Genomic DNA, 57,671 nt, shown 5'->3' with positions numbered 1-57,671 from the left:
TGGAGTCGCTCCATTGGTACATTTTAACGTGCAATCATTGCATGAGATTAATCCTGCAACGAAAAAGGGAATTGTTGTATGTAATCCGCCTTATGGAGAGCGATTGAGTGATGTGTCCCACCTTGTGCCGTTATATCAGCAATTTGGCAGAATATTACATGAGCGTTATCAAGGTTGGCAGGCTGCAGTTTTGACGTCTAACCCTATTTTGGCCAAGGCTTTAGGGTTACGTGCCCATAAGCAATATACGCTATATAACGGTGCATTGGAGTGTAAGGTTTATTCTTTGAATATAAACGTTGCTAATGAGCTAAAAGGAGCCATGGGTAATTCAGTCTCAGAACACGCTCAAATGCTTTTAAATCGCCTCGAAAAAAATCATCGCCATTTAGAAAAATGGGCAAGAAAAAATAATATTTCTTGTTATCGCGTTTACGATGCTGATTTACCAGAGTATGCATATGCTATCGATCTTTATAATGACTATGCGGTGTTACAAGAATATGCAGCCCCTGCAAGTGTCTCTGTATCTAAAGCAGAAAAGCGCAGCCTGGAAGTCATGCAGGTTGTTCCCAAAGCACTAGGCTTAGCCCCTGAAAAATTGGTGGTCAAACAACGTAAACAACAAAAAGGAAGTGCCCAATACCAAAAGCTAAACCATAGCCGAAAAACACTGGTTGTTACTGAGGGACAGGCAAAGCTGTTGGTTAATTTGTATGATTATTTAGACACAGGGTTATTTCTGGATCATCGACTGCTTCGCTTAAGTTTTGCCAAATTGCAAGCTGGAACCCGTTTTCTTAATTGCTTTTGTTATACAGCAAGCGCGAGCATTCATGCGGCCTTGGCCGGAGCTTTCACAACTAATGTCGATCTTTCTCATACTTATTTACGTTGGGCAGAGGAGAATTTTAAGTTAAATCATCTTGATTTATCGAAACACCAGTTTGTGCAATCTGATTGCCGAGAGTGGATGAAAATTACTCGAGATCGATTCGATGTAATTTTTTTAGATCCACCTAGCTTTTCTAATTCAAAGCGAATGAGTGATGTTTTGGATATCCAAAGAGATCATGCTTTGCTAGTCAATGCAGCAATGCGGTTATTGAATCCCGACGGCATTTTGTATTTTTCAACCAATTTACGTCAGTTTAAATTAGATCACACGCTTAAGGAAAAATATTCCATACAGGATATTAGCGCTCAAACTATTGATCAGGATTTTAAGCGTAATCAAAAAATTCATTATTGTTTTAAAATCAGGATGGCCCAGTTTGCATAAATAGGTACATCTTTCTATAGTGTCAAGGTATAAATTCTAGACAAGGCGCAGGTAGATTGGGGTTAAAGAGGATACTGGCTGAACCGAACGAACTTGCACCGATATCTGGAACAGTGGATGCGCTGGAGATAATAGTGTTTTGAAAACCGCACAAAAGGACTAAATTCGATATGGAAGTTAAACTGATTAAGCTTGTTGTCCCTTTATGTGTTTTTTTTATATTCCCCTGTTCAGGAGACGCCAAGCAAATCAGTTTTTTTGTTTCTGGAGGCCCCCATTTTTCGACACTTAAAAATAAACCTCAGGTGGAAGTCAATGAGGTCATTACCAATGCTTACCAAACGAATACCAAAACAAACTGGCAGGGTTTTTGGGGCCTGGGGGCAAATCATACTTTTGAAAAATCATGGTTTTCATTTTATCAGTTTTCCTTGGGAATAGCGGGTTATTTTTTCAAGCTGGGCCAAGTAAATGGAACGAAATTCCCATTTATCAACGAAGGGCTTTTTGATACCTTGAACTATAATTTTCATGCAAAAAGCGCCTCGTTGATGGTTGAAGGCAAAGCAATTTACTCAAAATATGCTTTGAAACCTTATGCCTTAGTCGGTATTGGCCCAAGCTGGAATCGTTTATATGCTTATCGTGAAAAGCCGTCCGATCTTTCTTTAAGCGCGGCGCCTTCAGTTCCTTTTAAAAATCATACAAAACAGACTTTTTCTTATGCATTGGGTGCAGGGCTTGGCTATTTGCTGTGGGATGATAAGCAACACCATGTGCAATATCACATGACTGCAGGCTATCAATATTTTAATTTGGGCGAAGGGGCTTTAGGCTATTGCTTAGCACAAACGTCGAAGGATAGGCTAACGGTTAAAAATCTTTATACACAAGGAGTCGTCTTTACACTGGCGGTTTCTTTTGGTTAACAAGGATGAATCAGATGAAAAGCATGTTCAAGAGGTACTTTTTATGGTGGATGTTGACTTTGACTGCAGCACAAGCAGCTTCTATCGTTGAAATTACACCAAGCAGCTCTAGCCCAATAATTATTTCACAAACTGGTTCAACTTATGTGACTTTTACCGCTAAAAACAATACGTCAAAGATGTTGAATAAGCTCAGCATAGACCCCAACTATGGTACAAAAATAAGTACTCTGAAGGTTACATTACTCAATAATACTTGTACAGCTTTAGCAGCGGGAGCAACCTGTTCCTTTATCATCTCATTACAAGGAATCAACCAAAACGCTGAATTCACCTTAATGCCGCGTATTTGCGCTTACAATGGGGCAGTATGTTCTGTACCAGTATTACATAATCGTATTAAGGTGAGCGCAACAAAAACACTTCCAAGTAGTGAATTTCCCCTTCCATACGCGGGTACGTATTACCCAATTTACAATTCTGGTGCAGGACAGTGGTTACCGCCTAATCAAGACCCCATTCCTCCTTTCAAGCGCGTGAGCGCAATTTTTGTGGCTTTTGCTCATGCCTATGCACAACAAAACGGTGCAATTTTTACCTATGAACAAGGCCAGCCTGACGAGCCTGCACGTTTGGCTTTATTAGTACAATCAGCGCGCGCTGGTAATCCTAATATAAAAATTTTAATTTCACTGGGATGGGGAAAAAAAGATTGGACCTACATTAATAATGACTATGTGAATCGAGCCAATATCTTCGTACCCAGCGTGATTCAATTTATTCGCAGCAATCATCTGGATGGGCTTGATATTGATGATGAAAGCATAGGTGACTCCAGTGGTTCTATTCCCCAGGCCAATTTCGATGGGGTAGTTGCCAATTTAAGGAATGCGTTAAATTATGCAGCACTGCAAGACGGAAAACCTTATTACCTTACCATTACCCCTGCTGGAAATAATGATGAACCAGGTGGCATTGTCGCAACACAGGTAAACATGTTAAATGCCAACAGTTTTGATTTAATTAATATTCAAAGTTATTTTGGTGATGGCGGTTGGGGGGATGATTTCTTTGATGCACTTGTTGCAATAGGCTATCCTAAACAGCAAATTGCAAATGGAATTGATACTCAGGAAACAAATTGTGATCCTGAATATCCGCCCTACATCGGTTTAGCAGGAATATTTAACTGGAATATGACTAAAGACAGTACGTGCAGCAATTATGCCAATACCATCACTATCGCGAATATGGTGGGGTATTATGGCGCGTTATATTAAGGGTCTTTTATGGGTAGGAAATGAGTTATTTAGGGAACAATATATAGCATTTATTCTTCGAATTTACTATGGTCTTTTATGAGAGCCCACTTTATTTAAGAAACATTTTTTCAATGAAGCGGGCTCAAAATAGATAAACCCGCCAAATTTTTCGTATATCTTTTAATGTTTATTCTCAACATATCAGCAGGATATAACCTTAATGGACCTCCTTTTCTCCAGAACCATACATTTGTTCTTTTAACGATTGCATATATCCTGCCATAAAAAAGAGTTCCGCAACCAGGCATAGAGGTGCAATTAGTGCGTGGCAAAAATTATCCATAAAAGCAGGTCTTTTACCTTCCAAATAATGGCCATATAGTTGTAGTCCTAACCCTATGATAAAAAATATGATAAAAAACCAAACGCCAAAAGGAGTGGGACCATCTTGGCTATACCAATTTGCAATCAATAACAGAATGAGTAGAATGGGGGTAAGTGCTAAAGCCAATTGCCAATTTAAACGAAAATAATAAATCAGTGCACCTAATGTAGCGAAAAATGCAAGGTTCGTCGCAAAAACACCAGGCATAATTATTTTGACAAAACCCAGGAAAATCATTATCGATAAAATGAGAATGGGGACTCCTGCCAAATGAGTATAACGGGTTTTGATGTTTTGGTGATAGGCTGCATAAAATTGCGCTTGTTCTATAAATGGTTTCATTTTATAAATATGCTGAGTAAGTATACTTAAAACATAGCACAAACTGTTAAAAAAATCAGGGAGATAATTAAAACGCCATTTTTGTATATAAAAACCAATTTAATTATTTATCAAATGAATAGGTTCCCACCACGTACAAAACATTCCCGTTGGTTGAAGAGCCAGGAATATAAGCGGCTTTTACTGAAAGTTTTTTATAAAATATTCCGGCCCAAGGTACAGCTCCCGGAAAAGGAATGTTATGAAAGATATCGGGTCGCGCTGTAACAAGGACAGAAAATCCTAATCCTGCTTTAAATTCTTTAGTGATATTGGCTACTCTTAAATAAGCATATCCAGCAGTGGGCTCGACATTACGATGAGAGTCCAGGAATGCGAAAGCATAGAGGCCATGCCAATTCCCTTTTTCATCAAAAAAACCTTTACCTAGTCCGCCGCCCCAGGCGAGTTCATTGTATTTTTTTTCTCGTATCCGTTCGGCTGAGTAGGTGAACCTGTTGTGCCACGCATAGCCTGAAAGGTAAAGGTCGGTATGCCCTTCAGTCCATACCTGATGTAGTCGATGACAAACAGGTTTGAATAAGGAGAGCCAATACTTACATCCTTTGGGTTCTTCAGTGGCCAAATCGGATTTTTTTGAAGTTTGATTATCCGGAGATATTTTGAATGTATTAATAGGTGAATTCTCGTCTATACTATTAGACGAAGAATTAGAAATTGATGGCGGGCTACTAAAAGAATTTAAAGAAAATACAATTAATAGCCCTACAATGAAATTACGTACAGTCAATTTATTCATTCACTCATAACCTGGAGGGGATAATACCACAGTTTAAATTTGATCGGATTTACCTCATTTTGAATTGCGGAGCCTTGCTTATTAAGTGTAACAATAAAAAAATAAGAGCATACTAACATGGACTTGTTTCGTAAAAAAGAGATCGGTGAATCATTTGAAGAAGGTTCTTCCCTGGTTAAATGTCTAACTGCTTTCGATCTTACTCTTTTAGGTATTGGCGCTATCATTGGTGCTGGAATTTTTGTGTTAACCGGAATAGTTGCCGCAACAGATGCTGGCCCCGCAGTGATTTTTTCATATATTTTGGCCGGACTCGCATGTATTTTTTCTGCATTATCCTATGCGGAATTGGCCTCTTCTCTTGGTGGCTGTGGTAGTGCATATGGGTATGCTTACGCCGGTTTTGGAGAGATTGTCGCCTGGATTGTCGGCTGGGACTTATTATTTGAATATACCATTTCAGTTTCAGCTGTATCTGTTGGATGGAGTAGTTATGCTAATGATTTCTTTTTGGCACTAAAAATACATATTCCAGCCGTATTCTTACATGGACCAGAAAATGGAGGTTTTTTTAATCTACTTGCATGTTCCATAATTGTTATCCTGATGGTTTTATTAACCTGGGGGGTCAAATCAAGCATTCGGGTTAATAACATTATGGTAATTATCAAACTATTAGTCATTTTGATGTTTATTGTGATAGCTCTTGGAGAGGTTGATCCCTCAAACTGGTCGCCTTTTTTTCCTTATGGTTGGGAAGGGGTTGTTAAGGGGGCATCGCTGATATTTTTTGCTTACATTGGCTTTGATGCGGTATCCACTGCTGCTGAAGAGGCGATTAACCCTCAACGTGATTTACCAATTGGAATAATAGGGTCTTTATTTATTTGCACCGTTTTATATATGATTGTTGCAGGCTTGTTGACGGGTATCGCACATTACAGCACGCTAAATGTTGCATCTCCAATCAGTCATGCTTTATTAGTTTTGGGATATAAATCAGTCGCCAGTCTTATTAGTGTGGGGGCGATAGCTGGCTTAACTACCGTGATGTTGGTTTTGTTTTATGGTTTAACGCGAATTATGTTGGCCATGTCTCGGGATGGGTTATTGCCCAAGGTTTTCTCTCAAACAAATCCATACACGCATACGCCTATTCGCGTAATTTTAATAAGCGGTATTTTAATGAGTTTATTTGCTGCATTGGTTTCGATGCACGATCTTACAGAGCTGGTGAATATAGGTACCTTATTTGCATTTTTAATGGTATGCGCGGGTGTTTTATATTTGCACTATAAGCGACCAGACCTGCATCGACCGTTCAAAACACCAGGTATGCCCTATGTACCTATCCTGGGAATGATTAGCTGTTCTTATCTTATAATTAATTTGCCTTTTATTACATTAATGCGTTTTGTTATTTGGATGGCGATTGGTTTGGTGGTTTATTTTTCTTTCGCCTATAAAAACAGCCAATTATCAAAAGTTAAAATTAAGAAGTAGCCTCTAGAGTTTTTCCGAATTGACCGTTGAAAAATTTCGATACTCCGATGGGTTTGTTTCTATAATTTAGTCATAGGTATTGATTTTTATCCCAGATGATTCTTTTCATAAATTATCTGTTGTGGATACTCCCATGAAAAATTAAATTTTCTCCCATGGATCCGCTGAGAAATTAAATCTTACCCGTTCGTTGATCAAAACCCTGGCTCATCAAATTAACGAAAGAGGGATGGTGCATCAGGATATTAAACCGGATAATATCCGTTTTTCTTAATATAATAATCAATTTAAAACTTATTTTATTGATACAGATAATGCTTGTAAAATTGGACAAATTCCACAAGCTATTCCTTCTAGCGGAAAATTTAGTCCATCGGAGGTAAAAGTTAAAGGTTATGCCGCTCATCCGGCTCGTGATATTTATGCGATGGGAGAAGTACTTAAGGAATTGTGGAATGATGATCTCAAGGACTTATCGAATAAAGAGCATCCTGAAGATTTTAAAAAACTCCAGGAACTCATTAATAACATGATATATAACTCTCCAGAGCAAAGACCCCGCATTGATGAAGTAGAAAATCAACTACAACAAATTGAATTTCATGAGCCTCATAATGAACAAAAGGAGCGCGAAACTAAATTTTTAAACGCTATTAAACTGAATAATAATTCTCTCGTTATGGAAATGTTGAAGAACAAACAAATAAACCTTAATACGGTGAAAGACTCAAGGGGCGGAGGCCCATTATCGATTGCCCTTGAACGACATAACCGTCCATTAATTAAACTTTTTTTAAAAGAAAGCCTAAAAACAGATCATAGTAAAGAATCTCAATGTGGAAGCCTGCTTTTTGAGCTCATTTCTGATTTTCAATATGACTCAAATGAGAAACGAGCTATCGAAGACCGTATGGATATAGCCAAACTGCTAATCAAGTATGATATCACGGATTTTTTCCGCCAGATTACATTCAAGAAAATTCAAGCACACTTTTTGAGATATTTAAATATAAAGAGCTGCAAAATTTTCTTGATAATCCTGAGATTAAATGTGTAATCGGTAACAGTAAATCCATGCAAAATATCTTTATAGATATGGAACAAAACGTCCTTAAGCGCATGAAAAGCCGTGTAGAACAAAAAGAAAGTGAATTCAAAAAGGAAGGTTTTTTGCAAAGATTTAGTCAAACAAAAGAAAAAATCTTCATTAAACAAATCAGTGCTGCTTTTTCTAAAGTATGATGTCGAAAAGGGAGCGGATCCGGCTAAAATTCATCAAAAATTTATTGAACTGTGTAATCTTATTTCAAAGGACACATCTGATGATAAAGATGTGAATGATCACAAAGAACACATGTTTCCAACCAATGCGCAGTATTTGTTCAATAATCTCTCTTTTGTACAATATGAATTACCCAAGCCCCCAAGAGAAGAGCCACAACAGGTCGTGGACCTTAGTAATATGATGCCATCCTCTGATTTACAATGGTAATATATCGTTGAAAAAAAAAGAATTATGTAGTGTTCATCCCTCTTCTGTTTGGCAATTTAATAAACAACTTAAATGTTGCTTAATACCAATGCTGCAGAAATGCTTGCTGCTGCGGGCATCGTAATGAGCCATGAAAAGAAAATTCTTCTGATGACGCGCCAATGTGGGCCAGAAACTCCATTAGTTAATCCGACCCCAGCAATTGCGCCAGTGACAGTATAAGTAGTAGAAACAGGAATGCCTGACTGTGTTGCGATAAAAAGAGAAAGTGCTGCTCCTGTTTCGGCGGCACAACCCTTTATCGTGTCAAGTTGCGTGATTTGCGTTCCCATGGTATGTACAATGCGCCAGCCTCCCGCAAGGGTTCCAAGGCTTATGGCTGCTTGACATGAAATGACCACCCAACATGGGACATAAAAAGGCCCCTCGATCCAGGCTGCTGAGAAGAGTAATATGGAAATGATGCCCATGGTTTTTTGGCCATCATTACTTCCATGGGTTAGACTTAATAACGCAGAGGAACATAATTGAAATCTTTTAAAGAGCTTAAAATGAGTTTGTTTTGAACTTTTTGAAAACTTGTAAAAAAAATAGGTCATAAGTAATGCAACAAATAATCCAAGAGCGGGAGAAACAAAAATCCCACCCATTACTTTGGCAAAACCACTCATTTTAAGTGAGGAAAAACCTCCCTTAGCTATTGCGGCCCCAGCTAACCCTCCAATAAGAGCATGCGAAGAACTTGATGGAAGTCCGTAATACCAGGTCACCAGATTCCAGAAAATAGCGCCGATTAATGCGGCTAAAATAAAATGCGTATCAACAATGTGAGCGTCGATTAGGCCGCTGCCGATTGTTTTTGCCACAGTGAGGTTAAAAACTAAAAAAGCAATAAAATTAAAAAATGCAGCCCATATCACGGCTTGTTTGGGAGTCAAGACTTTTGTGGTAACGATCGTAGCTATAGAATTTGCTGCATCATGGAAACCATTAATAAAGTCGAAAGCATAGGCAACCATGATTACAAAAAATGTAAATAAAAAGGTTGAGTCCATACCAAGGCCATTCCTTAGAATACTATATATAATAACTACTTTTAGTCATTAATTTAGATACAATATGCATTAAGAGTTTGACAACATGGGGTAATTCTATAGCCCCAGACTCCATAGCCAGCGTTGCGTGCTGCTCTTCATCTTCTTTCATTTTAGTTAACAATGAGTGTGATTTTTTATCCTTTACTGGCAATTTCTGTAGATGTCGGAGTAAATGAGCGGAGACTTGTCGCTCTGTCTCCATCACAAATCCCAAGCTAACTTTATCTCCTGCTAATCCAGCAAGTGCTCCTAATATAAGAGAACCACCATACCATAAGGGATTGAGTAGGCTTGTTTTGGAGCCTAATTCGGCCAATCGTTCTTCACACCAGGCTAAATGATCAATTTCCTCAGCCGCTGCATCACTCATCTGTTTTCTAATATGGGTTAATTGCGCTGTTAAGGCTTGCCCTTGATAAAGTGCCTGTGCACAAACTTCCCCAGAGTGATTGACTCGCATCAAGCCTGAGATGTGCTTTTTTTCCTGGATAGAGAGTGATGCCTCAGGAAGATCTTTGGCCGGTGAATGGCGGGTCCCTATGCGCTTTTTAGGGGGAAACAGGGTACGCAAAGCGTTGTCTACGTTGCCTATTAATATATCCAGAGTATTTATTTTGCGCATAGTGATTTTGTGTGTGCTCTTTTATAATTGAGTAAATTGATTAATCGTTAAGGTTAATCGATTTACTAATTCATTGATCTCATCTTCATTAATGATCAACGGTGGTAATAGTCGTACAACAGTATCCGCGGTGATATTAAAGAGTACTCCATTAGCAAGTCCTTGCAAACGCATATCATTAGCGGGTCGATCCAGTTCAATGCCTATCATATATCCTTTACCACGAATTGCTTTAACACTCGGATGTTCTCCAAGATTTTTGATTAACTTTTCCATTAGTAATGCACTGTTTTTTGCGACTTTTTCGCAAATTTTATCCCGTTCAATGACTTCTAATACAGTTAACGCAGTTGCACAAGCCAAAGGATTACCGCCGAAGGTTGAACCATGGTTGCCTGGTTTAAATAAATCCTTCGCTTTTTTGCTGATTAGACAAGCTCCGATTGGAACACCATTCGCCAAGCCTTTAGCTGTAGTAAGAACATCAGGCTGAATATCATAATGCATGCAGGCAAATAATTTTCCAGTACGCCCGTTCCCAGTTTGGATTTCATCTAAAATAAGCATCCAGTCATGTTGTTCACAAAGCTTGGCAACAGATCGAAGATAACTTTCCTCTGCAGCATGGATGCCTCCTTCGCCCTGGATAGGTTCAAGCATCACTGCGACGACATCCTCTCTGTTCGCTGCAATAGTATGGATAGCATCCAAGTCATTAAAAGGGGCGCGGATGAAACCAGGTACCAAAGGTTCAAATCCTGCTTGCACCTTACGACTTCCTGATGCAGTTAATGTCGCCATAGTGCGGCCATGAAAAGCCTTTTCCATAACAATGATTGACGGTGTTTCAATTCCTTTTTTGTGACCAAAAAGACGAGTTAATTTTATTGCCGCCTCATTCACTTCAGCACCCGAATTGGCGAAAAAAACCTGTTCCATGCCTGTCATGGCTGTGAGTTTTTCTGCAAGTAATTCTTGTTGCTTAATATGAAAGGTATTTGATGTGTGAATCAGTTTGGCTGCTTGTTGCTGTATTGTTTTTGTGACATCAGGATGAGCATGTCCTAATCCACAAACGGCTATTCCGCTCAAGCCATCGAGGTAGGCTTTTCCTTGTTCATCATACAACCAAACTCCTTCTCCATGTGTGAACGTTATTGGCATAGGATTGTAACTTGTAATTAAAGCCATAATGTTTTCCCTTTAAAACTTAAGGATTTCCATTTTAAATAGATTATTTCCTATTTTTATGGAAGAGCTAATAATAGCCCACATTATAGCCACAACTTTCTTTCCTGCGCCATATGAGAATAAAAATTCTATAGGCGATTATGCCGCTATGAAAAGAGATTATATCAACGTGGTTTTCTTGATTTTTAAAATCCCTCACCACCACAGGATCTCGCAGACTCTTAAACCAATGGTAGTGAAGAGAGGGGCTATGGGCAACAAATTTTGTTTTACTTTCTGGATAATTTATTTGTTGGCGCCATTAACAATTCTTTTTTATGACGGTGTAAAAAGCATGTTACTTCATGTTGTCAGCTACAAAATCCCAATTTACCAAGTTCCAGAATGCAGTCACATAATCCGGGCGAGCATTACGGTAATCAATATAATAAGCATGTTCCCACACATCGCAGGTTAATAGCGCTGTTAATCCTTCGGTCATTGGTGTGCCTGCATTACTAGTACTGATTATTTTCAATTCACCAGCACTGTCTTGGACAAGCCATGCCCAACCCGAGCCAAAAGTCGTAATTGCAGTTTGTGTAAATTTTTCTTTAAATGAATCAAAAGAGCCAAAATATTTGTTAATTGCTTCAGCAACTTTTCCTTGAGGTTCTCCACCACCATTTGGACTTAGACAATGCCAATAAAAAGTATGATTCCATACTTGTGCAGCATTATTAAATATCCCTCCTTTTGAATTTTTAATGATTTCTTCTAATTTCATGGATTCAAATTCAGTGCCAGGAATTAGTTTATTTAAGTTAGTCACGTAGGCTTGATGATGTTTACCATAATGGTATTCAAGAGTTTCACTTGAAATATGGGGCTCTAACGCATTTTTTGCGTAGGGTAATTCAGGTAGTGTAAAGGTCATCCTAATCTCCTAATTATTATTCTGCGCTAAGTTTAGCAGGTAGATGGTGATATTCAATGAAGATTAATCTTAATTAAGAAAAAAGCTATGGTGATTACTTAATAATGGTTTATTCATATTGAACTATACTTCGATAATTTATTTTGGATCTTATTTGTTCAAATGGGATATTGATTGGCTTTTGATCAAAGATTTGTTAGACTAATGTGCCAAAATATTATTGATTGTAAGATTGATAGGTTTTCGCAATAATGACCGTCATTAAATTTATTACTTAAAGGGTGTGTGAGTGGATACTTTAGATAAAATTAAAAAGCAAATAACTGAAAACGCTATTTTGCTTTATATGAAAGGTACACCGAAGATACCACAATGTGGGTTTTCTGCACGCGCAGTCCAATGTATCGAGGCGTGTGGTGTTGATTTTGCGTATGTAGATGTTCTTGCTAATCCTGATATTCGTCAAACTTTACCTCAGTTCTCTGATTGGCCTACTTTTCCCCAGCTTTACATAAAAGGAGAGTTGATAGGCGGTTCTGACATTATTGCTGAGTTATTTCAACAAGGTGAACTAGAAACCATGCTGCGAGACGCAATTGCTGCATAACATAGGTTTTATTGACAATTCGTTAGATTAAGCCAAAATGATGTGGTTTAGAGTAGCAGCGCATAGCCTAAATGCAAAGCATGCGAATGCCAGCGTTACATCTTGGTAAGATTTTGGAATTGTCAACAAGCTCTAAAGAGATATACATAATTATAATAATTAATGGAGATCATAGAATGAGTGTATTAGTGGGAAGAAAAGCTCCTGATTTTACTGTAGCTGCTGTTTTGGCAAATGGTGAAATTGTGGATAAATTTAATTTACACGAGCATTTGAAAGGTAAATATGGTCTTGTGTTTTTTTATCCTTTGGATTTTACCTTTGTATGCCCTTCCGAGTTGATTGCTTTAGATCATCGCATTGATGAATTTAAAAGCCGTAACGTCGAGGTGGTTACTGTTTCTATTGATTCACACTTTACTCATAACGCATATAGAAATACTCCGGTAAACAAGGGCGGTATTGGTTCTGTCCGTTATACAATGGCCGCAGACATAACTCATAGTATTTGTCAGTCCTATGGCGTGGAGCATCCTGCTGCAGGTGTTGCTTTCCGTGGAGCATTTATTATTGATACCAATGGCATTGTTCGCTCACAAATTGTCAATGACTTGCCCATCGGCCGTAACGTAGATGAACTTCTTAGAATCATAGATGCTGTACAGCACTTTGAAGAAAACGGTGAGGTTTGCCCTGCTGGTTGGCAAAAAGGAAAAGCAGGTATGACCGCTTCAACAGAAGGGGTGGCTGCATATTTGTCAGAGCATTCTGATTCATTATAAAATGTACAGCCTGAGCTGTACCTACTCAGGCTGTGTGCCTTACTGTCTTTGCTGCCACAAGTTTGCCATATGGCAAAATAGATCCGCTGTCTTCTCCGCATCATAAATTGCTGAATGAGCTTCTTGTGCATCAAAAGCAATTCCGGCTGCCTGGGCTGCTTTTGCTAATACAGTTTGCCCGTAAATAAAGCCACCCAAGGTTGCTGTATCAAAACAAGTAAATGCATGAAATGGAGATTTAACTCCAGTTCTCTTTATAGCCTCCTTTATAAACAATAAATCAAACCATGCATTGTGACCTACTAAAACAGCACGCTGACACTGGAATATTTTAAGTGCTGCAAAAATTGGATGGAATAAATTTTCGAGGGCAGTTTTTTCATCGATGGCAAAGCGTAATGGTTGAAAGGGATCAATTTGATTAAATTCAAGTGATTTTGGATCGAGTTCCGACCCCGAAAAAGGTAAAATATGTTCAAAATAGCTTTTTCCTCGATAGAATTTCCCCTGATCATCCATTAGAATGAGTACGATGCACATTTCTAGTAATGCATTTTTTTGTGGATTAACACCAGCAGTTTCAACATCAACAACCACAGGTAAAAAGCCACGAAACCGATTTTTTATATTCATGCCGGATAAGGAATTATGATTCATGGGCGCTCCATTGAATCGTTTCTCCAGCTGCTATAGGAACAACTTGAGACAAACCTAAGGGTAAATAGTTGGGTACTATTTGTGATAATTTAATTAATTCGATTTGTTGCTGATTAATAGGTAATTGATAAAATTCAGCGCCAAAGTGACTTAAAAAATGATTCAGGTGTTTTAATTGGTTTAATTCATCAAACACTTGTGCATATAAACCCAAAGCATATGGGGCAGAATAAATCCCAGCGCATCCGCATGCATTTTCTTTTGTAGTTACGCTATGTGGTGCGCTGTCCGTTCCGGCAAAAAATTTAGGATTTCCACTACAAGCAGCAAGCTGTAATGCTTTTTGATCCCGTTCATGCTTTAAAACAGGCAAGCAATAATAATGTGGCTTAATTCCACCTGCGAGTAATTTATTACGATTATACAACAAATGATGAGGGGTAATTGTAGCGGAAACAGTTTTAGGCGCTTGCAGTACATACTCTACAGCAGCTTGAGTCGAAATATGTTCAAATACTATCCTTAGTTTAGGAAAATTGCTGACTATTGGTTTTAAATATTCATCTATAAATAGAGATTCTCGCTCAAATATATCGCTATGAGTTACTTCTCCATGGATTTGCAGTACCAAGTTATTGTTTTCTAATATTTCGAAATGGGTATAAAGATCAGTAAGTGATTTAGCTCCGGCTTCAGAATTGGTTGTAGCCCCAGCGGGATAGAGTTTTGCTCCTAAAATATAAGGTATATTTGCTGCCTTGTTTAGATCTTCAGGATCTACGGAATCGTTCAAATAAAAAGTCATGTATGGTTCAAATGCGCTGCCTTCAGGTAAGGCGGCAAGAATCCTGGATCTGTAATCATTAATTGAAGACAACGTGGTAAGTGCCGGTTTAAGATTTGGCATGATTAATGCACGGGCGAAATGCTTGGCGCTACCCATTACAGTATGTTGTAATAATTCATTGTCTCTAAGATGAACATGCCAATCGTCAGGACGGTTAATACGCAATGTTTGTACCATAAAAATCTCATAATTTTGCAGATAGCTAAGGATAACACGAATTACCTTTCAAGATGCAGAATGATAATGTTTATTCCTATTTGTTCCGATGGATAACCGACTTACATGTAAAATATTAATTTTTTTCATTTTGATTAAAAAAAATATTCGATGAGCAAAAAAAACATATCCACTTGAAAATAATTATTTTTTTTTATAATTTTTCTTGACATATTCCACTCCACTGCTAATACTCAACACTGTTGCATGCATCGACCTGAAGCGACGAAGGCATGCTAATGACAACTCCTAGTAGAGAGTTATCAATGAATATAGAAATACAATAATAATTTATGCGGAGACATAAGCATGTTAAGTTTAAAAAAAACAACTATGGCAATTTTAGCTTTAGGCAGCAGTACCCTTTTTGCAGGTACCATGGGTCCAGTTTGTACCCCAGGTAATGTGACTGTTCCTTGCCCAAGCACTGGATGGAATGTTGGTGGACAAGCTCTGGTCTTACAAACAATGACCGATACTGATATTTCGCTAGGAATTGAAACAAACCCTGTTATACCTGGTGCTTCTATTAATACTGATTTAGATGCTCAATGGAACTGGGGTTTTCAAATCGAAGGTTCTTATCACTTCAACACTGGAAATGATATTACCTTAACTTGGTACCACTTGGATACAAGCTGGAATAACAGCACATTTACTCCAGATTTCGCACCAGACTTAGCGATCGGTTTCGGTCACAAAAACAGATGGGATGCAGTTAACGGTGAAATGGGTCAATTCGTTGACGTCAGCGCTAACAAGAAAATCCGTTTCCATGGTGGTTTCCAATTCGCAAGCATTAAGAGAAGCGTTCATGCATTTGCTGCTGATGTAGATGCTGATCCAGATGATTTCCTTGCTCGTTTCAATGGAAGTACTCAATACAATGGTTTCGGTCCACGTACTGGTATCGACATGAACTATGTATTTGGTAACGGTTTCGGAATTTATGCTAAAGCAGCTGCTGCTGTATTAGTTGGTACTGCTAAGCATGGTTACGACCTTGATGTGTTCACAAGCGCTGCTGGTGAAGTATTTGACTTAAACATCGGTGGAAGCAGAACAGCAATTGTTCCTGAATTAGAAGCTAAATTAGGCGCTAGCTATGACTATCCATTAGCTCAAGGTGATTTAATACTGGATGCTGGATACATGTGGTTTGACTACATTCATGCATTAAACACAACAGTATTACAAACTACAGCGACTGATTTTGCTGCTGCAGGTCCTTACTTTGGCTTGAAGTATATAGGTAACATTTAATTCGCTATCATTTTAAGAAATTTAATTAATACTGTTGACTTTATAAAGGTCCGGTAAGATAATTGAGCAAGGTACGCTCTCGGTGATAGAGCGAATATGCGTACCGTTGCTAACAATTTAAATTGGTAACGAACGGAAATAATAATAAAAAGTGGAGATAAGCATGTTAAATTTGAAAAAAACAGCGTTAGCTGTTCTTGCTTTAGGTAGCAGTGCAGTATTCGCTGGCACCATGGGCCCAGTTTGCACACCAGGTAACGTTACTGTTCCTTGCCCAAGCACTGCATGGAATGTTGGTGGACAAGCTCTGGTCTTACAAACAATGACCGATACTGATATTTCGCTAGGAATTGAAACAAACCCTGTTGTACCTGGTGCTTCTATTAATACTGATTTAGATGCTCAATGGAACTGGGGTTTTCAAATCGAAGGTTCTTATCACTTCAACACTGGAAATGATATTACCTTAACTTGGTACCACTTGGATACAAGCTGGAATAACAGCACATTTACTCCAGATTTCGCACCAGACTTAGCGATCGGTTTCGGTCACAAAAACAGATGGGATGCAGTTAACGGTGAAATGGGTCAATTCGTTGACGTCAGCGCTAACAAGAAAATCCGTTTCCATGGTGGTTTCCAATTCGCAAGCATTAAGAGAAGCGTTCATGCATTTGCTGCTGATGTAGATGCTGATCCAGATGATTTCCTTGCTCGTTTCAATGGAAGTACTCAATACAATGGTTTCGGTCCACGTACTGGTATCGACATGAACTATGTATTTGGTAACGGTTTCGGAATTTATGCTAAAGCGGCTGCTGCTGTATTAGTTGGTACTGCTAAGCATGGTTACGACCTTGATGTGTTCACAAGCGCTGATGGTGAAGTATTTGACTTAAACATCGCTGGAAGCAGAACAGCAATCGTTCCTGAATTAGAAGCTAAGTTAGGTGCTAGCTATACTTATGCAATGGCACAAGGTGACTTAACTCTAGATGCTGGTTACATGTGGTTTGATTACATCCATGCATTAAACACAACTGTGTTACAAACTACATCTACTGACTTTGCTGCTGCAGGTCCTTACTTCGGTCTGAAGTATGTTGGAAACGTTTAATTTCTTAATTGATTAAGATTTTGTAAAGCCCGTCTAAAAGATGGGCTTTTTTTTTAATGGAGTATTCATGTTTAAAAAAGTAACTATCGCTGTGTTAGGATTGGCAGCAAATGTAACTATTGCCGGATCTATGGGTCCAGCTTGTACCCCGGGTAATGTTACCGTTCCTTGCGAAACAAAACTTTGGGATTTTAGTGCTCAAGCTCTCTATTTGAGATCAGTTTATGGTAGTGAAAAAGCATTTGAACCAGGTACTGCACCCCTAAATAAAGAAGTAAAGAATGATTGGAATTGGGGATACCGCTTGGAAGGCTCTTATCACTTCAACACAGGAAATGACATCAGTATTAATTGGATGCATTTTAGCAGTTCTATAGATCCAACAAATTTCTTTGGGACTCTTACTATCCCTGCAATAGGATTACCACCACTCCCTGCTCCTTTTGAATTAACAAGTTTTAATAGAATTGATCAAGTAAATGTAGTCATGGGACAATATACTAACCTGAGCGTTAGAGATAAAGTCAGGTTCTATGGAGGCTTGCAATATGCCAACATACAATCAACAGCAACGAACTATTATATAACGCAACAACTCCCAATTCCAATGTTAGCAAACAATCCTTTGAGTAAGTTTAATAATACCAATTATAAAGGATTTGGACCTGCTGTTGGATTGGATTACGCATACTACATTACAGACTCACTAAGTATTACGGCTAATGGCGCAGGATCATTACTTTATGGAACTAACCGATATCAGGCAGGTTTTGTCCTGGCACCTTTCGATGTGATTGTTGAACAAGTTTTCTTTCGCAAAAAAGGAATAGTTCCTAGCTTAGAGGCGAAGCTTGGGGTAAATTATGCTCATGCGACACCTATAGGTATCGCTAATGTTCAGGTAGGCTATCAAGCAATTAATTACTTCCATGTACTTGAGGCGCAATCATTCGCGAATTTGGTCGGTCCTGTTCGCGCAGTAGATTATGGAGTTTTTGGCCCATATTTTGGACTAAAACTCATCGGTAATGCATAATTTATTGATTCCATTTTGTACAAAATTATAAATCGAAATTAAAACCCATCTGGCATGGGTTTTTTTTGATTTATAGTTACAAAAATTACGCAAATTTATAATAAAATGTCTAGTCAGTTTTTACTTGCCAAGATATAATTTCACCCCTCCCGCTGTGGAAGTAAAAATAATAAACAGGAGTCCTACATGAAGTTCAAAATGGTTTTCTTGGCTTTGGTCTGTTTATCAAAACCACTCTATGCAGAAAATGATCAACAACTACAACGCCAGATAGCACAGTTACAAAAACAGACCCAACTGTTACAAACCCAATTAGAGGCATTACAAAAACAAGTAGTGGCTCATAAAGTGAAGAAAAGCGCTAAAACAGCAAAGCCAGTTGCAACTAAAACTGTATCGAAGTCTGCTAAAAAGCAGGTTCAAGTCCGTGAGAAGAAAGATGAAATGATCAAGTATCATTCATCAAGTATTTCAGTTCATACGCCGGAAGAACATCCAGAATCTATAGGATTTTATCCCACTGCCCTGGTTGCTGATAATCGTGTGGTGACTTATATTGCTGGAACCCCCGTAGTTGCTTCCCCATACCTGGGAGATCGCCCTGCATTCGATGGCTCTGATTACATCGTTAATATTTCAAGTATTAACCGAGATATTCGTTTAATGCAGCAACGCCGTAAATTATATAGAGCCTATAAAACTATTGGTTATCCTATTCCCGAGCGCCCCATAATTGCGATTAGTGGTAAAGCAGAACCAGTCGGCATGATGAATAGTGACTATGTGGGTGGAACAAATGTTGATTTGACATTAGGGTCGAGTGAAGTGGATGTTGCGGCGGCACTTAACCAAAATGTTGAGGCTTATATTGCTATTGCATACGATTCAAACCCTCCAGATGTAGGTCCAAGAATTAACAATTCTGCATTTAACCTGAATATGGGTTTTGTAAATGTGGGTAACCTGGATAAAACTCCCTTTTATTTCACTGCGGGGCAGTTGTATGTGCCTTTTGGACGTTACTCCAGTGCTATGATTAGCGCACCATTAACGTTAAATCTAGCACGGACCAAGACAAGACCTTTCATCTTAGGCTATAAGTCTCAGGAAGATTCGGGGCCATTTGTGGCAACCTATATTTATAGGAGCGATACGACACTGGGGCGAGCTGGAGTAGGCGGTGCGAATGCAGGTTATAGTTTTTCATTGAGCGAAATAAGGGGTGAAGTAGGCGCAAGTTATATTAGCTCCATAGACGATGCTGCGGGAATGCAAAATACGGCAGCAAATCCGGGTACTTTTGGCGGTTTTGGTTCCTTACTTAATGGAAACGAAGCGGTGCGGAAAACTCAAGCTGTGGATGTTTATGGAAATATGGGTTATGACCGCTTCAATTTTGCTGCTGAATGGGTTGGAACAACGCAGGCATTTAGAGCACAGGATCTAAGCTTTAACGGGCGTGGTGCAAAACCGCAGGCATTGCAAACAGAGATTGACATGACTTTTAGGGCATTTAACAGACCTTCATCTATAGGTGTGGGTTATCAATGGACTAAAGATGCACTGGCGCTGAATTTACCTCAACATCGATTTATTGGCGTATTTAACATTTCAATCTGGAAGGATACTGTAGAAAGCATTGAATATCGACATGAAATTGATTACAGCGCAAATGACTTTGCTAATGGTGCAGCACCTCCAGGGCTGGTAAATGCACCGACACTAGGTACCGGAGGTACTGCAGATACCGTATCTGCACAAATTGGAGTTTACTTCTAGTAGAATATAAAACAGCCTGGGTGCCAGCAAGTATCCAGGTTCTACAAATCACCAGGTATTAACGTTCTTAACATTCTAATGATGATCGTCTAACAATAGAATCACAGGTTTATATCTATAGACAAACAATATGACTAATAATTTACACAATCTGTGCTATCTTATAACTTATGGGGACGTTCAAAGGGATTAGCGTGTGGGCAAAATTCACCTGGTGGCGAGATTTATATCCCTGCTAACGGCTATAAGGATATCTGCATTTAGAGCCCTAATCCTTATATTATTGATACATAGTTCGCATGCCTATGCGGCAAAAATAGTTGAATTAAATATAAAGGGGGCAATTGGTCCCGCTACAGCGGATTACATCATCCGTAACATTGATCATGCGCAACATGCAGATTTGATTTTAATTACTCTTGATACCCCTGGTGGGCTTGATGAGGCAGCGCGGACTATAATTCAAAAATTTTTATCATCCAAAGTACCTATTATAACCTACGTAAGTCCAAAAGGTGCGCGGGCTGCAAGCGCCGGCACTTATTTACTTTATGCGAGTACATTAGCTGCAATGGCTCCTGGAACACAATTGGGTGCAGCAAGTCCCGTGAGTTTAAATGAAATGGGGTTTACAGATGAAAGTGACCCCAAAAAGCAATCAACAAGAAAGGAAAAGATGACTAATGATGCGCTGGCAACCATGCGTACATTAGCGCAATTAAGGGGGCGCGATCCTGTGTTTGCTCAAAAAACAGTAATGAATGCGTCTACACTAACCTCCTCAGAAGCTTTAAAGGAAGGAGTAATAAATTACATTGCTACGGATGAAAAGGATTTATTATCGCAATTAAATGGCATAGCAGTAATGCAAAATAATCAGAAGATAATATTAAATACAAATAACCCCATCATCGAGATTATTAATCCCGATTGGCGTACACAGTTTTTATCATTGATTACTGTTCCTACATTAGCATATCTTCTGCTGTTGCTTGGGATATATGGAATTTTCTTTGAATTAGTAAATCCAGGGCATGTATTACCGGGGGTAATTGGCGCTATATCCTTATGTCTTGCTTTCTACGCTTTTCAATTATTGCCAATTAATTATGCAGGTTTTTTCCTCATTATTTTAGGTATAGGCTTTATTATTGCAGAAGCATTTACACCCGCCTATGGATCATTAGGTGGTGGTGGCACTATAGCTTTTGTCATCGGTTCTATTATGCTATTTGATACTCATACACAAATGTATCGCATAGCCTGGACAGTTATATGGTTCATGGCTTTCTTAAATATACTTCTTTTTATAGTCCTATTAGGCGCTGCTCTAAAAGCGAGAAACCAATCAGTTAAACATGGATTAGCAGTTCTGGAAGGAGCTAAAGGACGAGCGCTTGGTGATATTGATAGAGAAGGGCAGGCAGTTATTCGCGGGGAAATTTGGAGTGTGCGATCTCAAGGATTTATAGCAGCGACTAGGCCAATAAAAGTAATTAAGGCATCAGGCCTTATCCTGGAGGTTAAAGAGGATTTAGAGAATCAAGGAGAGTAAAAATGGGACCCTTTTTCATAATTATTGTAGTCCTGGCCATTATGTTTTTCACATCAGCAATTAAAGTTTTTAGAGAATATGAGCGGGGTGTTATATTTATGTTAGGGCGCTTTTGGCGCGTCAAAGGTCCTGGATTAATTCTTGTTATTCCCATAATTCAACAAGTAGTACGTGTTGATCTGCGGACTATTGTCATGGATGTGCCAAGCCAGGATGTAATATCTAAAGATAATGTCTCAGTAAGGGTAAATGCCGTTGTATATTTCCGTGTGGTAGCACCAGAAAATGCAATTATTCAGGTAGCTAACTATTATGAAGCAACAAGCCAATTAGCACAAACTACCTTACGTTCTGTCTTGGGGCAGCACGAGTTAGATGAAATGCTCTCAGAACGGGAACGATTAAATAGTGACGTCCAAAAAATATTAGATTCTCAGACGGATAACTGGGGAATCAAAGTATCAAACGTTGAGATTAAACGTGTGGATTTGGATGAAAGTATGATAAGGGCGATTGCGCGACAAGCAGAAGCGGAGCGCGAAAGAAGGGCTAAAATAATTCATGCAGAGGGTGAGTTACAAGCTTCCGCCAAATTATTGCAAGCATCGCAGGTTTTGGCTCAACAACCCCAGGCCATGCAATTACGTTATTTACAAACTTTATCTCAAATAGCAACTAATAACAACTCAACTATTATTTTCCCAATGCCGATAGAGTTAGGGGAGATTTTAGCGGGTATGGCAACAAAGAAGTAAAGGATAGTTCCAATTAGAAATTATAAGGTTTTGTTAACAGTTTATTCGGTTAATAAAAAAATCGGCGTGGTTTTATTGCCAGTGAAATTTTGGTAAATAGACTTATTGCAGGAAGTAGAAATACATAAGAAATGGCCTCGATTATTTTAAAAAGGCGCTTTTTTTTTCCTTCTGCCATAGCATAATGTTCGCTAAATTTTTTAAAAAATTGCCAATCAGCAATTTTAAGACCACTTGGTTCTTTATAACCCATAAAAAAATGGCCTGTAAAATATCCATAAAATTGAAAAAGCTTATTCGGATAGAAAACATAAGTAGCGGCAGCGGAAGCTTCAAGATAGGTTGTGTAGTGCCAACAGTTTTTCGGCATAAACAGCATATCTCCTGGGCCCAGCGTGACGTTATATCCTTCCGCTTTCCTTAATCGCGGAAATTGCTGACATAATGAATCCCACGGATGACCAAATTCAATTAAGCTATCACCAACATAAGGTAATTTGTAAATATATTCACTTTGATCTTCAGTAAATAATAAGAATTTCTTTTTTCCACTGATACAAAAATGCAAATTACTACAATGTTCTCTGTCAAAATGCATCTCTGTATGGGCGCCTTTTCCACCGAAAAAATAAGAAACTTTTAACTTTTTATTAAAATATCTTGGTCGAAATGGAATTTTTTGCCAAAGCGGCACATGCTTTTCAATCTCCATCGAAAGATAATTAGGAAGAATCAATCCAAAAATTCGATGCGGCATATTATTGTCCATTTGTTGCATGATGGCCTTAAAATCACCAGGTTGGCATGATTGCCAGAGATCATTTTCATAGGTATCATAAATTATTTCTCCGTACACAAGGTTTGCAAAATAATCTAGGTTGTATTTTTCAGTAAAAGATTTGATTTTTATTAAAATAGGTTCTTTGGAGTTGTAAAGAATTCGAATGAGATTTTCTTCTTCCCCATCTCGATATTCAATTTCCTGGATTTTTTTTGTTTTCACTTCTTAACCTTTTGAATAAGAGAATAAAAATACTACTTCTGGTACCATTTTCCACTTATTTCTATAGGAATTCTGGAGTTCTTACTAATAAGTATAAGCTAACATTCTTTCGTTTGTTCAATATTTATGATAGAACTCATTCTTTTGATGAGTCATGAGGTTTATATTGTGTCAATTAAATCAGATAAATGGATAGAAAAAATGGCGCTGGAACATGGAATGATATCCCCATTTCAGCCAAGGCAAGTGCGTGAAAGTGATAATGGACGAATTATTTCGTATGGTGTATCTAGCTATGGCTATGATGTTCGTTGTGCAAATGAGTTCAAGATTTTCACTAACATTAATTCAGCGATTGTCGATCCTAAAGCTTTTGATGAAAACAGTTTCGTTGATGTACATTCCGATGTATGTATTATCCCTCCCAATTCTTTTGCTTTAGCAAGAACTGTGGAGTATTTCCGTATCCCACGAAATGTTCTTACAATTTGCCTTGGTAAATCAACTTATGCCCGTTGTGGGATTATTGTCAATGTGACTCCTTTAGAGCCTGAATGGGAAGGACATGTAACATTGGAATTTTCAAATACTACAACGTTACCTGCCAAAATTTATGCAAATGAAGGTGTGGCACAAATGCTGTTTTTAGAGGCTACTGAAGTATGTGCTGTTTCGTATCGTGATCGCAATGGTAAATATCAAGGACAAACAGGAGTCACTTTACCCAAAGCTTAATGTAGACATTAGCCTAAGATGAAATTTAGGCCATAAAAAAAATGTGTTGATGATTGTAATGGGTATGTAAATATGAGCACTTTTCATGCACACATACTTTTTAATTAAGCTTCGCCCAATAGGGCCGCCCCCAGATTGGAGCCGGCCTGTTATTCCTCGGGAAGCTCGTACTTATCACGTGATGCATCAACGCGCTCACGTAATTCTTTCCCTGGTTTGAAATGGGGGCTGTATTTGGCTGTAGTCACCACTTTTTCCCCGGTTTTGGGGTTATGGGCATTGCGTGGTGGGCGATAATGAAGAGAAAAACTACCAAATCCTCGAATTTCTATTCTTTGATTTTTAATGAGTGCGTCACTCATTAACTCAAGAATTCTATTTACACCATCAGCTACTTGTTTCTCAGTAAGATGCGTCATTCGAGAAGCGATGTGTTCAATGAGTTCCGATTTAATCATATCAACCCCTTTTTGTCGCATGTGTCAAAGTCTTCCACCAGTAAAGATTCGGCGCCAGCAATTATTACTTATTTATAAGTATAGACGGGTAAAAAAATTATTCAATATTTTCAAGACAGTTAGTCCAATATGTTTTTTCGTGCATGAATATAGGCGAAAACAACACCCCAACTCATTTTTACTTTAGTGTGTTTCAACAGTTTGAAATGGATACAAGATAGGGGTTTACTGGTGGTAATTATTGAATTGAGGTGTGGCAATCGATCAATTTTAAAGCAGAGTTTCTCCCAGGTTGGACCAAAAAAAGCAGTAGAGTTAATGAAAATAAGCGTTGCATCATTTAAGTCTGCCTCGATAAAGTCACCTAAACGAAACTCAATCCTTTTTGCTTGGCTCTCGTATTGTTTTATGGCTGCTAATTGCTCTACTTGCTGGCAGGAGTGTAAATATAATTCGGGAAACAATTCGATACCAATACTTTTCTGTACAGGAAATACCATCCCGCAAGCGATTACTGCTTTTCCTGTTCCAGATCCTAAATCATAAAATACCGTGTTTTCATTTGGATTTATCAACGATAAAAGTGCAATAAAAGAGAAAAACTCAATTTCTCCATATGAATACTCCATTGCATCGCGTTTTCTTCGCGCAGTCTGTGATAATATAAATCCATTGCTTGTTTTGTACAGCTGATGAAAAATTTGCGCATGCTCTTGCAATTGTAACGAGTTTTGCCAACGCTTAATTTGAAAATATTTCTTTTTGTGATGCAAATGAAGGAGCGCTGCTAGAAGTACAAAAAACGAGCAAATAAAATACGGTATTATCTGGTTCAAGGTAAGTCCTTATAAATTTGAACTTCTTTTCATTGCTTTTCAATCACTCACGTTACTATAGCCGATTATCGTGTTTTTATCCTCTGGGAACAGTCCGTATACACGGAAAAACTTTTTATTTTCAAAATACAAAGGAATAAATAAGCTTAACTATTGCAAAGACGGACAAGTAAAATTATTGTACGTAGTATAAAATTATAATGTTAAGTGTTATTTTATTATGATCTTTTACGTTCGAAATAAAAATAAGTGTTAATTTATATTTCATGATGTGTAATTATTTAATATTTCCTTAATTTTGATTCATTAGAATGGAAATATATTGGGGATTGGAGAGAGAGCATTATGGTTGCACTTTCGACTGGATTTTTTAGTAATAAAACACAGGGATATAAGCCGCGTGAAGAGTATAGCTTCATCAATGTAGGCAATGAGCAGTTTCATGCTGCGGCAGTGGCCTTGATTGATTCTTTATATAGTGCGCAGCGTGGTAATGACGCAGTTTTGAAAAAAATACTAGAGCGTTTTTATCATTATTTCCCTAGATATGTTACTAGCCAACCATTTTTAACGTTACCAGAGCGTATGGGAATATTGATAAATAATACTCGGAAGACAGAGCTTGTTGAATGCATGGCGTATGTATTACGTCAGCTGACTGTTGATGAGATATATATTCATCCTCTGAAATACCGTGAAGTATTTAATGGTTTAAGTGCTGAAACCCCAAAGAATTATTTACGTGATCCTAAAGTGAAGTTGCCTCCAAGTGCTTTAAATGCACTAGCAAATGCTTTGGGAATAACTGTTACTTTATCCTTTAAAGAACCAGGAAAGGAACTGAGAAAAAGAGATGTATATGACGGAGAAGCATAATGTCTAAGCTTAATTTAATGATTCAAATTCAAGGGGAACAGTATTTCCCTGCTGTAAAACATAAAACAGAATTTGCTTACGTGGGTCAATTAGCCATTAATGCACCTAAACCTGTCGAGGATGTACATGAGCAAGACGAAACTCTGGCGGCGATTATGCACCTGATTGCCCAGGATAATAAAGAGTTATTGCAAACCTACGACCAATGGCGAAAAACAATTTTATCTATGGTAGTTGCTGGCGAATTAACGTATAACCAACTTTTGAATCTATATATTACCTTTTTGCCGGCGCAGTCTACAAATACCTTATCGTTATCTTCCTTGGATCAATCAGTGAGAACGCCTGTTATTGCTAATATCCCTGCTGAAAAAGAGCAACATACGAAAGAGCTGTTGGCAAGTGCTTTAGCCAGTTGGATTAGTACAAAGCAAGTTGAGCCTGATAGCTTGTTTGATCAAATAGAAAATCAATCCACAGCTGCATTAAGATAATATTCATTAGTTCAAGTGACGCGGAGTTTTGTCAACTCCGCGCGGCAAACCAAAAATTAAAGAAATCCTTGTGCTTTCATCCATTCATCATTGGCAAATTTGGACATATAATTACGAATTGAATCAGGTAAAATGACCAGGCATTTTTGTCCTTTACTTAAGGATTGTGCAGCCTGTAGAGCAGCCCACATTGCAGCACCAGAAGAACCGCCTACCAATAGGCCTTCTTCACGAATTAAATCTCTCGCTGTTTGAAATGAATTGATGTCATTGATTTTAATATACTGATCGATTAGATGATTATCCAATACTTCCGGGAAGAAATCATAACCTATGCCTTCTACCTGATAGGATTTAATTTCAGTGCCACCACCAAGAATGGATCCTTCAGGATCAACGCCAATAATTTTAATGGAAGGGTTATATTCTTTAAGACGTTTTGCTATCCCAGTGATAGTACCACCGGTTCCTACGCCAGCTACGATCATGTGTAAGTCTTTGCCGAAATCATCAATAATTTCTTGGGCTGTACCCCGATAATGAGCATTAGGATTATTGGGATTTGCGTATTGGTCAAGAATATGTGAATTAGGGATTTCTGCCTGCAGTTTTTTTGCTAAAGAAATGTGGCTTTCAGGATCATCATATGCTGCTTCGGTTGGTGTACGGTAAATTTTTGCTCCCAAGCGTTCGAGTACCGATTGCTTTTCTTGACTCATTTTTTCGGGCATGGTGATAATAACTTTATAACCAAGTACAGCTCCTGCTAAAGCAATACCTATTCCTGTATTTCCAGAAGTGGGCTCTATAAGTGTATCGCCTGGTTTAATGAGCCCATCTCGTTCAGCATGAACCACCATTTCATACCCAATACGATCTTTGACGGAGCCTCCCGGATTAAAAAATTCACATTTGGCATAGAGCTCACACTCGAGTTCACGACCGAGACGATTAATTTTTACGACGGGAGTATGTCCAATGGTCGCAAGTATGTTCGAATAAATCATATTGGGTCCTTTATTGAAAAATAGGGGTTTTCATTATAGGACTTTTAAGCATAAAAAAAAAATTCTTATTGCTTAAGTTTAAAGCTTTAGAAATGGATTGATTAATATTTTTACACTGCTATAATGTCCTTTAGCTTTTTTTGACAAGGATTTAGTATGTTTGCTCGATTGTTCCAAGTTGCAAATCGCACAGCGCCACTGGTATCTAGAGGCGTAAGTAACTCTTCCATCGCTCAGGACATGAATCAGTTATTTTCTTCATCTGTGAGCCACATACCCAAACCACATAGTGCTGAGTACCTAAAAATACAGCAAAAATTATTTAAACTGGATAACATACCTGCAGATCTGACTAGATTACGCAAAGGAACAGAACTTGTTGGGTTAAATATTACTGCTGCAGAGCCTCGTTTTTTAAATACTGGGCCGGTATATAATCCGCAAATATTAAAGGCTATTACACAGAGTGAGAAAAATGAATGGCTGGAAATGGCTAATTCATATTACGCCCAACTTGGTCAATATGAACTCTTGTGTGATGTTAATTGTATTACTACCAAGTCAGAGGCCGGGGTTCCTATTCATTATATTGACCATAGCTTGCTTCATGCAAAATCTTATACCCCTCTGGAAAAAGTATTTGATTTTGAGGGAAAGACGCCCACGCCATAATATCATTGGAATTCAGCCCTGCTTGGTTGATTTTAATTTATCGATGCCCATTTAAGCACAAAAAAGAGCTTATTAAAGTACGCGTAACAAGCCGGGGTATTTTGTGGTTAGCTGCCAGAGGTAAAAAATGTTACGGGAGGACCTTTTACCGTGTCAGGATTCATGGTAGGCAGGGTGCAGAGGTGCGCAGCGAAACATCAGTTTCGCTGCTATAGCCTTTCATAGCGCATAACGCTTGTAATTAATCACCCAACTTCACGCCAACTAGAGAGGATGATGGATCTTCGTCTTGATTTTGAGTTTGGCATGCCATGAGATTTTCCTTGTAGAGTTCATAGTGCAATGCAAAATGCTCGGTAACCAGATCCAATGTATCGCCAACTGTTGAAGCCATAGAACTTTGTGGATCGATGCACTCTTTTAATAATTTTGGAACAGCATACAGAAGTTCCGTTGGTGTCAATTCTACAAAGGGTTGTTTCCAAACATTATGATTAACCCAATGCAGGGCTGGGAGAACTTCATAATAATTATGGTATCCTTGCTTGTAAAAATTACAGCCTGCCAGGACCATACCTAAACCAATAGTTGCATTTGGACCATTTACAAGCCCTGACTTACCTGCTTTATGTAAAAGTCCCAATGACGCCTGCATCACCGCACCAGTCGTTCCCGAAACATCAAAAAAATGTGGCAAATTCATGTGATCATGCAGATGGATGGTTCTACCTTTAGGATCTTTAACGATGACGCTGCGTAATTGTGGAATCTCTGGGATAGGGCCGCCTTTACGTGAGCAACACTCAAGATAATGATTAATTGTAACACGCTCTTCCTCTGTAATTTGAGCTCCTTGGGCATATTGCTGCATTTGCAAATGTGCATAAGGTGAACCAGGGGCTTTGATATATGGTACATGAAAGAGGCTTAGGGATGGCATCATGACATTGTCCATGAAACGCTCCAAATCGCCTATATCCTTTTGTTCTTTTTTAGCTTTGGCAACTTTGCAGTAAGGAGTTCCATAGGTATTCGCAAGCGTACCTAAAGGAGATAAAACCACTTCAAGAACTCTTGAAAGTTGTTGCGGCGAAACCTTTTTGTCACCGGTGAGGATAGGTATTAACTCAGATGGGTCTCCGATTATATCTCTAGAGCGACTTTCATTAACATTAGAGCCCAGCTCAAAAAGACTTCTCAAAGTTTTTTTATCTAATTTAGCTAATTCTTTCCCAAGCTCGGCAGCTATAATACGCGTGATTTGCTCAATTTGTGTGGTTGGGTTTCTTAATATTCCTATTGCTGTTCGCATTAATAACAAATGTTCGGGACAAACAGCAAAAATCTTATCTACCGCGCAAGCTTGTCCATAAGTCATTCCATGGGCATATACAACAGATGGATGAACTATTTTTCCTGAAGCCAAGGGGGGTTGAACCAAAGCAGATTCTCGTGAGGAGTGTGTTGTTGGGATTATTGTTGCTAATGTCATTGCTTTAGCAACCTCTTGTTTTTCAGGACTCTCCCATTCTTGATCAAATCGCGCAGCAGCATATGTGGATATCCCGCGACTAGATGCGCCATTGACAAGATGAGAAGTAATTCTTTGAGAATTATAACGGAATGCAGTACTACCACCGGTTAGTATTCTTGAAAACATAATAGTAAAAACCTCGTATATTCAGACAGGTGAAATTTGTTAAAAATGTTTTAATTAATTTTCAATTAAAACGAAGTGCTTTAAATTTGCTTGATTTGTTTTATTTTACATTGCTTTGATTAATGAATTGTTAAGTAAGTCTATTGTTAAGCTATTTAATGAAAAAAAATTTGATTTTGGGTGTCACAACAGGCCTCTTGAGGCTCGTAATGTACGCAAGGCTTCTTTGCCATGACTTAAGGAAGTTAATTATCCTCACAGAAGCGATGGGCAATTGATTGAAGGTTAAACGGCCGAGTTTCTAGCAAGATTTGTTGCTTTTTAAACCTTTCGTTGTTTGTGATGTATTCAAAATATACTAGGGTATTTATTGAGGTATTTTCATTTTAGGAGGACATTTCACATCGTTTTAAGTGGTGATTTTATTTTTTTTAATCTATATTAAATGGTGATTCATTAAAAATAATAAAAAGCAGGGAGCAATACTATGCCAAATTTTAAATCATTAAAATGGTGTTTTGGAATAGCTTTATCTCTGGGGTTAGGTGCATGTAGCATGGATATGCAACGCTCAGAGCAATCGAATTATCCTAAATCTTATGAACCAACGAATAAAACGCAGACTGAAAAGCAAGCGGTTACTAAACCAAAACCGCAGCAAAAGACCTATGCTTCTAAAGATCCTACTCAGCCAGCTACTCCAGGACCTGCTCGTAAAGCGGCACCTCAAATTCCTGTGATTCAATAATATTAACCTATTTTGGCCTTTCTGCTTACAGGGCAGAAAGGCGAGCATCAATAAAAGTCTTTATTGACTGAGTATTACTCAATTAATGGGGTGAGGTCATTTCTTCTGGTTTTACAAATTCAGCAAATTGTTCTGCGGTTAAAAAACCGAGCTTGACTGCTGCTTCTTGTAAAGAAGAATTATCATGATGTGCCGTTTTAGCAATTTTAGCAGCTTTATCGTAACCAATATGCTGATTTAATGCGGTAACTAACATTAAAGAATGATGTAAATAATAATCAATCACCTTGTGATTGGCCTCGATTCCTTCGGCGCAAAACTCTTGAAAAGAGCGGCAGGTATCGGTCAATAGGTTCAGAGAATGAAGCACGTTAAGGATGATCACCGGTTTAAATACATTCAATTCAAAATTACCCTGGCTGTCGGCGATACCTACAGTGGCATCGTTACCTAGAACCTGGGCACAAACCATAGTCATTGCTTCACATTGAGTGGGGTTTACTTTTCCAGGCATAATAGAAGAACCTGGTTCGTTTTCAGGGATTATCAGCTCGCCGATACCACATCGAGGCCCTGACGCTAACCAGCGAATATCATTGGCAATTTTCATGAGTGCACAAGCCAGGGCTTTCATGGCGCTGTGGGCAAAAACCAAAGGCTCATGGGATGCCAGGGCGGCAAATTTGTTGGGAGCGCTGACGAAGGGCAGTTTGGTGATTTGTGCAATATGTTCTGCTACTTTTGTGGCAAACTGAGGATGGGTATTTAAACCTGTTCCCACCGCAGTTCCCCCGGCAGCCAATTCATACAACTCGGGTAAAACCTCTTCGAATCTTTGAATACACGCATCAAGTTGCGCAACATAGCCTGAAAATTCCTGACCTAAAGTAATAGGTACTGCATCTTGCAAATGAGTACGGCCAATTTTAACAATATCTTTAAATGCGGCTACTTTCACTGCAAAAGCATCACGTAAATTCTTTACTGCAGGAATGAGTTTTTTATTGAAAGCAATCGCGGCTGCAATATGCATGGCTGTAGGGAAAGTATCATTTGAAGATTGGGACATATTCACATGATCATTGGGATGAATGGGGGATTTACTGCCCATGGTTCCGCCTGCTAATTCGATTGCGCGATTGGAAATAACTTCATTCGCATTCATGTTTGATTGGGTGCCACTGCCTGTTTGCCAGACATGTAAAGGGAAATGTTCATCCAACATTCCATTACTGACTTCCTCTGCTGCTTGAATGATGAGATCCGCTTTTTCCTTAGGTAATTTACCCAGATCAAGGTTAGTGAGTGCTGCAGCTTTTTTTAAAATTCCAAAAGCGTGTGTCACTTCACGAGGCATAATATCTTTGCCTATATTAAAGTGATGAAGCGAGCGCTCGGTTTGTGCTCCCCAGTATTTATCAGCAGGAACAGTAATTTCGCCCATACTGTCGGATTCGATACGTGTTTTACTCATAATTTTTAATTTCCTTGCCCCGTTGATGAAATAAAAAATTCTATCATATGGGACAAAAATAAGTAATTTTTGTTATAGTGTTGGTAACGTTTTAACTCAGTCAGGCAACGAAAGAGAACAAAAAAACTCATGAGAGCAGTACGAATTTATCAGCCAGGAAATTACGACACAGGCCAGTTGCTCGAATTGTCCCCGGAAGCGAGCCAACATGTCGGGGTTGTTTTGCGCATGCAAGAGGGGGAACACCTAACTTTATTTTGTGGTGATAATCGCGAATTTGATGCAATCATAGAGACGGTGAAAAAAAAGCAGGTTATTGTGGTTGTCGGCTCTATAAAAAAAGTAAGCCGCGAATCACCTTTGACGATTCATTTAGCGCAAGCCATTTCCAAAGGGGAACGCATGGAATGGGTGATGCAAAAAGCAGTCGAACTAGGTGTAGCCAGTATCACTCCTATTCTTACAGAACGCTGCGTAGTCAAGTTGGATCAAGAGCGTATGACCAAAAAGCTGCACCAATGGCAGGCTATAGTGATTGCTGCTTGTGAGCAATCAGGACGTAATAGTGTGCCTCAAGTTCATGCGCCGGTTACCCTAAGCCGATATTTGGAAGAAATCCAAGCGGAATTGAAATTTATTTTACACCCAGGGCAAAATAAAACCTGGCGTGATTATACTTTTAAAGTAGCGGATATTGTTTTACTTATTGGCCCGGAAGGTGGGTTAAGTGAACAGGAAGTCCAATATACAAGTAAACATGGATTTCAGCCACTCTCTTTAGGCCCAAGAATTTTACGTACAGAAACTGCGGCAATTACTGCATTAAGTGTGTTGCAAGCGGTAGGTGGTGATCTATAATAGGTAAATTAACCAATTTTAAACAACAGAGGTTTACACATGAGCGATCTTATTAAAACCGTAACTGACGCAAGCTTTGAACAAGAAGTCATGCAATCCAATAAGCCTGTATTAGTTGATTTTTGGGCAGAGTGGTGCGGTCCATGTCGTGCATTAACCCCCATATTAGAAGAAGTAGCTGGTACGCATAGCGAACAAGTGACATTTGCAAAAATTAATATAGATGAGAATCCCCAAACTCCAGCAAAATATGGTGTGATGAGTATTCCTACCTTGATTTTATTTAAAAATGGTCAAGTTGAAGCAGTAAAAATGGGTTTGCTTTCAAAATCTCAATTAAGTGCGTTTGTTGAGAGTCACGTATAATTTTTTATTTTTCTCGATAAAAAATGTTGTATCTTTTAGTAAAGCTATGATAGCCTGTTTGCAATATGTGATATACTAATAATATATCACATAGGCAGCATTGAATCCTTAGCTGCTATTCTTAATAAACATTTTCCCGGATATTCAATTCGTTAAACAACCAATCAAGTGAGAAGTATGAATCTTAGTGAACTTAAGCAATTGCCTATTGCCGATCTCTTTAATATCGCACAAGAGATTGGTGTCGAAAATCCTTCCCGTATGCGCAAACAAGAAATTATATTTGCCATTCTTAAAGCCCATGCTTTAAAGGGTGAAGATATACACGGCGATGGAGTTTTAGAAGTCTTGACTGATGGTTTTGGTTTCTTGCGTTCTGCCGATGGTTCTTATTTGGCAGGCCCTGATGACATATATGTATCCCCCAGTCAAATCAGACGTTTTGGTCTACGTTCTGGCGATACTATTTCAGGTAAAATTCGTCCTCCCAAAGACAATGAACGCTATTTTGCCTTATTAAAGGTTGATGAAATCAACTATGATTCACCGGATAGTGCCAAGCGGAAAATTTTATTTGAAAACCTCACTCCCTTATTTGCTACACAACGTTTGGTGATGGAGCAAGGAAATGGCAGTACGGAAGATTTGACTGCACGAGTTGTGGATCTCTGTGCTCCTTTTGGTCGCGGCCAGCGAGGCTTAATTGTTTCTCCACCCAAAGCGGGTAAGACATTGATGCTGCAAAACATTGCACGCTCTATAGAAAAAAATTATCCTGAATGCTATCTCATCGTTTTACTTATTGATGAGCGCCCCGAGGAAGTGACTGAAATGCAACGATCTGTAAAAGGTGAAGTGGTTGCCAGTACTTTCGATGAACCCGCTAATCGCCATGTTCAAGTTGCGGAAATGGTTATTGAAAAAGCGAAGCGTTTGGTTGAGCACAAGCGTGATGTAGTAATTTTACTGGATTCGATTACTCGTTTAGCGCGAGCTTACAATACAGTGATCCCGTCTTCGGGTAAAGTTCTTACCGGGGGTGTTGATGCAAATGCGCTGCAAAGACCCAAGCGTTTGTATGGTGCCGCACGTAATATAGAAGAAGGCGGCAGTTTGACCATTATTGCTACGGCGTTGGTGGATACTGGGTCAAAAATGGATGAAGTGATTTATGAAGAATTCAAGGGAACCGGTAATATGGAAATCCACTTGAGCCGTAATATTGCTGAACGTCGAGTTTTCCCTGCGATTAACATTAATCGTTCAGGTACCCGTCGTGAAGATCTATTGTTGAGTCCAGAAGATCTACAGCGTACCTGGATATTACGTAAAATTCTACAATCTATGGATGAGTGTGATGCAATTGAATTCTTGCTTGAGCGTATGAAGAATCATAAAACCAATGCAGAATTCTTTGATGCAATGAAACGCCAAGAGTAAGTAATATTTAAATATAAAAAATAGTCTGGGTGATGACGATTACTTATTGCTGTTTTAAGTAAGGAATTTATCTTTATGTCCTGGGATTTGATCCTAAACGATCCTCATAAAATTTAAGATACTGAGGATCAAGTTGCTCCCAAAGCCGTTTAGCCTAAAGGACGTAGCCATAGACTTAAGGAAGATGTTGTCATCCCGCGAAAGCGGGAACCTATTTTTGAGGTAGATGCCCTACTCAAATAGGAATGGATTTCCGCTGAGGCGAAAATGACAAAACCCTGAAGTCTGGCAGTGATGCTCCAACTTTACCCAAGTTACTCTAGGGGATTTACTCATGAAATACTCTGATCTAAGAGATTTTATTGCCCAACTTGAATCTCGTGGGCTGTTAAAGCGGATCACTTATCCAGTATCACCTTATCTTGAAATGACGGCAGTTAGTGATCGGGTACTCCGTTCTGCTGGCCCTGCCCTGCTTTTTACTAATACGCCTCATTCTAAAATGCCTGTATTGACTAACTTGTTTGGTACGGTTGAGCGAGTTGCAATGGGTATGGGTGAAGAAAATATCGAGGCATTAAGAGAAGTCGGTAAATTATTAGCTGCTTTAAAAGAGCCAGAGCCTCCTAAAGGATTTAAGGATGCTTTTAATAAGTTGCCTTTATTAAAGCAAGCACTCAATATGGCACCAAAATATGTAAATGGAGCGGAATGCCAAACCCACGTTTGGGAAAAAGATGAGGTTGATCTTACTTCCTTGCCTATTCAAACCTGTTGGCCAAAAGATGCCGCGCCATTAATAACCTGGGGGCTTGTGACTACTAAAGGACCTCATCAGACACGTGAAAATATGGGGATTTACCGCCAGCAATTGTTAAATAAAAATCAATTGATTATGCGTTGGTTGTCACACCGGGGAGGGGCATTAGACTACCAGGCATGGCAGCAAGCTTATCCTGGGGAGCGTTTCCCTGTAGCTGTAACTTTAGGGGCAGATCCCGCAACGATACTTGCGGCAGTAACTCCTGTGCCCGACACTTTATCTGAATATGCGTTTGCTGGACTATTACGTGGGCAACGTACCCGATTAACACGGTGTATTGGCAATGAATTGCATGTGCCGGCAAGTGCAGAAATTATTCTTGAAGGTTTTTTGGAACCTGGAGTTGAGGCACCTGAAGGGCCTTATGGGGATCACACTGGCTATTATAATGAAATACAAACTTTTCCGGTGTTCACTGTAGAGCGTATTACCCATAGAGATAATCCTATTTACCACAGTACGTATACAGGTCGGCCTCCCGATGAGCCTGCAATTTTAGGGGTTGCTTTGAATGAAGTCTTTATTCCTTTATTGCAAAAACAATTCCCTGAAATTGTAGATTTTTATTTGCCTCCGGAGGGATGCTCTTATCGATTAGCTGTAGTCACTATTAAGAAACAATACCCAGGCCATGCAAAACGAATTATGATGGCGGTATGGTCCTTTTTGCGACAATTTATGTATACCAAATTTGTTATTGTGTGTGATGATGATATTGATGCGCGCAATTGGCAAGATGTGATCTGGGCAATGACTACACGTATGGATCCGGGCCGAGATACCGTGATGGTCGACAATACACCCATTGATTACCTGGATTTTGCTTCGCCCGTTTCGGGTTTAGGATCAAAAATGGGTATGGATGCTACCAGTAAATGGCCTGGTGAAACACATAGAGAATGGGGAGTGCCCATTGCTATGGATGAGGAAATCCTTAAAAAAGTCAATGACTATTGGCCTGCGTTGGGATTAAGTAAATGAAGGAAAAAATTATCAAAGCACAGGTGGAAGACATTTCACCATTAACCGATAGCATCATGCGCGTGGTTTTAGCTCCAGAACGGTATCTTGATTATCAGGCAGGGCAATATCTGCAAATTGTTTTTGACCAGGACGAGTTTAGCTATTCGATTGCTAATGCACCTTTAGGGTCGCATAAATATGAGTTGCATATTCGACATAGCCTTGAAAATCCATACACACAACGCTTATTTGCCCACATCAAGGAACATGGATTTGTCAACATCCGCTTGCCTTTTGGTGTCTGCTCCATTGAACATCTAGACGCACAGCGTCCCATCATATTTATTGCTGGGGGAACGGGATTTGCACCAGTAAAAGCGATGATCGAGCAGTTATTAGCGACTTCAGATACCCGGCCTTTTGAGTTATTTTGGGGAGCACGCTTACAAAGTGATTTGTATCTGGATGAAAAGGTGAATAGCTGGAATACTCACGTCAGTCGATTTAATTATTTTTCTTCCGTTTCTGAGGATAACAGCAAACCTCTGGCTTCTTTGGTGTTAGACAGGCATCCTCGTGATCTGAATCAATGGCAAATCGTGATTAGTGGTCCTTTTGATATGGTTTATAGCACAAGAGATGCATTAGTGAATAAGGGCGTTTCTCCAGAGCATTTATTTTCAGATGCATTTAGTTTTGAAATCAAAAAGACTTAAAAGAGTAAACTTTTAGCGCATAGATAAGGAATGATTCATGGAAACTTTATATCAAATTTTAGCTCTAATTGGTGCGGGAATGATTATTTTCATTTTGTACCGTACTATTAAAGGCAACCCTGGTCAATTTAGTAAAGAAAATTTGAATAAGAGCTTTTCAGCAATGGGGGTGTTAGCGCTTGTTTTGATTGCGTTTATTGCGCTACTTGTTCTGATTCTAAGAAACACATAGACTTTATTTTTCTTCAAAATTAACTCCATTTACTTGCCGTGCTTTATGCGCGGCATCAAGGTATCTGTGGGCTGCTACATAGAGCGCCATCCACTAAGTTCCAGGTAATGAAAAATGTACAACAGCACATGGCTGAGCCAAACAAGCTTGCAACGATGTATAGGGCTTAGTGAGTGGGGTTCCATATGGATTGCCCATTTATCCTGACAACTTATTGAAAGTAAAATAGTATCGATTAATTTGATATGACATATTAATATTACTAATTGGATTAATTAAGATCGTTCCGATTATATAGCGCATATCATTAATCGATAAAAACTTAATTCAATGCATTTTTTAAACGAAATCCAAAGAAGTCAACATCCTCAAGCCGGTTTAATTCCAGAGACAGTATGGTCCGAAATTTTTAATGACAACGAATTTCCCAACACCCTTATCTCTTGGATGGACATGCCCTATGAAGTGTTAAAGAAAAAATTAACTTCGACGATAGATATAGAAAAAAACAAAGCATGGATAGCCATAGCACTGAGCCATCCTTCCTTAAATAACCAACAGCTTCTTGAGTTAGGTGACGTATTAGGGCTTTGCACTTCTGAATTTCTTAACCTTGTCGTTCTATTAGGTAATAAGACGAACCATTTAGAGTTATTGAAGCGATATTTGCAAAAAGAATTCAATGAAATAGACAGTTTCACTATGGTTAAAAATTATTCTTTACGAATTCAGCGAGTTGCCAAATTAGGGTATTTAAATACCCTGGAATATCTCCTAGAGGCGATCGAGCCTAAACTAACTCGAAGTCAACTGCAAGACATGATTACTTATGACTCATGTGCTGCTTTTCGGGGGGCGGCAGAGCAAGGGCATCTTGATGTCCTTAGGTTTTTGGAGACAAAAATACCCGATAAATTGCACGACATGATTGAAGCACACAATTACTATGCTTTTCGATGGGCAGCGAATCAAGGTCACCTTGCTGCGCTCCGGTATCTGGAATCAAAAATGCCTGAGAAACTACAGGACATGATTAAAGCGGGATCCTTTTGTGCATTTCGATTTGCGGCCTCACATGGCCATCTGGAAGTTATTAAATATTTGCAAGAAAAAGCACCTGATAAAATGCTGAAAATACTTAAAAAAAATAATTTTATTGCTTTTCAATTAGCAGCAATGAAAGGTCATCTTTCAGTAGTTCAGTATATGTTAAGTTATCCATGTGTATTTGCTTACGCTGAGGCGCATCAGGAGGAATGGGGGCAACAGTATGTTTGGCCTTTTGTGTCACAAAAATTCACCGCTCTTCGTGCGCAACAACAAAATGCGGAAGCAACTAACTTGGATGCAGTTTTTGATGTGTCTGCTGAAGAAGCAAAATTCTTGTTTTATATAGCACGCAACCTGATTCGCAGAAACGATAGGGCCTTAATTGATGATTTACGCTTTTTGTTGAATTTGCCATCGGTCAAAGTATTGGCACATACTGCGGTGACAGCTAACCATGCTAATGAGCTATTACGCTTGGCGTTATCCGTGGGCAATCAGGAAGCCGCGAGTGTATTGCTCCATATTCCTGCGGTACGTGCCCTTGCAGAACAAAATAATTATTACCGTGAGGAACAACAAGGTCGTCTTGACTTAGCCGTTTTGGCAGCCGATCATGAATCCTCCATGACCTCCTTAACTCAAGGAGAACAAACACAGTTACAAGCCGTAATCGACCGCTATCAGTCTTTGTTACATCATGCAGGCGTTTCTCAGGTGATGATGGATTTGCGGTCTACTTTGCAAGAACACTATGAGTCCCAACCTGCACTCCTCACTATTCAAAAAAATAGCCACCATGAAGAGTTAGCATTACCTATGGCCTGGAATGACTTTGCAGCACTACGATTAACTTCAGAACAAAAGGAAGAAGCATTAAGAGCCTACTACCAAAACAAAGCCCACACTGCCTGGCGATATCTCTCCAAGCCTAACTCCTGGATGCATGAATATGCAAGTTATGTGTACATCAACGAGGAACATAGCGAGCGTTGGTCTACGTTTGAAGAATACCAATCGCTCATCTGCCTTTTGTATTTGGCAGCGCTTGATAAAGAGACTCCCTGTATTGATGAGTACACTTTTGAGACACGCCTTGAGCATTTTATAGAGGAGTTAGCTCATCTGGGGCGTGCACATAATTGGGATAAAAGTAGACGTAAAAACAATGGCCAACTCGAACAATACGATGATCTTGAAGGCGATCGCCCCAGTTGTTATTCAGGTGTTAAGCGCAGGCTTTTTCAGTCGGTGCTTGGTCATCCCTTATTAAAATTGGTTACAGAAGACGTTATTAAAGCAGAACTTAATGAGTTTCTGGTGATGCATTTCAAAAATGCAATCCATCCAAGCAATTGTATTTCTATTAAAAAAGCTTGGGATAAAGGCATTGATGGGGAGCCATTGGACGAAGAAGATATGAAGAAGATTCAAAGCATTAATGTCAGTGGGGAACAACAGCAAGACTTTAAAAACTACTTGTCTCACAAATATGGTTCTTCGCTTTCCCCTGGCTTCATTCTTCTCATCGATAAAGCTTTTGAATTAACCCCAACGATGGGTTCCCATTTGTTTAAACATGGGGGCTTAATGGTGGAGTTTTTCTCTAAACTTGAAACCACTGAGAAACAAGAAGAGCGTGTTTTCCAAAACCCTAATCGATTTTTTATGGGTAGTGTTTCCGAGTTACCGAACTCTAAATTACCTTCTTCAGCATTAACAGCAAAAAGATGCTAATAGTGATGGGCATGTGAGCTTTATGAGGAAAAGCTTACAACCGCCCATGTAGGGTTCCAATCATTGGTTATGAATCAAAGTCCATTGTGGTCTATAGAGATTGTATGGATGAAATGGACATTACCAACCACTTGAATGTATATATAAAATTAGACGATGTAAGAAATATGGGTCACTGTTAAGTGACATTCTTTATCACCAACCCGTAAGGTTCTATGATCTCCAACTTTAGCTTTCAATAATGTTTTCGCCAAGGGTGAAACCCAGCTTATTTTTCCTTCATTGATGTCTGCTTCATCCAGACCTACTATTTTGACACAATGGGACTCACCATTTTCATTGATGTATTGGACCGTGGCGCCAAAAAATACTTGAGTAAGGCCTACTTGAAGTTTGGGATCGACTATTTGTGCGCTTTCTAATCGCTTCGTCAAATAGCGAATGCGTCTATCAATTTCACGTAAACGCTTTTTTCCATAAATATAATCGCCATTTTCCGAGCGATCCCCATTACTCGCAGCCCAACTTACTACCTTCACAATTTCCGGCCTTTCATTACTGATTAAATTACGTAATTCAGCTTGCAGCATTGCAAAACCATTAGGGGTCATATAATTTTTGATGGCTGGTAACTTTTTGTCTGGACGCTCTGGTTTAGAATACTTGGTATCTTCTTTAGTAAAAACCTTGCTCACCACAAACTCCTATTATAATGGTTACGACATATTATTTTAATTATAAACAAAAGCAATATGCGGTCTTTAAGATCTCTTTGTCATGTGCAGGATTTTAATGGGAAGTTTGGATTATTCAGCAATGATTGATTCATCAAAAACATCTATTTCAAAGTAACTCCTACTTTTTCTGCCTCATCGACTGAGCTTTCAAGAAGATGTTCAGCAGATGTCTTTATTCCGAGTACTTCTTTAATGGTTTTCACTATTTTCGCTAGAAAGGTAAAAAACCATTTGTCATTGAAAGAGTGAATCATCAATGCACTTCGTTTCCCGGAGTTAGTCATATATTCAGCATGGTCCCTTATATCATCAGAATTGCCTTGGGCACTCAATATAGGATTTATTGTTTGAAGTAAGTTATGTAATATGTGTCCACATTCCTTTTCAGATAACCAGTCAATATGTCTATCTATATGTTGAATTTTTTGTTTGCGATCCAGCGACACAGGAAAAAATTTTTCCCCTGATGCTTTTGAAACTTTAAAAACCTCATTGCAAACTGACATAGTCAAGTTATCGATAACTGATTTTTTTCCTCTCACATTAGAAACATCTTTATTATTCAGAAAAAATGAGCCATAAAAATTTCTATTGGTTACTATAAAGTCTTCTCGTCTCAACTTGTCTTGCAAAATCAAAAAGTTCTTAATTATGTCCCTCAGGCAGGATTTTTTGGGGCTCATTAAATTATAACAAATATTCAATACATGAAATGCCTGACTCTCTTGTTTTAAGTCTGAATAACTTAGAGTACGAATAAAATCATCCAGTGTTTTTGCGAGTTCAGGTTTTATTTTAATCCCTTGTATTGCTTGATTTGTGATTTCGTACATATGGAATATGTATTTATTTGGCTCTAAACCGTTATGAGTCACCGCATCTTCATAAATTGCAAAGGCAGAGCGTACTACCTTGTCTTTGCTTTTAGCGCTATGAGGATTGTTTAAATAGTTTATAAATGATTCTTTAAATGTTTGGCTTAAATTGGGCATGGCCGATCTCAATAAATCCATTTATAACTATTATCGATCATATTGATTAACGATTTATTAAGTGGGGCTTGATTATCCCAGGTACAGCATGGTCCAGGTTTAACCTTAATGCAGGAGTTGTGCCCCAATTGACGGGCGGCCATTTCCGTAGTGCAAAGTTACAGGAACGGAATTTCCCCAGAGCTTTTTTAAACAATTGGGTCAGGAGTGTTGGGTGAAGGCTATTACTCTATCTTTGCCAGCCTGTTTCGCTGCATAAAGCGCGTGATCAGCAGCCTTGATGATTTCTTCAATAGAAGCACCATCTTTTAGTGCTTCGGCAACACCAATTGAAATGGTAACGTGACTCAATCGATTGCCTTTAAAATATAGGGTAATATTTTTTATCTTTTCACGAAGCTCTTCCATTTTAGTCAAGGCATTATTTAACGTTGTATTTAACAATACAACAACAAACTCTTCTCCCCTGAAACGTACACAAAAGTCGCTTTCACGGAAACTGTTTTTTAATAATTTTCCTATCGCTTTGAGTAACTCATCTCCCGCTAAATGACTGTAAGTATCATTAAAATGCTTGAAATTATCGATATCCAGCATTGCTACGCATAATGTCCTGTTTTCCCGGGCAATAAGAATGAGTTCTCGTGACAAAATCTCATTTAGATAACGTCGGTTATATAAATTAGTTAATGGGTCATGTAATGATAATTCACTCAATGACACCCGCAGGTTAATATTGGCAATGGCAAGCTTTACAATATTTCCGAAAGAATTCGCTATGTCTTGTTGGTGTTGTGTTAATTTCTTGTCTTTTGGTGCCCACAGGTGAATAACGCCAATCAATTCATTTTGTACCGTAAGCGGTAACGCCATATATCCTCCCTGAGGGGGAGTTTTATAATGAGAACAGGGAACTGATTTATTGGGATCATCCACTACATTCGTGGTTGCCTCACGAATTGAAAAGCAGTCTATAGGAAGAAATTTGTTGGGCAACAATTTTTCTCTTCCCCATTCGACTACCGTTTCTATTTGTCTGGTTACTTTATTATAAATTGATAGACCTCCATTTAAATCAGGAAATAAATCTTGGGCAATTAAATTGATTCGTGGATAAGCTTCTTCTGTTGTAATACAAATTTGCAGCGAACGATTTAGTTTATTTAATAAACTTTCGTCATGTTCTAATAATTTTAATTCATTTAAAGTTTCTATTGTTTTTTCATTCAATTGGCGCATTTTTTCTTCATTTTGAACGCGATCACTTACGTCCTTCATTTGTATAATAAAATTAATGGGCTCTCCGTGTTCATCATGTATTAGGCTTGAACTGACCATTCCCCAGATTATACTGCCGTCTTTTCGAATAAAGCGTTTTTCCATGTGCGATATGCGCAATTCACCTTGAAGAAGTTTGTTCATCGCTTCTCGAGTCATCGTTACGTCATCCTGGTAAGTGACTTCCAGCATATTTTTATTAAGCAACTCTTCGTCACTGTAACCCAGGATTTCTTGCAAAGTGCGGTTGGCATGGATGCATTTTCCTTCAGGTGAAACAATGGCCATGCCTATGGGGGCATTTTCAATGGTATTGCGAAAACTTTCCTCACTACGTCTTAAATCAGTCAAAAGATTGGAACTGTATAATTCCAGGTAAACGGATCGCACTAAAAATTGGTTTACTTGTGATGTGGCGTAGATCACCGTCATGACATAAAGCACGGTTGCCATAAGTAAGATAAATGAGAGTGAATGGGTAATGGATATAGATAAAAAAACCAGGAGCAACCAAATTGGCATCATAAAACAAATGTAAGCAATGTGCATGGTTAACAATTTAGCCGCAGGTGCCCCAAGTAAACCAATGAAAAAAACAAAAATGGTCATGCGATGCAGCGGATCATCTATGTAGAGAAACAGCGCTCCTCCTAAAGCCCATAAGATACCCGATTGGAGGTTATTTACTATAAAATAATTTTTCCAGAAGGATGAGTGAAATGAACCATCTTGTTTTATACGGCGATAATATTGAAATAAAAATAAACTTCGCAGTACATGGTTGAACAGGAGCATCACCAGGAGCCATATGACTAACAGAAACTTGTTCTTCACTGACGACCAAATAATTGCGGCATAGAAAAGTGTTGCAAACAAATCTGCAATAATTAAAAAATAAAATTTTTTATAAGACTCGGCTACAAGCTTATTTTCTACTTGCTCACTCTTAATGCCCGGAAATTCCATTAAAAAATTATCCTTATGCAATTATCCAACATTAACTTCATCATATCTCTTTATAGAATAGACCTATTTATAAAGCAATTTTTGAACGCACGTTGTCATGCTCAACATATAATCTACTAAAATGGGGGAAAGGGCGCTTCTAAATAAACAACGCCGTTTCCTTTATAGTTAATGGGGTGAATTGGCACTACAGTAATGCCCCTCTTTTTCTTTTAAATAAAAACCAATGTTTGGGTTGTTGATTGGCAATGTGCTTTTGTCTGCAATGAGCATGCATTCTTCCACATAGGTAATTTGACTGCTGTCATCAACCAGTAAACGGTACCAGGGATTGCGAGTAGCAAATTCACGTTTTTGAGCTTGCGGATTATAGCGCCCGGAAGCCTGAAAAAGCGGATCCACATCGACGATGATCGCTCTATAACGACTGTGTTTATGAATGACTAAATCTCCAATATTAAATTGTGCAATTTTATCCATGAAAGACTCCGTATTGAGCATCTTGGATAATATATCGGTAGAAGTAAATGAAGCTTGAGTATCTGCATTGTTGTTTATCGAAAAATCTCTGTGAGGGCATTTAAGCGGGCTAGCCTTGCAATGAAAACATTTATTCGCATAATGCAATTATAATCCTATCATTAACTTATAGTTGAATGACGAGTTCGGAAGCTCAAGATTTACGCCATGTAAAAGAAGCACGTCTGGAGCGAACCGGGAAATTAAGTTTTATTTTAGATACCAATACCCCAAAACAACAGCATAGAAAACAAATGGGGCATGGAGCAAACCATGCCTGTCTTAAAATAGGCTGATTTTATGTAAGTTTTCATCCAAATCTTTTATTGGCTTCACTTTTATTAAATCCAGTTGATTTTTTATATTGAGCTGAGATTGGATTGTTTCACTATTATTATTCTCTTTTTCCATAGAGTTTTTGAGAATTTTTTGGTACTGAGAAAGACGTTCTTTGGAAATATTGTGTCCAAAGCGTCGTCTTTTGAACGTATCTTCTTCTTTGGGCTCGATGAGGATATATTCATCATAGCCTGAACAATTTTGCCTTTGTTTGCTTGCACTACCTGATTCTGTGTTTTTTTCTGAAGGTTGAACCTCGGAAAAGTCATTTATATCCAATAGCCCTTCCATGCCAAATGTTTTAGGTGTGAGAGTACAGTAGCTCTTATAAGTAAAAACAGTACCGCCACTCATGGTATTCATTGCTTTAATAAAAGGCAGCATTTCGTTATCCGTAGGGCGATAATGGCCGCTATTATTAGTCACTTCATGTAAGCAGCCATTTTCAAAAAGCAAACTGCCAACACCCAATACTTTTTTTCCATTGCTTAAAAAGGAATGATTCAGATTGAGATCACAAAGCAGTTTTGGAGGGTCTTCGCAGGTTAAAACAAAGTTATACTCTCCATCCAGGGGATTCCCCTTTGCATCAACAAATTCATGGTTTTTATTATCAAAATGTACAAGGTAGGCTGTTTGTTTTTCAGGGCTGATATAGACATTTTCCGGATCATTTACAGGTAAAAAACGCATGGCTTTGCGTTCAATTTTAAATTCCGGCTTCATAGAAATGACTTGGTTCATTTCTTCGCCATGAAAAACAATATTATTCGGATACAAATTTTTTGGCATGATAGAATCTTTAAAACACAAAGGGGGGGGGATTGTATATTGCTCACAGTGATTTTAAAAGAGTCAATTGATTGTATTTTATTTGGATATTAAGATCCAACTAAACACAAGCGTAGAATAGAGGCTTTTTTAAGCGATAAATGAAAAAATCGCTGAACCAATTGTTCCTTGTGTTTGCGAGTCCTAACCCTAACTGCCGTTGATTTAAGAATTTGTTTTTCTTCCACCTGCATCGCGTGAGGTAGATAAATTCCTTAATTCAAGGTGTCAAACCATTTATTTTAATTTTGATCTTTTTAAAAAAATAAGCAATCAAAATACCTACAAGAAAATACTCCCATAGGGATTGCCCATAATAGAATACCCGATAGAGATAGTTCCCTTCTGAATTCTGTATATCTCGAAGAGGAATATCAACTCGAAGAAAACTAATAAGTCCAGTTAAAATGAGCCCTTTAACCAAAGTACTTGATGGGAGTTTTCCACTGCTATCTAAAAGAAAAAACGTTATAAAAGAAGCCACAGTCAACTCAAAACACGTAAGAAAATTAGATAGGAACAAGGCACTAGTTGACTCTTTGGTATAAATCCCCAAACCACCCATTAGGATACCCATGCGAATAAGATTAAAACTAATGGTTGCAACGATTGCCCATCCTAAATAGTGTACCAATCTCCATTTATATTCAGAAGCACGATGAATATAACAACATATAATATAGGAAACGCTTAAATAGCTCAGGTACAGAGTAATAATATTAAAGTAACTCAAGCTATATTTCAGAAATCCTTTTTGAAAAAGGCCTTCAGCTAACTCCATGATCAGCAGAGCAAATAAAAAAGTGCGCTCTGATAGTTTGAACGATGACCAATATTTTTTTGATAAAAGATAAATAATAATTGCTGTAACTACTCTACAAAACAATGCTCCATACATCATGAATATATTAAAAGAAATTGTATTTAGGATGGGTAATGGGAGATAAAGCGTAATATAAAGAGGCACACTCACCACGATCATACTAATGAACATAAGCCCTAAAAAAATCAACAAAACTTTCTTTTGCATTTTGATTTAGTCCCAAGGAAATATAATAAAATTATATAGTACTCTAATGGCTCCAGTCGCCCTTCCTTTAGTTCTCGTGTATTTCTTGAAAGAGAGAGCTGATGCATTACAGCAGATTACGGTTAATTACTCTTTTGCCTTTACCATTAGTTGTATGAATATCAAATAAATTGATATGACATATGATGATAATCAATTGTACAAATACAGGCCTTGGTGATTAAATTACGATACAAGTGATTATAATTAGGTGTTTGAAATGGGTAAAAACGTAGCATTACTTGATGTAGATCATACACTCCTTTTTGATGTAGAGTTGAACGTAGAATTACTTGATACGTTAAAAGAACAAGGAGTGAATGATATCTATTTATTTACTGATATGACGATGAATGATAGTGGTATACAGGATCGTCAAAATCTTATTTCTGACCTTGAAAAACGTGGATTCGATGTTCATGGTGTGATTACACCTGTAGATTTAGCATGGGACTTGGTTCCAGAAAAGAAGGCATTTGATTTCTATAATAAAAAACTGAGGGAATATAGTGGAAAGAAATGCGTCGGTGATGATTTTGATAATTTCTTAAGATCTAAAAGTGTAACACAAGACTATGATTTTGTAATTCCCGCTTTAGACAGAGCAATGGAAGATGTGGAGTGTGGGATTGCATTTAAAGAAGCACAAAAAGCTTTGGGGGGAAATATCAATGCTGATAGAAGCAGGGTGGCAAAACTATTAGCGGATCATAAAGCTGAGAGAAACGGATATAGCCATACAAAAGGTATGTTACTTGGCGCTTTTATAAAAAATAAACCCGGTTGGGTTAGTAATATTATTATTGCCGATGACAATGATCATGTAATACAAAGTATTAATCAGTATAAAGAGAAAAACCGACCTACCATACCAATCTGTGCTATTACAGTCAAAAAAGATAATAGTATGAAGCAAGCAGATTATAACAAAATAATTCAAGAAGATACGAGCTATCCATATATTGTTAGAGAAAAAATGGTTCAAGAGATAGATGAGCATATCAGACATTTAAAGCGGTCTAACATTTTTTTAAGCAGTCCCAAAGCTAAAATTACCGCTTTTGAAACATTAAAGACAAATCTAATTAAGGCAGATTTATCAAAAACAGATGTTCAACAAGTTATTGAACAATGGGAAAAAAATAAATCTACTTTCAAGAATAAGAAAAATGAATGCGTTGATATAAAGCAGGTTCTCTCTCAACACAGAAACCCCTTTAAATCGGAGTATAGAACAAAAGAAACATCCTCTCAGGAAATTGTCAGGCATTTTAAGGAAATAATTGAAAACGGTCGAAAAAAATCTTCTCCGCCACTAGAAAATGAACTACAAATATCTCCTGCATAATAACCATTCACGCTCCATGTCATATAACGATATAAATTTTAATAATTTTTGTGGCATGGTTCTTTTTTTGGAGGACCAGTCTCCCATGCCGTTAGGTTTGCAAACGTTAGATCAAACTTCACTGCATGGTATAAATTTTCTATCTTGATTACTCATGATACGCACAGGAAATTGGGGGCTGAATAAAAAGGGGCTGAATTTCCCCCTTAATTTTAGGGGGGATTCAATGGATATGCGAGATCTTTATAGTGATTATTTTCATTTTTCAAAACAAGTACGCAACAGCAGGATTGTCTGAGTTGCTTGATGGAGCCTTTCGCATGACAAGGTGGCCTGATTTCTTTGTGTTGTGTTTTATGATTTAAAATCACTATGGGGCTATATCAAAAAAGGCGGTTAGGTCGCTAGAAAGAGTTGGGGGTGTATTGATAGCTGATGATTTGATTGAAAAAAGCTATGCATAGATTAAAATGAATTGAATTGCGGGCATTACTCTTATGCTAAAGGAAAGGTTCTCAGAGGGATAAATATCCTTTCAAGCATGGTACGCCATGATGACTTTAGTGTACCCATAGGCTATGACGTTAAAGATGGGCTTAGCCCACGTAAGCAAGAAGATGCACTTTTGGCTAAGACGCTACGAGAAGAGTTTGAAAAATCACGACAAACCGATCTTTCCTCGCATCATATTCAGTACATCTTACATCAACAACTGCCGCAACTCACTTCATGAAAAATCGTGAATAATTATGCAACACCAATTTTAAAACTTCATCCGCTTTTCTTGCAAACAAGGCTGAGAGGCGGGAGGGGCAATCATATTTTTCAGTGATTCCATGTTGTTTATTGCCTGTTTACTTCAAAAAGCAGTACTTGTTTCACAGCGTCTTGCTCATTTATCAATTCTGCCTCCTTGTTCTTAAGAAATACTAAAAGCTGATCAATATCCACAATATGTTCAGGAATTTCTAAAGGAAGCGACGTTTCGTAAAGTTCTAGAAGATTTTTTAATGTGAGATGATTGGCGCTTTTTTTCGATGATGCCTTCTGCAATGGCTGTATTGAGCTATTATCTTTAAGATGTGTAGAAAACATGGATACCGCCGCCAGGGTTGACGAGGGAGTTGTCTTACTTAATGGCTGCTTTTGAGTTTCCTGCCTGAATCGAATTAAAAGCAAATTTTTTCAAAGAATAATCTAGTGGTTCTTATTACGAGATACTTGGACTTTCATTTACAACATGATGATAAAATGTTAATTTTTAATTTCCAAACTATTGAGTAAACCAATATGAAAATTAAAACGATTGTTTTATCATCACTAGCTTTAGTATGTTCCGTTGCTTTTGCAGACTCAACCCAACCCAAGGTAAGTATTCAACAAGCACTTTCTGCCGCTGAGAAAGCAGGATACACCAATATTCAAAAAATTGAATTTGAACATGGTAAATGGGAAGTTAAAGGAAGAGATGCTCAAGGTAAGAAATTTAAGATAAAAATCGATGCAACAACCGGTAACCTTTCTAAAAAAGATAAGGATTAAATTACGGTTAATACTGAACAAGCTCCTCGCATCAGGTCTAATGATGCGAGGCTTATATATAGGTTGTTTTTTTCATTGTAAATTTTCTTAAAACAACAACTATTTTCAATGCTGCAATTCTTGGTTGTTTTTCTTAAAAACAAAGTATTTTGCTACTTAAAATCAGTGACTGGTTTGATTGGCAATTGATTATTATCAAGAACGATCCAACTATGGACGTGAGGACTTGTCTTTATTTTTTATACTTTCATAAATACCTCAATGAAGAACGCGAATATACGCTTAATTTATATCATTGAATACTATGAATCGCCAATTTTCTGCCTAAAGTCTACTTTTACGATTAATCGGACTTAACAACGTGAGACTCACTCAGTACCTCTCTCTAAGCTCACATGTCTAGAAATTTACAAACAAGTAGTCTGATATTTAGTTAGCCGCACTCATTAACGACCTCAAAATGTCATGAAAAATAAAATTAGCTTATTATCAGGAATAGTAGTACTATGATCACAGCTAGAAAAAGTCTTTTTTACACTCTCCAAATCGTCGTTTTATTCATTTAATCCCTCGTACTGTAGTTTTTAATTTCTGACCGGTTTCCGGCTATTTTCACCTGATAAAGGTATTTATATAAAAATTTAAGGATATAAACATGTCTAAAGCAGTAAATGGGATTGTCAAATGGTTTAACGAAGCAAAAGGATTTGGTTTTATTGAGCAAGAGTCTGGACCAGATGTATTTGCTCACTTCAAAGAGATTGTAAGTTCTGGTTTTAAAACCCTTACAGAAGGCCAGCGAGTGCAATTTGTTGTAACACAAGGAGCCAAAGGCCCTCAAGCACAGAGCATAACACTTCTTTAAATTGAAAATCTGTTACTACTATATCTCTTTGGGATGTAGTAGTAACAACTCCAATAGAACGTATATCAGACAAGCACTACATAAAAAAATACCGCGAAGAAATGACAGATACTTCCTGATAAGACAAATAAGTGCCACAGCACATGACTAAATACCAATCGCTCCCAAATATAGAAAATGACCCCAACGGTATAGCACAAACCTCCTGCTACAATGTAGGTTAAGCCACCTGGTGGCAGTAATTGATAAAGAGGTTTTACAATGAGCAGCGCCATCCATCCCATCAGAAGATAAATTAGTGTGGAAAGTAGGTCAAATTTATGGACAAAGAACCACTTAAATAATACCCCGACAAAAGCTAAAGACCAAATAATGGTGAATATGGTCCATCCTAAAGAACCGTTAATCGTCACCAACACAAATGGTGTATAACTTCCTGCTATGAGTAAATAAATTGACGCATGATCTAAGATACGAAATAGATGTTTTATTTTAGGGTTCATCATACTGTGATAAAGAGTAGAACAAACATACATCAAGAGTAAAGTAGAGCCAAAAACAATACTTGATACCAATTTTAAACTATCGTTTTGATATGCCGCAAATAACGTTAATAAAACAAGAGCGATTAAACTTAATAATGCTCCAAGTGCATGAGTAGATGCATTACCGATTTCTTCAACCCGCGTTTGTGATGTGTCTGGTTTAATCAAAGCCATATGAGATTTTAATAAAATTAAATGTTTATGTGTGCAATCGCAATTTTCCCTGACAAGCATGCTATTTTAATCAGTGTAAGATTATTATAAGAAGCACAAGCCAACGGTAGAGCGATTTAAACTTGACTAATCACTTTAGCCAAGTGCTAAATATTAATACAAGCCTTACGTTGATTTCGGCGAATTCTCGCTTTTATTTTCATTCATTTTACTGGGACCTGTATGTAGAAAAACGTTAATTAGCGCCCAATATTAGTCGAAAAATCTCACCTTTCAATTCAAACGTATCTCCTGAGACCATCTTCTTCCTTTTCTGTTTTTCTATTATGCCGTTTACCAATACAGTGCCTGCCGCTATCATATCCTTAGCTTCCGCTCCATTCGAGGCGATACCTTCAAATTTTAGAATTTTAAAGAGCTCAACAGGTTCTTTATTAATCAAAACATCCTTCATATTATTTATTACTCCAGTAATTATGGATTGTCGCAATCTTTACTTTTTAAGGAAGCAAGATAAAGGGTTTCAATTTCAGTCCTTGCCCATGGTGTTTTACGCAGGAATTTAAGGCTTGATTTGATGCTGGGGTTAGATGAAAAGCAGTTAATCTTGACTCTTTTCGCTAATCCTTCCCAGCCATAACAAATCAACAATCTGTTTAAGATAGCCTCTAGGGTAATGCCATGCAGTGGATCATTAGAAGTTCTTTCCATCAACTTTACTTTTTTTGTTGCATATTAGGGTTTTAGCTACCCCATTCCGCTTAACCCTTCTACATCAAATACTATTTATCATTGGTTATTTTGGTGTTTCTAATGTAACCATAAAGATCGATAATACTACTTCTTCCGTTACTTAATCAAATATTAAACGTTGGGGTTGTGAAACTGTCAGTCCTAATTTGGCCAGTTGGAATACCCCTGAGAATAGACAGAATAGACTATATCACCTCTCCATCCATTATTGGGGGGTACTGTTTATCCAGTAACACCGCCTAGACCCAATCAAGCCTCGAATGCATGGATTTTTGGGGCATGCGTCCTTCTTGGCTAGTTCATGGGGAATAAATACGGGGCGGCCTGTTGAAAAATATGATCAAAGTTGGATCAAAATTACAGCTGTTTCATAAAGGATAAAAAATACCAATCTTTTGATATTCAAAGCAATAGCAGCAAAATAAGCCTGGATTTGTGTATTTTCCAATCCTCTGTATTGAGCTCGTTTTAAATCATGATAATTTTTTAATTCATTCATAATTCCTTCTAATTTCCACATTCGTTCATATAGTTTTTCTTTAAAATAATGTTGTTCCATTTCGTTTTTCATTTGATTATAAAGCTCAGCATATTTATTCCGAGTGACGTATCGAGCTGGTCCTCTATTTTTGAACTTTGCCAAACAATTTGGAGAAAAAGAGCATTGTTTACAGTCTTTTGTGGAAGAAATATAGATTGTGGTGTCTCCTTGTGATCACTCCCGCCCCAACCTGAATTTGCCGTCCAAACAACTCATGCAAAAATGCAATAGAAGAGCCATAAACCACCTTCGGAATCATAGCCCAATAAATTGCCTCAGCACACATCGGGCAAGGCTTAGCAGTAGTATAAAGACTTAACTTGCTCATATCGCCATTAAAACCCATTATTAAAGAGAGTATGAATTACTGATAACTCACCATGCAACATAGGATTGTTGTGAGTGCTGTTTACTGACTTCAAAAGAATTTCTTTATCATCGCAAACAATAATTGCACCATAGTGAGCCATGGGGTTAGTCGCGGAGAGATCCATCACTATGGTTAAATTTTGTGAGGATATCTCAGGACCTATCCCTGCTATCCGGTCTAGCATGTTTGCCCATCCATTTTGGTCTATAATACGCAATAAGGTCATTTATTAGGCAGCATGCTATGAAAAAGACGTTTGACTTGTTAGCAAAGCTAAATATTGATGAACTTAACAAATTAAAAGACCCCCAAAACTCAAAGGAGCTTCAAGACTTTATCAGACAATTAAATAAAGATTTTAAGAAATACGTTGCACCAGGTTATTTTGACCCGATGAAACAAGCCGATAACTGGCTGGCTCAAGTTAGAAATTTAGCTTTGCAAGGGCATAAAGGAATAAATCAAGCATCCATGGTCAAGATTGATAAGATTAATGAATTGTATGGTGGAATGAATGAAGTAGCCTTTATTACTTTGGATATGTATCAAACCATAGACACAGTGAAACATGAAGTTGAAAGAGATGCAACCCTAGGTGTAGTTCGAAAAGCAATTCGAGATGCGGATATTAAATCAATAATTAAGGATTATAAAGAACATCTAAAAGGTAAGCTCGAACAGGAGGGATTAAAGAAAACACCTGAAGGGGATATTGTAACCTTGAACAATGAAAAAGTTTTCACCCCAAAACAACAAAAATTGATTAATAGGTATAATGCTATTTCAGGCGTGAATGCTGATTTTGAATCTAAAAAGGAATTGAGTGAGGTTGAAATATCAACGGCCAAAAAAGCATTGCAGACATGTTTAGAAAACAAACCTGAGTGGTCTGAGAGACCTTTCCTGCAGAAGTTAACTGATGTATTGAGCATAGGCTTCAAACCTCTATATAGAGCATTCTTTTCTAAAGAATCTAAGATGGAAGAGCAATTGGACAAGCAATTGGACGAGTCTACGAAGCACGGATTATGACGCCAGATACGTTAAAAATAAACCAATCACTCAATAAGCGTAGCAATTGTCTTGAAAAAGACAGTTGCATTATTAACAAGTCTGCCAAGGATTCCTGTTTTTAACCATAGCATTTAAATAAACGATTAACTTACGCATGCAAGCAGTATGGAATAGAACTAATTTTAAAGATGATCTATATGCAGAGATTTAATTTTAATTTAACACTGAGAATAAAAGGCACCACAAAGGCACAGTTTGCTGACAATTAAAGACCACGTAAGACAACTAAGTTGAAATTGATCGCTCACATGCTAACCCAGTATCTATCTAATCTTTCGTTGTCTTTGATGGTCATAGAAAAAACCCTATAAATTCTTTATGGGCGGGTTCGATTCCCACGGCTTTTTAAAAATATCACTGTAGTAGATTTGTAACAGGTTTAAATATAACTATCGCAGTTCTAGACAGTTTTAGGCAGGAGTAGATAATATTGTTACACCGCAATGCATTGATTTTAAAATGATTTTATAATGATCTCATGGGCTTCGAACCAAGGTGTCGGGGGTTCGAGTCCCTCCGATCGCTCCAATTTTAACTTTATAATCAATAAGTTAGACGCAAGGATTAATCTATTTCAAATAATAATGTAGCAAAATTGTAACACTTGATTCTGATTTTTGCGACTTCATGTATGTAACAGAATAACCAATGGCTCTAATAGTCCAAATGGATAGAATAAAAATTACCTGCTATAACTAAAAAACACGCCAATAGTATTTATTAAAATTATAATAAGAATGGACGCTTATAAGGCTCCGTTGCAAAAACGAACAATAGTTTATACTTCAATTAAAAAAACTATTAGACGGGATTGTAAATGCGCTCAACGAAACCTGCGGCCTTTAAATGGCGTCATTTTCATGGTGAAGTAATTCTACAGTGTGTTCGCTGGTACTGTAAATATGGAATTAGCTATCGTGATCTGGAAGAAATGATGTCAGAGCGCGGCTTTGAAATAGATCATACAACCTTGTACCGTTGGGTTCAGCATTATGCTCCTGAATTACAGAAACGCCTTGACTGGCCTAAGAAACGTTACGCTAGTCGTTGGCACCTTGATGAAACCTATATCAGGATTAAGGGTGAATGGAAATACCTGTATCGTGCCATTGATGAACGGGGAAATACGATTGATTTTTACCTTTCTCATCGCAGGAATGCAAAAGCTGCGAAACGGCTCCTCAAAAAGCTTATCAACTCTAATCCCACCTGTGACGTCAGCATCAATACCGATAAAAATCCAGCCTATGGCCAGGCCATTAAAGAACTGAAGCAAGAAGGAAGTTTGGCTTCAGGCGTCAGTCATTTGCAGATAAAATACCGCAATAACCGACTCGAAACAGACCACGGCAAACTTAAGCGCCTCATCAATCCGGTCAGAGGATTTCAATCCATGAAAACCGCCTATGCAACCATCAGGGGGGTTGAAATCATGCATATGTTTAAAAAAGGTCAGTTTAATATTTGGATGTATGGTAACCGGACTGAGATCTCATTTATTAATGAGCAATTTGGAATTTACAACTGAGATCTATCCAAAAATTGCTTTTTTGTACAGTTGTTCTTTTTTGCAACGGAGCCCGATATCGTTTAACATGAAATTTACTAAATTTTATCTTATTCATAATCCCTTTGATGAATAACCTTCTTCCACTTTATCAATAGTATAGTGTAAAAATTTTTTTCTATAATTTGTTTATGGTATACACTCAAGTTGCTACTACGCTGAATAGAATAAAATCTCAATAAATTTCTTAGTTTTATATCTGATGTAGCGTTTAGAGATTAAACAGATTTATTGAGCATTGCATCGTGGAGATTCCCCCTGCCACAATCTTTTGGAACAAGCCTGTATTAGATTTTATCTTTAAGGTAGATAATTTTTAAACGTACTTTTATCAATTTTTGTATGTTCAACTGTATTGGCTACTCTTCCCTCAATCTCTATAAAGGAATCAGAATAATTAAAATTTTGAGGATATACAGCTAAATTCCTTTATTATTCAATTATAAATTAACTTCAGATCCAGTATCGTTGGTTTCTTTAATAGTTTATTCTTCTCACTTCTAGATAATTTTTTAATAACTATCTTTAAAATCCTTTAGGCAAATAATTCCTCTATTGTTTCTTGCATTTCTTCTTGGCTGGGTTTTGCATACCTAAATATTTCTTTAATAGATACATTACCACTTAGCTCTTGAGCAAAATGTACCCCATGTTTATCTGTTACCTTTTTTAAGAATGTATGCCTTAACTGATGGGGTGTAAAAGAAAACTGCTCTGATTCAGGTAAATAAGTCAGTGCTTGTTTCAATACTCTTTGGCAAATACGGTATACATCCAGAGTTTTTAGGGCAGTACCGTAACGCGTGATAAATAAAGGTTCATCATCCAGCCCCTTCCTCAGGGTTAAATACTGATCGAGATATTCTCTACTCTCTTGTGGTAATGGAATTTTTTGACTGACTCGTTTGGATTTATGGCGTAGCACATCATATAAACCTTTTTGGCGATATTGGCCAATCGTTAAAGTCACTACTTCAGATTCGCGAAGACCCGTACCCAGTAGCACATAAAAAAGCGCAGTTTCCATTATCGGGTTTTGGTTTTTACGAGTACAACTTTTAATCCGCTGTTCACAGGCTGATTTTAATCTCATTAACTGACGTGAAGTCAATCCATTCCAATCAGGTGTATCTGTTTGTACATCTTTGACTTGAGCTAATAGATCACCCGCTAATAAAGGCCTTTGCTGATGAAGCCATCTTCCCTCATGACGGATAGTTGCCATCGTGCGATTAATTGTCGTTGCCTTATATGCTTTTCCCGTTTTTTCAGGCGACCCTTTCACATGGACTGAATAATAAGACAACCAAGCTGATAAGAAATTGGTATCAAAATGAACATCTAAAGGATGAAAAATCTTATCTATCACAAACTCTTGATTTTTTGAATTTTGGCGATCCAGTAAATTCATGGAGTTCCTTTTTTGTTCTTTCCCAATTATACCCTGTTTGTGAAAGATAAGGTACCGGCCTGTTGTAAAAGATGAGGAAACTTTACACACTCTGATAAAAAGGATCTAATCCATCAATTTTAATTGAATAACAAGAAGTTAAATGCAAGGAAGAATTCTCGACAAATCCCA

The 57,671-nt window shown here is 38.0% G+C and carries 60 protein-coding genes and 1 pseudogene (1 of these 61 running past the window's edge); 33 read left to right on the top strand and 28 right to left on the bottom strand.

Annotated features, from left to right (window positions below; translation table 11 throughout):
- The 3 genes from rlmKL to EKG34_RS16140 form a co-directional block, all read left to right on the top strand.
- Positions 1-1,282, top strand: partial view of a bifunctional 23S rRNA (guanine(2069)-N(7))-methyltransferase RlmK/23S rRNA (guanine(2445)-N(2))-methyltransferase RlmL gene (gene rlmKL / locus EKG34_RS16150; protein ID WP_003633784.1) — the 3' portion only. The gene continues 836 nt to the left of window position 1, outside the view; the window shows 1,282 of its 2,118 coding nt (coding positions 837-2,118); the start codon falls outside the window, past its left edge; the stop codon is at positions 1,280-1,282.
- Positions 1,283-1,452: 170 nt separating this feature from the next.
- On the top strand, positions 1,453-2,211 hold the full coding sequence (locus EKG34_RS16145; RefSeq protein WP_003633781.1) for an outer membrane beta-barrel protein: 759 nt from the start codon (positions 1,453-1,455) through the stop codon (positions 2,209-2,211).
- A gap of 14 nt (positions 2,212-2,225) precedes the next feature.
- A complete protein-coding gene (locus EKG34_RS16140; RefSeq protein WP_003633779.1) occupies positions 2,226-3,491 on the top strand; it encodes a glycosyl hydrolase family 18 protein in 1,266 nt (421 codons plus the stop codon).
- A 199-nt stretch (positions 3,492-3,690) separates the two neighbouring features.
- Here the strand turns inward: EKG34_RS16140 and EKG34_RS16135 are convergent, their stop codons facing one another.
- Together EKG34_RS16135 and pagP are read right to left on the bottom strand one after the other, a co-directional pair.
- Positions 3,691-4,200: an Mpo1 family 2-hydroxy fatty acid dioxygenase gene (locus EKG34_RS16135; protein WP_003633777.1), complete on the bottom strand. Its 510-nt coding sequence runs from the start codon at positions 4,198-4,200 to the stop codon at positions 3,691-3,693.
- Positions 4,201-4,303: 103 nt separating this feature from the next.
- Positions 4,304-4,999 (bottom strand): lipid IV(A) palmitoyltransferase PagP, encoded by a 696-nt coding sequence (gene pagP, locus EKG34_RS16130; RefSeq protein ID WP_003633776.1) that lies wholly within the window; start codon positions 4,997-4,999, stop codon positions 4,304-4,306.
- A gap of 117 nt (positions 5,000-5,116) precedes the next feature.
- On the opposite strand from pagP, the gene EKG34_RS16125 reads away from it, so the two are divergent.
- From EKG34_RS16125 to EKG34_RS18320, 3 genes are all read left to right on the top strand, one after another.
- Positions 5,117-6,502 (top strand): amino acid permease, encoded by a 1,386-nt coding sequence (locus tag EKG34_RS16125; protein ID WP_003633773.1) that lies wholly within the window; start codon positions 5,117-5,119, stop codon positions 6,500-6,502.
- 427 nt (positions 6,503-6,929) lie between these two features.
- A complete protein-coding gene (locus EKG34_RS16120; RefSeq protein WP_003633770.1) occupies positions 6,930-7,559 on the top strand; it encodes a hypothetical protein in 630 nt (209 codons plus the stop codon).
- 90 nt (positions 7,560-7,649) lie between these two features.
- On the top strand, positions 7,650-7,994 hold the full coding sequence (locus EKG34_RS18320; RefSeq protein ID WP_162467498.1) for a hypothetical protein: 345 nt from the start codon (positions 7,650-7,652) through the stop codon (positions 7,992-7,994).
- 68 nt (positions 7,995-8,062) lie between these two features.
- On the opposite strand, the gene EKG34_RS16115 is transcribed toward EKG34_RS18320, so the two are convergent.
- The 4 genes from EKG34_RS16115 to sodB all read right to left on the bottom strand — a co-directional run bounded on the left by EKG34_RS16115 (position 8,063) and on the right by sodB (position 11,820).
- Positions 8,063-9,049, bottom strand: coding sequence for an inorganic phosphate transporter (locus EKG34_RS16115; protein ID WP_003633765.1), 987 nt, complete (start codon positions 9,047-9,049; stop codon positions 8,063-8,065).
- 22 nt (positions 9,050-9,071) lie between these two features.
- Positions 9,072-9,713 (bottom strand): 2-polyprenyl-3-methyl-6-methoxy-1,4-benzoquinone monooxygenase, encoded by a 642-nt coding sequence (coq7, locus tag EKG34_RS16110; RefSeq protein WP_003633764.1) that lies wholly within the window; start codon positions 9,711-9,713, stop codon positions 9,072-9,074.
- A gap of 21 nt (positions 9,714-9,734) precedes the next feature.
- Positions 9,735-10,904, bottom strand: a complete 1,170-nt coding sequence (locus tag EKG34_RS16105) for an aspartate aminotransferase family protein (protein WP_003633762.1) — start codon at positions 10,902-10,904, stop codon at positions 9,735-9,737.
- A gap of 337 nt (positions 10,905-11,241) precedes the next feature.
- Positions 11,242-11,820 (bottom strand): superoxide dismutase [Fe], encoded by a 579-nt coding sequence (gene sodB, locus EKG34_RS16100; RefSeq protein ID WP_003633760.1) that lies wholly within the window; start codon positions 11,818-11,820, stop codon positions 11,242-11,244.
- Between the two features lie 289 nt (positions 11,821-12,109).
- Here sodB and grxD point away from each other — a divergent pair, with 289 nt between their 5' ends.
- Positions 12,110-12,427, top strand: coding sequence for a Grx4 family monothiol glutaredoxin (gene grxD / locus EKG34_RS16095; protein ID WP_003633757.1), 318 nt, complete (start codon positions 12,110-12,112; stop codon positions 12,425-12,427).
- Between the two features lie 176 nt (positions 12,428-12,603).
- Positions 12,604-13,209: a peroxiredoxin gene (locus EKG34_RS16090; protein WP_003633755.1), complete on the top strand. Its 606-nt coding sequence runs from the start codon at positions 12,604-12,606 to the stop codon at positions 13,207-13,209.
- A 39-nt stretch (positions 13,210-13,248) separates the two neighbouring features.
- On the opposite strand, the gene rnt is transcribed toward EKG34_RS16090, so the two are convergent.
- A complete protein-coding gene (gene rnt, locus EKG34_RS16085) occupies positions 13,249-13,866 on the bottom strand; it encodes a ribonuclease T (protein WP_003633752.1) in 618 nt (205 codons plus the stop codon).
- Positions 13,856-14,890, bottom strand: a complete 1,035-nt coding sequence (pyrC, locus tag EKG34_RS16080) for a dihydroorotase (RefSeq protein WP_003633750.1) — start codon at positions 14,888-14,890, stop codon at positions 13,856-13,858. Before pyrC ends, rnt begins: the two co-directional genes overlap by 11 nt.
- A gap of 348 nt (positions 14,891-15,238) precedes the next feature.
- On the opposite strand from pyrC, the gene EKG34_RS16075 reads away from it, so the two are divergent.
- The 6 genes from EKG34_RS16075 to EKG34_RS16050 all read left to right on the top strand — a co-directional run bounded on the left by EKG34_RS16075 (position 15,239) and on the right by EKG34_RS16050 (position 22,434).
- Positions 15,239-16,192 carry an Lpg1974 family pore-forming outer membrane protein gene (locus EKG34_RS16075; protein ID WP_130560096.1) on the top strand — a complete coding sequence of 318 codons (954 nt, stop codon included), beginning with the start codon at positions 15,239-15,241 and terminating at the stop codon, positions 16,190-16,192.
- A 163-nt stretch (positions 16,193-16,355) separates the two neighbouring features.
- Positions 16,356-17,309, top strand: a complete 954-nt coding sequence (locus tag EKG34_RS16070; protein ID WP_003633746.1) for an Lpg1974 family pore-forming outer membrane protein — start codon at positions 16,356-16,358, stop codon at positions 17,307-17,309.
- Between the two features lie 67 nt (positions 17,310-17,376).
- On the top strand, positions 17,377-18,345 hold the full coding sequence (locus EKG34_RS16065; RefSeq protein ID WP_003633744.1) for an Lpg1974 family pore-forming outer membrane protein: 969 nt from the start codon (positions 17,377-17,379) through the stop codon (positions 18,343-18,345).
- 186 nt (positions 18,346-18,531) lie between these two features.
- On the top strand, positions 18,532-20,124 hold the full coding sequence (locus EKG34_RS16060) for an LbtU family siderophore porin (RefSeq protein WP_003633735.1): 1,593 nt from the start codon (positions 18,532-18,534) through the stop codon (positions 20,122-20,124).
- Positions 20,125-20,329: 205 nt separating this feature from the next.
- Entirely contained in the window at positions 20,330-21,679 is a 1,350-nt protein-coding gene (locus EKG34_RS16055) for an NfeD family protein (protein ID WP_396426633.1), read from the top strand.
- A gap of 2 nt (positions 21,680-21,681) precedes the next feature.
- Positions 21,682-22,434 carry a slipin family protein gene (locus EKG34_RS16050; RefSeq protein WP_003633731.1) on the top strand — a complete coding sequence of 251 codons (753 nt, stop codon included), beginning with the start codon at positions 21,682-21,684 and terminating at the stop codon, positions 22,432-22,434.
- A 49-nt stretch (positions 22,435-22,483) separates the two neighbouring features.
- Here the strand turns inward: EKG34_RS16050 and EKG34_RS16045 are convergent, their stop codons facing one another.
- Positions 22,484-23,437: a cupin-like domain-containing protein gene (locus EKG34_RS16045; protein WP_003633729.1), complete on the bottom strand. Its 954-nt coding sequence runs from the start codon at positions 23,435-23,437 to the stop codon at positions 22,484-22,486.
- Positions 23,438-23,605: 168 nt separating this feature from the next.
- Here EKG34_RS16045 and dcd point away from each other — a divergent pair, with 168 nt between their 5' ends.
- Complete coding sequence (gene dcd / locus EKG34_RS16040; protein ID WP_012978729.1) at positions 23,606-24,172, top strand: dCTP deaminase; 567 nt, start codon at positions 23,606-23,608, stop codon at positions 24,170-24,172.
- 149 nt (positions 24,173-24,321) lie between these two features.
- Here dcd and EKG34_RS16035 read toward each other — a convergent pair whose 3' ends face one another.
- Together EKG34_RS16035 and EKG34_RS16030 are read right to left on the bottom strand one after the other, a co-directional pair.
- Positions 24,322-24,630, bottom strand: coding sequence for an integration host factor subunit beta (locus EKG34_RS16035; protein WP_012978730.1), 309 nt, complete (start codon positions 24,628-24,630; stop codon positions 24,322-24,324).
- Positions 24,631-24,749: 119 nt separating this feature from the next.
- Positions 24,750-25,466 carry a class I SAM-dependent methyltransferase gene (locus tag EKG34_RS16030; RefSeq protein ID WP_012978731.1) on the bottom strand — a complete coding sequence of 239 codons (717 nt, stop codon included), beginning with the start codon at positions 25,464-25,466 and terminating at the stop codon, positions 24,750-24,752.
- A 345-nt stretch (positions 25,467-25,811) separates the two neighbouring features.
- Here EKG34_RS16030 and EKG34_RS16025 point away from each other — a divergent pair, with 345 nt between their 5' ends.
- Positions 25,812-26,342, top strand: a complete 531-nt coding sequence (locus tag EKG34_RS16025) for a hypothetical protein (protein ID WP_003633722.1) — start codon at positions 25,812-25,814, stop codon at positions 26,340-26,342.
- Positions 26,342-26,836, top strand: coding sequence for a hypothetical protein (locus EKG34_RS16020; RefSeq protein WP_003633720.1), 495 nt, complete (start codon positions 26,342-26,344; stop codon positions 26,834-26,836). Before EKG34_RS16025 ends, EKG34_RS16020 begins: the two co-directional genes overlap by 1 nt.
- A 56-nt stretch (positions 26,837-26,892) precedes the next feature.
- Here EKG34_RS16020 and EKG34_RS16015 read toward each other — a convergent pair whose 3' ends face one another.
- Positions 26,893-27,843, bottom strand: a complete 951-nt coding sequence (locus EKG34_RS16015; RefSeq protein ID WP_003633718.1) for a pyridoxal-phosphate dependent enzyme — start codon at positions 27,841-27,843, stop codon at positions 26,893-26,895.
- A 156-nt stretch (positions 27,844-27,999) separates the two neighbouring features.
- On the opposite strand from EKG34_RS16015, the gene EKG34_RS16010 reads away from it, so the two are divergent.
- Positions 28,000-28,515 (top strand): hypothetical protein, encoded by a 516-nt coding sequence (locus tag EKG34_RS16010; RefSeq protein WP_003633716.1) that lies wholly within the window; start codon positions 28,000-28,002, stop codon positions 28,513-28,515.
- A gap of 241 nt (positions 28,516-28,756) precedes the next feature.
- Here EKG34_RS16010 and EKG34_RS16005 read toward each other — a convergent pair whose 3' ends face one another.
- On the bottom strand, positions 28,757-30,175 hold the full coding sequence (locus EKG34_RS16005; protein WP_012978732.1) for a hypothetical protein: 1,419 nt from the start codon (positions 30,173-30,175) through the stop codon (positions 28,757-28,759).
- A gap of 487 nt (positions 30,176-30,662) precedes the next feature.
- Here EKG34_RS16005 and EKG34_RS16000 point away from each other — a divergent pair, with 487 nt between their 5' ends.
- Positions 30,663-30,923 carry a hypothetical protein gene (locus EKG34_RS16000; protein WP_003633712.1) on the top strand — a complete coding sequence of 87 codons (261 nt, stop codon included), beginning with the start codon at positions 30,663-30,665 and terminating at the stop codon, positions 30,921-30,923.
- Between the two features lie 82 nt (positions 30,924-31,005).
- Here the strand turns inward: EKG34_RS16000 and fumC are convergent, their stop codons facing one another.
- Complete coding sequence (gene fumC, locus EKG34_RS15995) at positions 31,006-32,397, bottom strand: class II fumarate hydratase (protein ID WP_003633711.1); 1,392 nt, start codon at positions 32,395-32,397, stop codon at positions 31,006-31,008.
- 129 nt (positions 32,398-32,526) lie between these two features.
- On the opposite strand from fumC, the gene EKG34_RS15990 reads away from it, so the two are divergent.
- The 7 genes from EKG34_RS15990 to EKG34_RS15960 all read left to right on the top strand — a co-directional run bounded on the left by EKG34_RS15990 (position 32,527) and on the right by EKG34_RS15960 (position 40,579).
- Positions 32,527-33,255 carry a 16S rRNA (uracil(1498)-N(3))-methyltransferase gene (locus EKG34_RS15990; protein ID WP_003633709.1) on the top strand — a complete coding sequence of 243 codons (729 nt, stop codon included), beginning with the start codon at positions 32,527-32,529 and terminating at the stop codon, positions 33,253-33,255.
- 39 nt (positions 33,256-33,294) lie between these two features.
- Positions 33,295-33,621: a thioredoxin gene (trxA, locus tag EKG34_RS15985; protein ID WP_003633707.1), complete on the top strand. Its 327-nt coding sequence runs from the start codon at positions 33,295-33,297 to the stop codon at positions 33,619-33,621.
- Positions 33,622-33,798: 177 nt separating this feature from the next.
- Complete coding sequence (gene rho / locus EKG34_RS15980; RefSeq protein ID WP_003633706.1) at positions 33,799-35,061, top strand: transcription termination factor Rho; 1,263 nt, start codon at positions 33,799-33,801, stop codon at positions 35,059-35,061.
- A 334-nt stretch (positions 35,062-35,395) separates the two neighbouring features.
- Positions 35,396-36,865, top strand: coding sequence for a 4-hydroxy-3-polyprenylbenzoate decarboxylase (ubiD, locus tag EKG34_RS15975; RefSeq protein WP_003633705.1), 1,470 nt, complete (start codon positions 35,396-35,398; stop codon positions 36,863-36,865).
- Complete coding sequence (locus tag EKG34_RS15970) at positions 36,862-37,563, top strand: NAD(P)H-flavin reductase (RefSeq protein WP_003633704.1); 702 nt, start codon at positions 36,862-36,864, stop codon at positions 37,561-37,563. The genes ubiD and EKG34_RS15970 overlap by 4 nt, the downstream gene beginning before the upstream one ends.
- A gap of 37 nt (positions 37,564-37,600) precedes the next feature.
- Positions 37,601-37,795 carry a hypothetical protein gene (locus EKG34_RS15965; RefSeq protein ID WP_003633700.1) on the top strand — a complete coding sequence of 65 codons (195 nt, stop codon included), beginning with the start codon at positions 37,601-37,603 and terminating at the stop codon, positions 37,793-37,795.
- A 330-nt stretch (positions 37,796-38,125) separates the two neighbouring features.
- Entirely contained in the window at positions 38,126-40,579 is a 2,454-nt protein-coding gene (locus tag EKG34_RS15960; protein ID WP_003633698.1) for an ankyrin repeat domain-containing protein, read from the top strand.
- A gap of 149 nt (positions 40,580-40,728) precedes the next feature.
- Here EKG34_RS15960 and greB read toward each other — a convergent pair whose 3' ends face one another.
- The 4 genes from greB to hspQ form a co-directional block, all read right to left on the bottom strand.
- Positions 40,729-41,274 carry a transcription elongation factor GreB gene (greB, locus tag EKG34_RS15955; RefSeq protein ID WP_003633696.1) on the bottom strand — a complete coding sequence of 182 codons (546 nt, stop codon included), beginning with the start codon at positions 41,272-41,274 and terminating at the stop codon, positions 40,729-40,731.
- A 143-nt stretch (positions 41,275-41,417) separates the two neighbouring features.
- Complete coding sequence (locus EKG34_RS15950; protein ID WP_003633694.1) at positions 41,418-42,308, bottom strand: hypothetical protein; 891 nt, start codon at positions 42,306-42,308, stop codon at positions 41,418-41,420.
- A gap of 201 nt (positions 42,309-42,509) precedes the next feature.
- Entirely contained in the window at positions 42,510-44,552 is a 2,043-nt protein-coding gene (locus EKG34_RS15945; RefSeq protein WP_080619842.1) for a GGDEF domain-containing protein, read from the bottom strand.
- A gap of 168 nt (positions 44,553-44,720) precedes the next feature.
- Positions 44,721-45,032 carry a heat shock protein HspQ gene (gene hspQ, locus EKG34_RS15940; protein ID WP_003633688.1) on the bottom strand — a complete coding sequence of 104 codons (312 nt, stop codon included), beginning with the start codon at positions 45,030-45,032 and terminating at the stop codon, positions 44,721-44,723.
- 176 nt (positions 45,033-45,208) lie between these two features.
- On the opposite strand from hspQ, the gene EKG34_RS18315 reads away from it, so the two are divergent.
- Complete coding sequence (locus EKG34_RS18315; protein ID WP_003633686.1) at positions 45,209-45,367, top strand: hypothetical protein; 159 nt, start codon at positions 45,209-45,211, stop codon at positions 45,365-45,367.
- On the opposite strand, the gene EKG34_RS15935 is transcribed toward EKG34_RS18315, so the two are convergent.
- Positions 45,354-46,202: a hypothetical protein gene (locus EKG34_RS15935; RefSeq protein ID WP_003633684.1), complete on the bottom strand. Its 849-nt coding sequence runs from the start codon at positions 46,200-46,202 to the stop codon at positions 45,354-45,356. The genes EKG34_RS18315 and EKG34_RS15935 overlap by 14 nt on opposite strands.
- 259 nt (positions 46,203-46,461) lie before the next feature.
- Positions 46,462-47,271, bottom strand: coding sequence for a hypothetical protein (locus tag EKG34_RS15930; RefSeq protein ID WP_003633679.1), 810 nt, complete (start codon positions 47,269-47,271; stop codon positions 46,462-46,464).
- 259 nt (positions 47,272-47,530) lie between these two features.
- Here EKG34_RS15930 and EKG34_RS15925 point away from each other — a divergent pair, with 259 nt between their 5' ends.
- Positions 47,531-48,658: a hypothetical protein gene (locus tag EKG34_RS15925; RefSeq protein ID WP_012978734.1), complete on the top strand. Its 1,128-nt coding sequence runs from the start codon at positions 47,531-47,533 to the stop codon at positions 48,656-48,658.
- Between the two features lie 226 nt (positions 48,659-48,884).
- Positions 48,885-49,244, top strand: a pseudogene (locus EKG34_RS19030) (IS701 family transposase); the annotation flags it as partial.
- Positions 49,245-49,501: 257 nt separating this feature from the next.
- Here the strand turns inward: EKG34_RS19030 and EKG34_RS15915 are convergent.
- The gene (locus EKG34_RS15915; RefSeq protein ID WP_003633671.1) at positions 49,502-49,753 is read right to left on the bottom strand and encodes a hypothetical protein; all 252 of its coding nucleotides are present in this window, start codon (positions 49,751-49,753) and stop codon (positions 49,502-49,504) included.
- Between the two features lie 195 nt (positions 49,754-49,948).
- Between EKG34_RS15915 and EKG34_RS15910 the strand changes: the two genes are divergently transcribed.
- Entirely contained in the window at positions 49,949-50,200 is a 252-nt protein-coding gene (locus tag EKG34_RS15910; protein WP_003633669.1) for a PepSY domain-containing protein, read from the top strand.
- A gap of 655 nt (positions 50,201-50,855) precedes the next feature.
- Positions 50,856-51,065 carry a cold-shock protein gene (locus EKG34_RS15905; protein WP_003633667.1) on the top strand — a complete coding sequence of 70 codons (210 nt, stop codon included), beginning with the start codon at positions 50,856-50,858 and terminating at the stop codon, positions 51,063-51,065.
- 65 nt (positions 51,066-51,130) lie between these two features.
- Here EKG34_RS15905 and trhA read toward each other — a convergent pair whose 3' ends face one another.
- The 6 genes from trhA to EKG34_RS18695 form a co-directional block, all read right to left on the bottom strand.
- Positions 51,131-51,784 (bottom strand): PAQR family membrane homeostasis protein TrhA, encoded by a 654-nt coding sequence (trhA, locus tag EKG34_RS15900; RefSeq protein WP_012978735.1) that lies wholly within the window; start codon positions 51,782-51,784, stop codon positions 51,131-51,133.
- A gap of 235 nt (positions 51,785-52,019) precedes the next feature.
- Positions 52,020-52,238, bottom strand: a complete 219-nt coding sequence (locus tag EKG34_RS15895; RefSeq protein WP_003633662.1) for an RNA-binding S4 domain-containing protein — start codon at positions 52,236-52,238, stop codon at positions 52,020-52,022.
- Between the two features lie 20 nt (positions 52,239-52,258).
- Entirely contained in the window at positions 52,259-52,495 is a 237-nt protein-coding gene (locus EKG34_RS15890) for a VF530 family protein (RefSeq protein WP_003633652.1), read from the bottom strand.
- A 382-nt stretch (positions 52,496-52,877) separates the two neighbouring features.
- Positions 52,878-53,228 (bottom strand): transposase, encoded by a 351-nt coding sequence (locus tag EKG34_RS15885; protein WP_223800115.1) that lies wholly within the window; start codon positions 53,226-53,228, stop codon positions 52,878-52,880.
- Positions 53,206-53,364 carry a tRNA-specific adenosine deaminase gene (locus EKG34_RS18700; protein WP_231852897.1) on the bottom strand — a complete coding sequence of 53 codons (159 nt, stop codon included), beginning with the start codon at positions 53,362-53,364 and terminating at the stop codon, positions 53,206-53,208. Before EKG34_RS18700 ends, EKG34_RS15885 begins: the two co-directional genes overlap by 23 nt.
- Before the next feature lie 49 nt (positions 53,365-53,413).
- A complete protein-coding gene (locus tag EKG34_RS18695; protein WP_012978737.1) occupies positions 53,414-53,632 on the bottom strand; it encodes a hypothetical protein in 219 nt (72 codons plus the stop codon).
- A 59-nt stretch (positions 53,633-53,691) separates the two neighbouring features.
- On the opposite strand from EKG34_RS18695, the gene EKG34_RS15875 reads away from it, so the two are divergent.
- The gene (locus EKG34_RS15875; protein ID WP_003633647.1) at positions 53,692-54,480 is read left to right on the top strand and encodes a hypothetical protein; all 789 of its coding nucleotides are present in this window, start codon (positions 53,692-53,694) and stop codon (positions 54,478-54,480) included.
- 859 nt (positions 54,481-55,339) lie between these two features.
- A complete protein-coding gene (locus EKG34_RS15870) occupies positions 55,340-56,050 on the top strand; it encodes an IS6 family transposase (RefSeq protein WP_003633645.1) in 711 nt (236 codons plus the stop codon).
- 574 nt (positions 56,051-56,624) lie between these two features.
- Here the strand turns inward: EKG34_RS15870 and EKG34_RS15865 are convergent.
- On the bottom strand, positions 56,625-57,500 hold the full coding sequence (locus EKG34_RS15865) for a tyrosine-type recombinase/integrase (RefSeq protein ID WP_003633641.1): 876 nt from the start codon (positions 57,498-57,500) through the stop codon (positions 56,625-56,627).
- Between the last annotated feature and the right edge of the window lie 171 nt (positions 57,501-57,671).

It is taken from the genome of Legionella longbeachae (genome assembly GCF_004283175.1).
Lineage (GTDB): Bacteria > Pseudomonadota > Gammaproteobacteria > Legionellales > Legionellaceae > Legionella > Legionella longbeachae.
The sequence above is the reverse complement of the archived record's forward strand: the minus strand, read 5'-3'. Positions and strand labels throughout refer to the sequence as shown.

Excerpts from the sequence above, each read along its gene's own strand:
- EKG34_RS15875 (WP_003633647.1), top strand. The coding sequence starts at position 53,692 with ATGAAAAAGACGTTTGACTTGTTAGCAAAGCTAAATATTGATGAACTT.
- EKG34_RS15915 (WP_003633671.1), bottom strand. The coding sequence starts at position 49,753 with ATGTTTTCTACACATCTTAAAGATAATAGCTCAATACAGCCATTGCAG.
- EKG34_RS16120 (WP_003633770.1), top strand. The coding sequence starts at position 6,930 with ATGGGAGAAGTACTTAAGGAATTGTGGAATGATGATCTCAAGGACTTA.
- EKG34_RS15970 (WP_003633704.1), top strand. The coding sequence starts at position 36,862 with ATGAAGGAAAAAATTATCAAAGCACAGGTGGAAGACATTTCACCATTA.
- EKG34_RS16035 (WP_012978730.1), bottom strand. The coding sequence starts at position 24,630 with ATGATTAAATCGGAACTCATTGAACACATCGCTTCTCGAATGACGCAT.
- EKG34_RS16135 (WP_003633777.1), bottom strand. The coding sequence starts at position 4,200 with ATGAAACCATTTATAGAACAAGCGCAATTTTATGCAGCCTATCACCAA.
- EKG34_RS15990 (WP_003633709.1), top strand. The coding sequence starts at position 32,527 with ATGAGAGCAGTACGAATTTATCAGCCAGGAAATTACGACACAGGCCAG.
- EKG34_RS16000 (WP_003633712.1), top strand. The coding sequence starts at position 30,663 with ATGCCAAATTTTAAATCATTAAAATGGTGTTTTGGAATAGCTTTATCT.
- EKG34_RS18695 (WP_012978737.1), bottom strand. The coding sequence starts at position 53,632 with ATGCTAGACCGGATAGCAGGGATAGGTCCTGAGATATCCTCACAAAAT.
- EKG34_RS15890 (WP_003633652.1), bottom strand. The coding sequence starts at position 52,495 with ATGGAAAGAACTTCTAATGATCCACTGCATGGCATTACCCTAGAGGCT.
- EKG34_RS15960 (WP_003633698.1), top strand. The coding sequence starts at position 38,126 with ATGCATTTTTTAAACGAAATCCAAAGAAGTCAACATCCTCAAGCCGGT.
- pyrC (WP_003633750.1), bottom strand. The coding sequence starts at position 14,890 with ATGGTACAAACATTGCGTATTAACCGTCCTGACGATTGGCATGTTCAT.
- EKG34_RS16070 (WP_003633746.1), top strand. The coding sequence starts at position 16,356 with ATGTTAAATTTGAAAAAAACAGCGTTAGCTGTTCTTGCTTTAGGTAGC.
- rnt (WP_003633752.1), bottom strand. The coding sequence starts at position 13,866 with ATGAATCATAATTCCTTATCCGGCATGAATATAAAAAATCGGTTTCGT.
- hspQ (WP_003633688.1), bottom strand. The coding sequence starts at position 45,032 with ATGGATAAAATTGCACAATTTAATATTGGAGATTTAGTCATTCATAAA.
- EKG34_RS16125 (WP_003633773.1), top strand. The coding sequence starts at position 5,117 with ATGGACTTGTTTCGTAAAAAAGAGATCGGTGAATCATTTGAAGAAGGT.
- EKG34_RS16105 (WP_003633762.1), bottom strand. The coding sequence starts at position 10,904 with ATGGCTTTAATTACAAGTTACAATCCTATGCCAATAACGTTCACACAT.
- ubiD (WP_003633705.1), top strand. The coding sequence starts at position 35,396 with ATGAAATACTCTGATCTAAGAGATTTTATTGCCCAACTTGAATCTCGT.
- EKG34_RS15950 (WP_003633694.1), bottom strand. The coding sequence starts at position 42,308 with ATGCCCAATTTAAGCCAAACATTTAAAGAATCATTTATAAACTATTTA.
- EKG34_RS16015 (WP_003633718.1), bottom strand. The coding sequence starts at position 27,843 with ATGATTTATTCGAACATACTTGCGACCATTGGACATACTCCCGTCGTA.
- coq7 (WP_003633764.1), bottom strand. The coding sequence starts at position 9,713 with ATGCGCAAAATAAATACTCTGGATATATTAATAGGCAACGTAGACAAC.
- EKG34_RS15935 (WP_003633684.1), bottom strand. The coding sequence starts at position 46,202 with ATGCCAAAAAATTTGTATCCGAATAATATTGTTTTTCATGGCGAAGAA.
- EKG34_RS15965 (WP_003633700.1), top strand. The coding sequence starts at position 37,601 with ATGGAAACTTTATATCAAATTTTAGCTCTAATTGGTGCGGGAATGATT.
- trhA (WP_012978735.1), bottom strand. The coding sequence starts at position 51,784 with ATGGCTTTGATTAAACCAGACACATCACAAACGCGGGTTGAAGAAATC.
- EKG34_RS16140 (WP_003633779.1), top strand. The coding sequence starts at position 2,226 with ATGAAAAGCATGTTCAAGAGGTACTTTTTATGGTGGATGTTGACTTTG.
- EKG34_RS16090 (WP_003633755.1), top strand. The coding sequence starts at position 12,604 with ATGAGTGTATTAGTGGGAAGAAAAGCTCCTGATTTTACTGTAGCTGCT.
- EKG34_RS16060 (WP_003633735.1), top strand. The coding sequence starts at position 18,532 with ATGAAGTTCAAAATGGTTTTCTTGGCTTTGGTCTGTTTATCAAAACCA.
- EKG34_RS15905 (WP_003633667.1), top strand. The coding sequence starts at position 50,856 with ATGTCTAAAGCAGTAAATGGGATTGTCAAATGGTTTAACGAAGCAAAA.
- EKG34_RS15895 (WP_003633662.1), bottom strand. The coding sequence starts at position 52,238 with ATGAAGGATGTTTTGATTAATAAAGAACCTGTTGAGCTCTTTAAAATT.
- EKG34_RS16065 (WP_003633744.1), top strand. The coding sequence starts at position 17,377 with ATGTTTAAAAAAGTAACTATCGCTGTGTTAGGATTGGCAGCAAATGTA.
- EKG34_RS16005 (WP_012978732.1), bottom strand. The coding sequence starts at position 30,175 with ATGTTTTCAAGAATACTAACCGGTGGTAGTACTGCATTCCGTTATAAT.
- trxA (WP_003633707.1), top strand. The coding sequence starts at position 33,295 with ATGAGCGATCTTATTAAAACCGTAACTGACGCAAGCTTTGAACAAGAA.
- EKG34_RS18700 (WP_231852897.1), bottom strand. The coding sequence starts at position 53,364 with ATGTGTGCTGAGGCAATTTATTGGGCTATGATTCCGAAGGTGGTTTAT.
- EKG34_RS15870 (WP_003633645.1), top strand. The coding sequence starts at position 55,340 with ATGCGCTCAACGAAACCTGCGGCCTTTAAATGGCGTCATTTTCATGGT.
- EKG34_RS15945 (WP_080619842.1), bottom strand. The coding sequence starts at position 44,552 with ATGGAATTTCCGGGCATTAAGAGTGAGCAAGTAGAAAATAAGCTTGTA.
- EKG34_RS16075 (WP_130560096.1), top strand. The coding sequence starts at position 15,239 with ATGTTAAGTTTAAAAAAAACAACTATGGCAATTTTAGCTTTAGGCAGC.
- EKG34_RS16025 (WP_003633722.1), top strand. The coding sequence starts at position 25,812 with ATGGTTGCACTTTCGACTGGATTTTTTAGTAATAAAACACAGGGATAT.
- EKG34_RS15865 (WP_003633641.1), bottom strand. The coding sequence starts at position 57,500 with ATGAATTTACTGGATCGCCAAAATTCAAAAAATCAAGAGTTTGTGATA.
- pagP (WP_003633776.1), bottom strand. The coding sequence starts at position 4,999 with ATGAATAAATTGACTGTACGTAATTTCATTGTAGGGCTATTAATTGTA.
- EKG34_RS15925 (WP_012978734.1), top strand. The coding sequence starts at position 47,531 with ATGGGTAAAAACGTAGCATTACTTGATGTAGATCATACACTCCTTTTT.
- EKG34_RS15930 (WP_003633679.1), bottom strand. The coding sequence starts at position 47,271 with ATGCAAAAGAAAGTTTTGTTGATTTTTTTAGGGCTTATGTTCATTAGT.
- sodB (WP_003633760.1), bottom strand. The coding sequence starts at position 11,820 with ATGACCTTTACACTACCTGAATTACCCTACGCAAAAAATGCGTTAGAG.
- EKG34_RS18315 (WP_003633686.1), top strand. The coding sequence starts at position 45,209 with ATGACGAGTTCGGAAGCTCAAGATTTACGCCATGTAAAAGAAGCACGT.
- EKG34_RS16145 (WP_003633781.1), top strand. The coding sequence starts at position 1,453 with ATGGAAGTTAAACTGATTAAGCTTGTTGTCCCTTTATGTGTTTTTTTT.
- EKG34_RS16010 (WP_003633716.1), top strand. The coding sequence starts at position 28,000 with ATGTTTGCTCGATTGTTCCAAGTTGCAAATCGCACAGCGCCACTGGTA.
- EKG34_RS16020 (WP_003633720.1), top strand. The coding sequence starts at position 26,342 with ATGTCTAAGCTTAATTTAATGATTCAAATTCAAGGGGAACAGTATTTC.
- EKG34_RS16115 (WP_003633765.1), bottom strand. The coding sequence starts at position 9,049 with ATGGACTCAACCTTTTTATTTACATTTTTTGTAATCATGGTTGCCTAT.
- fumC (WP_003633711.1), bottom strand. The coding sequence starts at position 32,397 with ATGAGTAAAACACGTATCGAATCCGACAGTATGGGCGAAATTACTGTT.
- EKG34_RS16050 (WP_003633731.1), top strand. The coding sequence starts at position 21,682 with ATGGGACCCTTTTTCATAATTATTGTAGTCCTGGCCATTATGTTTTTC.
- EKG34_RS15910 (WP_003633669.1), top strand. The coding sequence starts at position 49,949 with ATGAAAATTAAAACGATTGTTTTATCATCACTAGCTTTAGTATGTTCC.
- rho (WP_003633706.1), top strand. The coding sequence starts at position 33,799 with ATGAATCTTAGTGAACTTAAGCAATTGCCTATTGCCGATCTCTTTAAT.